At 72.5% G+C, this 57433-nt stretch carries 49 protein-coding genes and 4 pseudogenes (1 of these 53 cut by a window edge); 26 read left to right on the plus strand and 27 right to left on the minus strand.

Features of this window, described 5'->3' with window-relative positions; genetic code table 11:
• Positions 1–21: 21 nt before the first annotated feature.
• The 7 genes from BS75_RS42675 to dmpI all read right to left on the minus strand — a co-directional run bounded on the left by BS75_RS42675 (position 22) and on the right by dmpI (position 8251).
• Positions 22–711 (minus strand): HAD-IA family hydrolase, encoded by a 690-nt coding sequence (locus BS75_RS42675; protein ID WP_063771609.1) that lies wholly within the window; start codon positions 709–711, stop codon positions 22–24.
• 135 nt (positions 712–846) lie between these two features.
• Positions 847–1824 carry a ketoacyl-ACP synthase III gene (locus tag BS75_RS42680; RefSeq protein WP_034092064.1) on the minus strand — a complete coding sequence of 326 codons (978 nt, stop codon included), beginning with the start codon at positions 1822–1824 and terminating at the stop codon, positions 847–849.
• A gap of 167 nt (positions 1825–1991) precedes the next feature.
• A complete protein-coding gene (locus BS75_RS51810; RefSeq protein ID WP_034092065.1) occupies positions 1992–3899 on the minus strand; it encodes a CoA-transferase in 1908 nt (635 codons plus the stop codon).
• Complete coding sequence (locus BS75_RS42690) at positions 3896–5185, minus strand: beta-ketoacyl-[acyl-carrier-protein] synthase family protein (RefSeq protein WP_042440575.1); 1290 nt, start codon at positions 5183–5185, stop codon at positions 3896–3898. Before BS75_RS42690 ends, BS75_RS51810 begins: the two co-directional genes overlap by 4 nt.
• Before the next feature lie 447 nt (positions 5186–5632).
• On the minus strand, positions 5633–6847 hold the full coding sequence (locus BS75_RS42695; RefSeq protein ID WP_034092066.1) for an acyl-CoA dehydrogenase family protein: 1215 nt from the start codon (positions 6845–6847) through the stop codon (positions 5633–5635).
• Between the two features lie 89 nt (positions 6848–6936).
• Positions 6937–7983 carry a phosphotransferase family protein gene (locus BS75_RS42700; RefSeq protein ID WP_034092067.1) on the minus strand — a complete coding sequence of 349 codons (1047 nt, stop codon included), beginning with the start codon at positions 7981–7983 and terminating at the stop codon, positions 6937–6939.
• Positions 7984–8068: 85 nt separating this feature from the next.
• A complete protein-coding gene (gene dmpI, locus BS75_RS42705; RefSeq protein WP_034092068.1) occupies positions 8069–8251 on the minus strand; it encodes a 4-oxalocrotonate tautomerase DmpI in 183 nt (60 codons plus the stop codon).
• A gap of 336 nt (positions 8252–8587) precedes the next feature.
• On the opposite strand from dmpI, the gene fabG reads away from it, so the two are divergent.
• A complete protein-coding gene (gene fabG, locus BS75_RS42710; RefSeq protein WP_034092069.1) occupies positions 8588–9349 on the plus strand; it encodes a 3-oxoacyl-ACP reductase FabG in 762 nt (253 codons plus the stop codon).
• A gap of 40 nt (positions 9350–9389) precedes the next feature.
• Positions 9390–9857 carry a MaoC family dehydratase gene (locus BS75_RS42715; protein WP_034092070.1) on the plus strand — a complete coding sequence of 156 codons (468 nt, stop codon included), beginning with the start codon at positions 9390–9392 and terminating at the stop codon, positions 9855–9857.
• 875 nt (positions 9858–10732) lie between these two features.
• On the opposite strand, the gene BS75_RS42720 is transcribed toward BS75_RS42715, so the two are convergent.
• Positions 10733–11500, minus strand: a complete 768-nt coding sequence (locus BS75_RS42720) for an SDR family oxidoreductase (protein WP_034092071.1) — start codon at positions 11498–11500, stop codon at positions 10733–10735.
• 257 nt (positions 11501–11757) lie between these two features.
• On the minus strand, positions 11758–12474 hold the full coding sequence (locus BS75_RS42725) for a response regulator transcription factor (protein WP_052070494.1): 717 nt from the start codon (positions 12472–12474) through the stop codon (positions 11758–11760).
• A gap of 462 nt (positions 12475–12936) precedes the next feature.
• Here BS75_RS42725 and BS75_RS42730 point away from each other — a divergent pair, with 462 nt between their 5' ends.
• From BS75_RS42730 to BS75_RS42740, 3 genes are read left to right on the plus strand one after another with little or no spacing between them, the layout of a single operon-like run.
• Positions 12937–14493 carry an acyl-CoA carboxylase subunit beta gene (locus BS75_RS42730; protein ID WP_042440581.1) on the plus strand — a complete coding sequence of 519 codons (1557 nt, stop codon included), beginning with the start codon at positions 12937–12939 and terminating at the stop codon, positions 14491–14493.
• On the plus strand, positions 14490–14768 hold the full coding sequence (locus BS75_RS42735) for an acyl-CoA carboxylase epsilon subunit (RefSeq protein WP_034092072.1): 279 nt from the start codon (positions 14490–14492) through the stop codon (positions 14766–14768). Before BS75_RS42730 ends, BS75_RS42735 begins: the two co-directional genes overlap by 4 nt.
• Positions 14769–14798: 30 nt before the next feature.
• A complete protein-coding gene (locus BS75_RS42740; protein ID WP_034094924.1) occupies positions 14799–15563 on the plus strand; it encodes a hypothetical protein in 765 nt (254 codons plus the stop codon).
• A 121-nt stretch (positions 15564–15684) separates the two neighbouring features.
• On the opposite strand, the pseudogene BS75_RS43775 reads toward BS75_RS42740, so the two are convergent.
• From BS75_RS43775 to BS75_RS51240, 5 genes and pseudogenes are all read right to left on the minus strand, one after another.
• Positions 15685–16976 (minus strand): annotated as a pseudogene (locus BS75_RS43775) (lyase family protein).
• Positions 16977–17083: 107 nt separating this feature from the next.
• Complete coding sequence (locus tag BS75_RS42750; RefSeq protein WP_034092073.1) at positions 17084–19048, minus strand: FAD/NAD(P)-binding protein; 1965 nt, start codon at positions 19046–19048, stop codon at positions 17084–17086.
• Between the two features lie 125 nt (positions 19049–19173).
• A complete protein-coding gene (locus BS75_RS42755; protein ID WP_331281467.1) occupies positions 19174–21384 on the minus strand; it encodes an anthranilate synthase component I in 2211 nt (736 codons plus the stop codon).
• Positions 21378–23108, minus strand: a complete 1731-nt coding sequence (locus BS75_RS42760) for an AMP-binding protein (protein ID WP_081983156.1) — start codon at positions 23106–23108, stop codon at positions 21378–21380. The genes BS75_RS42755 and BS75_RS42760 overlap by 7 nt, the downstream gene beginning before the upstream one ends.
• 23 nt (positions 23109–23131) lie before the next feature.
• Positions 23132–23470, minus strand: a complete 339-nt coding sequence (locus tag BS75_RS51240) for a hotdog fold thioesterase (protein ID WP_231608075.1) — start codon at positions 23468–23470, stop codon at positions 23132–23134.
• 1 nt (position 23471) lies between these two features.
• On the opposite strand from BS75_RS51240, the gene BS75_RS51245 reads away from it, so the two are divergent.
• The 7 genes from BS75_RS51245 to BS75_RS42800 all read left to right on the plus strand — a co-directional run bounded on the left by BS75_RS51245 (position 23472) and on the right by BS75_RS42800 (position 30070).
• Positions 23472–23693 carry a hypothetical protein gene (locus tag BS75_RS51245; protein ID WP_034092075.1) on the plus strand — a complete coding sequence of 74 codons (222 nt, stop codon included), beginning with the start codon at positions 23472–23474 and terminating at the stop codon, positions 23691–23693.
• Between the two features lie 335 nt (positions 23694–24028).
• Positions 24029–24976: a 1,2-phenylacetyl-CoA epoxidase subunit PaaA gene (paaA, locus tag BS75_RS42775; protein WP_231608246.1), complete on the plus strand. Its 948-nt coding sequence runs from the start codon at positions 24029–24031 to the stop codon at positions 24974–24976.
• Positions 24973–25272 (plus strand): 1,2-phenylacetyl-CoA epoxidase subunit PaaB, encoded by a 300-nt coding sequence (gene paaB, locus BS75_RS42780; RefSeq protein WP_034092076.1) that lies wholly within the window; start codon positions 24973–24975, stop codon positions 25270–25272. The genes paaA and paaB overlap by 4 nt, the downstream gene beginning before the upstream one ends.
• Positions 25269–26015 carry a 1,2-phenylacetyl-CoA epoxidase subunit PaaC gene (gene paaC, locus BS75_RS42785; RefSeq protein ID WP_034092077.1) on the plus strand — a complete coding sequence of 249 codons (747 nt, stop codon included), beginning with the start codon at positions 25269–25271 and terminating at the stop codon, positions 26013–26015. The genes paaB and paaC overlap by 4 nt, the downstream gene beginning before the upstream one ends.
• Positions 26012–27664 (plus strand): 1,2-phenylacetyl-CoA epoxidase subunit PaaD, encoded by a 1653-nt coding sequence (gene paaD / locus BS75_RS42790; RefSeq protein ID WP_231608076.1) that lies wholly within the window; start codon positions 26012–26014, stop codon positions 27662–27664. The genes paaC and paaD overlap by 4 nt, the downstream gene beginning before the upstream one ends.
• A 134-nt stretch (positions 27665–27798) precedes the next feature.
• On the plus strand, positions 27799–29079 hold the full coding sequence (locus BS75_RS42795) for an MFS transporter (RefSeq protein WP_063771610.1): 1281 nt from the start codon (positions 27799–27801) through the stop codon (positions 29077–29079).
• Between the two features lie 142 nt (positions 29080–29221).
• Positions 29222–30070, plus strand: a complete 849-nt coding sequence (locus BS75_RS42800; protein ID WP_034092078.1) for an NAD-dependent epimerase/dehydratase family protein — start codon at positions 29222–29224, stop codon at positions 30068–30070.
• Between the two features lie 55 nt (positions 30071–30125).
• On the opposite strand, the gene BS75_RS42805 is transcribed toward BS75_RS42800, so the two are convergent.
• The 3 genes from BS75_RS42805 to BS75_RS42815 form a co-directional block, all read right to left on the minus strand.
• The gene (locus BS75_RS42805) at positions 30126–31352 is read right to left on the minus strand and encodes a 3-deoxy-7-phosphoheptulonate synthase (RefSeq protein ID WP_034092079.1); all 1227 of its coding nucleotides are present in this window, start codon (positions 31350–31352) and stop codon (positions 30126–30128) included.
• Positions 31353–31505: 153 nt separating this feature from the next.
• Positions 31506–33101, minus strand: coding sequence for a class I adenylate-forming enzyme family protein (locus BS75_RS42810; RefSeq protein WP_034092080.1), 1596 nt, complete (start codon positions 33099–33101; stop codon positions 31506–31508).
• 185 nt (positions 33102–33286) lie between these two features.
• Positions 33287–34858: an FAD-dependent monooxygenase gene (locus BS75_RS42815; RefSeq protein ID WP_034092081.1), complete on the minus strand. Its 1572-nt coding sequence runs from the start codon at positions 34856–34858 to the stop codon at positions 33287–33289.
• A 253-nt stretch (positions 34859–35111) separates the two neighbouring features.
• Between BS75_RS42815 and BS75_RS42820 the strand changes: the two genes are divergently transcribed.
• From BS75_RS42820 to BS75_RS42840, 5 genes are all read left to right on the plus strand, one after another.
• Positions 35112–36677 carry an MFS transporter gene (locus BS75_RS42820; protein WP_081983158.1) on the plus strand — a complete coding sequence of 522 codons (1566 nt, stop codon included), beginning with the start codon at positions 35112–35114 and terminating at the stop codon, positions 36675–36677.
• A gap of 98 nt (positions 36678–36775) precedes the next feature.
• A complete protein-coding gene (locus tag BS75_RS42825; RefSeq protein WP_034092082.1) occupies positions 36776–37234 on the plus strand; it encodes a nuclear transport factor 2 family protein in 459 nt (152 codons plus the stop codon).
• A gap of 211 nt (positions 37235–37445) precedes the next feature.
• Positions 37446–38099, plus strand: a complete 654-nt coding sequence (locus BS75_RS42830; protein ID WP_042440577.1) for an HAD family hydrolase — start codon at positions 37446–37448, stop codon at positions 38097–38099.
• A gap of 215 nt (positions 38100–38314) precedes the next feature.
• On the plus strand, positions 38315–38470 hold the full coding sequence (locus tag BS75_RS48995) for a hypothetical protein (RefSeq protein ID WP_156164353.1): 156 nt from the start codon (positions 38315–38317) through the stop codon (positions 38468–38470).
• Between the two features lie 221 nt (positions 38471–38691).
• A complete protein-coding gene (locus BS75_RS42840; protein ID WP_156164354.1) occupies positions 38692–39672 on the plus strand; it encodes a GIY-YIG nuclease family protein in 981 nt (326 codons plus the stop codon).
• A 125-nt stretch (positions 39673–39797) separates the two neighbouring features.
• On the opposite strand, the pseudogene BS75_RS47555 reads toward BS75_RS42840, so the two are convergent.
• Positions 39798–40079: pseudogene (locus BS75_RS47555) on the minus strand (IS30 family transposase); the annotation flags it as partial.
• Between the two features lie 644 nt (positions 40080–40723).
• Here BS75_RS47555 and BS75_RS42845 point away from each other — a divergent pair.
• Positions 40724–41281: a hypothetical protein gene (locus BS75_RS42845; protein ID WP_152646256.1), complete on the plus strand. Its 558-nt coding sequence runs from the start codon at positions 40724–40726 to the stop codon at positions 41279–41281.
• Between the two features lie 52 nt (positions 41282–41333).
• On the plus strand, positions 41334–41732 hold the full coding sequence (locus BS75_RS42850) for a hypothetical protein (protein WP_034092085.1): 399 nt from the start codon (positions 41334–41336) through the stop codon (positions 41730–41732).
• Positions 41733–41997: 265 nt separating this feature from the next.
• Here BS75_RS42850 and BS75_RS42855 read toward each other — a convergent pair.
• The 5 genes and pseudogenes from BS75_RS42855 to BS75_RS42870 form a co-directional block, all read right to left on the minus strand.
• Positions 41998–42342: pseudogene (locus BS75_RS42855) on the minus strand (transposase); the annotation flags it as partial.
• A 72-nt stretch (positions 42343–42414) separates the two neighbouring features.
• Complete coding sequence (locus BS75_RS51815; RefSeq protein ID WP_267970543.1) at positions 42415–42537, minus strand: hypothetical protein; 123 nt, start codon at positions 42535–42537, stop codon at positions 42415–42417.
• Between the two features lie 203 nt (positions 42538–42740).
• Positions 42741–43394 carry a hypothetical protein gene (locus BS75_RS42860; protein ID WP_231608077.1) on the minus strand — a complete coding sequence of 218 codons (654 nt, stop codon included), beginning with the start codon at positions 43392–43394 and terminating at the stop codon, positions 42741–42743.
• A 231-nt stretch (positions 43395–43625) separates the two neighbouring features.
• Positions 43626–44528: an IS3 family transposase gene (locus tag BS75_RS42865; RefSeq protein WP_156164355.1), complete on the minus strand. Its 903-nt coding sequence runs from the start codon at positions 44526–44528 to the stop codon at positions 43626–43628.
• 5 nt (positions 44529–44533) lie between these two features.
• On the minus strand, positions 44534–44842 hold the full coding sequence (locus BS75_RS42870) for a transposase (protein ID WP_081983159.1): 309 nt from the start codon (positions 44840–44842) through the stop codon (positions 44534–44536).
• A gap of 75 nt (positions 44843–44917) precedes the next feature.
• Between BS75_RS42870 and BS75_RS42875 the strand changes: the two are divergent.
• Positions 44918–45310 (plus strand): annotated as a pseudogene (locus BS75_RS42875) (transposase); the annotation flags it as partial.
• Between the two features lie 250 nt (positions 45311–45560).
• On the opposite strand, the gene BS75_RS42880 reads toward BS75_RS42875, so the two are convergent.
• Positions 45561–47036 carry a hypothetical protein gene (locus BS75_RS42880; protein ID WP_034092087.1) on the minus strand — a complete coding sequence of 492 codons (1476 nt, stop codon included), beginning with the start codon at positions 47034–47036 and terminating at the stop codon, positions 45561–45563.
• A gap of 362 nt (positions 47037–47398) precedes the next feature.
• On the opposite strand from BS75_RS42880, the gene BS75_RS47560 reads away from it, so the two are divergent.
• From BS75_RS47560 to BS75_RS52460, 5 genes are all read left to right on the plus strand, one after another.
• Positions 47399–47686: a transposase gene (locus BS75_RS47560; protein ID WP_081983160.1), complete on the plus strand. Its 288-nt coding sequence runs from the start codon at positions 47399–47401 to the stop codon at positions 47684–47686.
• A gap of 582 nt (positions 47687–48268) precedes the next feature.
• Complete coding sequence (gene ltrA, locus BS75_RS42885; RefSeq protein WP_034087255.1) at positions 48269–49522, plus strand: group II intron reverse transcriptase/maturase; 1254 nt, start codon at positions 48269–48271, stop codon at positions 49520–49522.
• 192 nt (positions 49523–49714) lie between these two features.
• Complete coding sequence (locus BS75_RS42890; protein ID WP_052070806.1) at positions 49715–50548, plus strand: IS3 family transposase; 834 nt, start codon at positions 49715–49717, stop codon at positions 50546–50548.
• A gap of 390 nt (positions 50549–50938) precedes the next feature.
• Complete coding sequence (locus BS75_RS51820; protein WP_034092088.1) at positions 50939–53380, plus strand: TreTu family toxin; 2442 nt, start codon at positions 50939–50941, stop codon at positions 53378–53380.
• Positions 53380–53685 (plus strand): immunity protein TriTu family protein, encoded by a 306-nt coding sequence (locus BS75_RS52460; RefSeq protein ID WP_439654057.1) that lies wholly within the window; start codon positions 53380–53382, stop codon positions 53683–53685. Before BS75_RS51820 ends, BS75_RS52460 begins: the two co-directional genes overlap by 1 nt.
• Positions 53686–53785: 100 nt before the next feature.
• On the opposite strand, the gene BS75_RS42900 is transcribed toward BS75_RS52460, so the two are convergent.
• The 3 genes from BS75_RS42900 to BS75_RS42910 are packed head-to-tail and all read right to left on the minus strand — an operon-like array spanning position 53786 to position 56957.
• Positions 53786–55114, minus strand: a complete 1329-nt coding sequence (locus BS75_RS42900) for a tyrosine-type recombinase/integrase (RefSeq protein ID WP_034092089.1) — start codon at positions 55112–55114, stop codon at positions 53786–53788.
• On the minus strand, positions 55114–55299 hold the full coding sequence (locus BS75_RS42905; protein WP_034092090.1) for a helix-turn-helix domain-containing protein: 186 nt from the start codon (positions 55297–55299) through the stop codon (positions 55114–55116). Before BS75_RS42905 ends, BS75_RS42900 begins: the two co-directional genes overlap by 1 nt.
• Positions 55296–56957 carry a replication initiator gene (locus tag BS75_RS42910; RefSeq protein ID WP_034092091.1) on the minus strand — a complete coding sequence of 554 codons (1662 nt, stop codon included), beginning with the start codon at positions 56955–56957 and terminating at the stop codon, positions 55296–55298. The genes BS75_RS42905 and BS75_RS42910 overlap by 4 nt, the downstream gene beginning before the upstream one ends.
• A gap of 328 nt (positions 56958–57285) precedes the next feature.
• On the opposite strand from BS75_RS42910, the gene BS75_RS42915 reads away from it, so the two are divergent.
• Positions 57286–57433: the 5' portion of a winged helix-turn-helix domain-containing protein gene (locus BS75_RS42915; protein ID WP_231608078.1), read on the plus strand. Its footprint extends 275 nt past the window's final position; only the first 148 of its 423 coding nucleotides appear in the window; its start codon is at positions 57286–57288; its stop codon lies off the right edge, out of view.

The following is a 57433-nucleotide window of genomic DNA, read 5'->3' on the forward strand; positions in this document are numbered from 1 at the left end:
GGGGGTGGGGGCGCGGTGCGTTCAGGCGCTCAGCGCGCGGACCGCGGGTTGCAGCGCCAGGTCGAGCAGGCGCCCGACCTCGAACGCGGCCTGGTCGGCGTCGCGGAAGTGCACGGCCTGCCAGCCGGCGGCGCGCGCGCCGGCGATGTTCTTGTCCATGTCGTCGACCAGCACGCACGCCCGCGGCTCGACCCCGGCCCGCCGCGCGGCCAGCCGGAAGATCTCCGGCTCCGGCTTGCGGGCGCCGACCCGGTGGGAGCAGACGACGTCGTCGAAGTGGGAGTCGTCGGCCAGCAGCGCGCGGTGGCGCTCCCAGGACGGCGGCAGGTTCGACAGCAGGCCCACGAACGCGCCGCGCTCACGGAAGGACGCCAGGTGCGCGGCCCAGGCCCGGTTGCCCGGGCGCCCGGCGAACCAGCGGTCACCGAAGTCCGACAGGTCGCACACCAGGCCGAAGGTCCGCTCCAGTTCCTCCTCCAGCTCCTTGGACCAGGCGTCCTCGTCGAGCAGCGGAATGTCGATCACGCCCATGGAGTCGGTGCCGTGGGCCTCGCCGACCAGCCGCATCGCCTCCTTCAGCGCGTGCAGCGGCACGCCGTAGCGGGCGCTGAACTCGGCGAAGGTGACGTCGACGGGCTGGGTCAGCACGCCGCCGAAATCGGTCCACACGGCGAGGGCCGGCGTGGAGGGTGTGCGCAGGGGGACGGACATCAGGGGACTCCTTTGGAACAGGGAGGGAGGGAGGGAGGGAGGGAGGGAGGGGGAGGGGGAGGGGGAGGGGGAGGGGGAGGGGGAGGCGGCCGTGCGGCGCGTGCGGGGTGCGGGGTGCGGGGTGCGCCGGGTGTGCTAGATGCGGTAGAGCAGGCCGCCGAAGTACCAGCCGGATCCGACGGCGGTGGACAGCACCAGGTCGCCGCGCTTGAGGACCCCGCTGCGCAGGTACTCCGACAGGGCGATCGGGATCGAGGCGCAGCCGGTGTTGCCGCGGGTGGCGAAGTTGGTCAGGAACTTCTCCCGGGGGAGGTCCAGGCCGTCGCGCACGCCGGCGTGGATGGCGTTGTTGCCCGGGTGGGGGACCAGCCAGTCCAGGTCCGAGGTCTTCAGGTCGTTGCGGGCCAGGACGTTGTCGGCGACCTTGAGGCTGGAGCCGACCGCGAGGTCGATCAGTTCCGGGCGCGGCCGCAGCCAGCCCTGCGGCGGGCGGGCGGCGACGGTGTCGGCCTGCGTCGAGTCGCAGTCCAGGACCGAGTCCAGCAGGGCGCTGGCATCGCCGGGGTCGCCCTTCTCCAGCACCACCGCGCCGGCGGCGTCGCCGAAGACCAGTTGGCCGCGGGTGCCCGGACGGGCCCGGTGGGAGAACCGGTCGGCGGCCACCACCACCGCCCGGCGCCAGCCCGGGTGCGCGCTCAGCAGCGCCGCGGCGGTCTGCACGCCGTGGACGAAGCCGGTGCACGCGCCGCAGATGTCGAACGCCAGGGCCCCGTCGGCGCCCAGGGCCGTCGCGACCCCCGGTGCGATCTCCGGGATCCACTGCCGGTCGGTCCAGTTGGCCAGGACCACCAGGTCGGTGCCGGCGGCCGAGCGGCCGGCGTCCTCGAGCGCGGCCCGCGCCGCCTGGACCGCCATGAACTCCAGGGTCTCGTCCTCGGCGGCGACGTGCAGTGTGCGGACCCCGAGCTCCTCGGCGGCCCCGGGGGGGTAGGTGCGCCCGCCGACGGTCACCTCGCCGTCGTGGCTGCGCTGCCGGCGGGGGAAGTAGTGGCCGAATCCGGAAAAGCGCAGTCCGGAACCGGTCCAGGTGGCGCCTTCGCTACGGGCGTGCATGGTTGTGCTCCTTGGCTGGTGAGGTGAGGTGAGGTGAGGTGGTGGGCGGTGTCGGGGAGGGGTGGCGGGGAGGGACGGGGTGGCGGTGGCGGGGGCGGAGGGGAGGGGAGGGGAGGGGAGGGGAGGGGAGGGGAGGGGAGGGGAGGGGAGGGGAGGGTGGGTTCCAGTCAGCGGTAGCGGCCGTCGGGGTCGAGCGCGCGCAGTGCCGCGAGCTCCTGCTCGGTGACGGGCTTCTCGGGCACGGTGCCGGTGGTCCGGGCGCTCCAGCTGGTGCGCGCGGCGACCACCTGCGCGGCCCGGGCCGCGACCTCCCGCGGGCTGTCGCCGACGGCGGCCGCGTCCTCGGACAGCCAGGTCGCGAGCCGGAACTCCTCCTGCGGGCTGTCGCGGACGAACCGGCCGAAGTCGCTGACCACGGCCTTCACCCGGTGGCCGGGGCTGGTGCGGTAGGCGACCCGGTCCACGTAGCGGCGCCGTGAGGAGGGGGCGATCACCACGCAGTCGGTGCTGGAGGCGATGTCGTTCGCGCCGCCTGACCCGGTCAGCCAGCGCCCGTCGCGGGAGACGCTGGTGTTGATCGTGCCGGTGCCGTCGATCTCGGCGGCGCCCAGCACCCCCAGGGCCCGCGGGTTGGCCGCGACCATGCCGCCGAGGATCTCCGGGATGCCGGCCAGCATCTCGCTGCCGTGGGCGTGCAGCAGGCTGAACAGGAACACGTCGCCCTGCTGCGGGGTGAAGCCGTACATGCCCAGCTCCGCCGTGACCTTCACCTCGTGGCCCGAGGCCCGCAGCAGGTCCGCGGCCAGCCAGGCCGCCATGTGCGAGGTCCCGATCCCGGCCAGCAGCGTGTCGTAGCCGTGCGCGCGGACCCGGTCGGCGACCTCCCGGGCCCCCAGGACGATCAGGCGCTCCTGACGGGTCGCCGGCTCCGGCGGCTCTGCCGGCTCCGGTGGTTCCGGCGGGGCGGCCGGCGCCCCGCGCACCTCGGGCGGATCGAGCAGCGCCGTGCCGGTGCGCCCGGTGGCGGCGGACCCCGCCGGCGCCGGCTCCGGTGCGCGGTGCGGCCCGAGTCTGGCGCGTTCGGCCAGCTCCGCCCGGTGCACCGCGTGCCAGCAGTGCTCCTCGAACCCGAAGCCCTGCGCCGGGTCCTGGGCCCGGCCCGCCGGCTCGGCCAGCGCGGCCAGGCGGTCGCGGCCCAGCCGGCGCAGGTAGCCGCTGTGCGAGCCGGCCCCGCTCACCCAGGTGCGGTACCAGTCGTGTCCCTGCCCGGGTCCCTGGCACGAGGCGACGATCTCCTCGAGGAAGGCGTAGTCGTCCAGGTACCCGGCCACCCCCGCCAGGCCGCCGGTGCGCAGCGCCTGCGGGTGGGCGCCCATGGGCGCCTCGCACAGGCCCAGGACCCGGGTGCCGGGGATCAGGACCCGGTCCGCGATCGCGCGCAGTTCCTCGCGGCCCACGATCCGTTCGACCGAGGCGACCACTCCGCGGTGCGCGGCGTAGGCCGCCCACGCCCCCTCGCCCAGCGGCGGCACCAGGGCCAGGTTCCCGTCCTCGTCGGCGGCCACCGCGTGGATCAGGGCGACGTCGGGGCGCAGCGGGGCCGCCAGGGTGACCTGGGCGTCGGGGTCGGCCGGGTCGGGCACCTGGAACAGGGTGTCCGGCTTGCCGGCGGCCAGGTCGGTCCCGGCCAGCGATCCGGTGGCCGCGTACGGGGCGCCGGTCGCGCCGGCGATCAGCCGCTGCACGTAGCTCAGCAGCGACCAGGCCTCGAACGCGAACGGCTCGCCCTGCGGCAGCCGCGCGTACAGCGGGTTGGGCCGCGGGGTGGGGTAGGTGTCGCCGGCGAAGCAGGCGATGACCTTGTCGGCGACGCCCGACAGGGCCAGTGCGTGCGCGCTGGAGTGGACGGCGGTCGTACTGACCGTCAGGTGCCCCCGGTCGCCGAAGACCCGGCACAGGGCGTAGGTCAGCGCGTTGGGCCGCGAGGGGGTGCCGGCCAGGTGGACGTGGTCGCCGGGGCGCACCAGGCGGCGCACCAGCGCGTCCGCGTCCACGGCGATCAGCGGCGCGCTCATGCCGCCGCCCCCAGGGCGACGACGGCGGTCTGGCTGCCGAACGCGAAGGACAGGGAGACCGCCAGGTCCAGCCCGGTGCGCCGGGCCCCCTCGAAGACGTGGTCGTGGTCGCACTCGGGGTCGGCGGAGGTGAGGTTGATGGTCGGCGCGAGCGTCTGGTGGTGCAGCATCAGGCTGGTCGCGGCGACGTTGATGATGCCCGCGATGCCGAACGTGTGGCCGTAGATGGGCTTGTTGGAGCTCATCGGCGGCAGCTTGCCGGCGCTGCGCTCCGGGTACAGGGCGCGCAGCGCCCTCGACTCGGCGATGTCGTTGTAGCGGGTGGCGGTGCCGTGGGCGCAGTAGTAGTCGACGTCGTCCACCGAGCGGCCGGCCTCGGCCAGGGCGTCCTCGACGACCGAGGCGGTGACCTTGCCGGTCAGGTCCATGGTGGTGGGGTGGGCCGCCTCGTTGAGGGAGGCGGCGGACAGGATCTCCGCGTACACCCGCGCGCCGCGCGCCCGCGCCGCGGACTCGCGCTCCAGGCACAGCACGACCGAGCCCTCGCCCAGGGCGAAGCCCTCGCGGTCGTTGCTGTAGGGGCGCACCGCCCGGGTGAAGTCCTCGCGCTCCGAGGAGATCACGCCGTGGCCCATCGCGCGGTAGCAGGCCGCGACCTCGGGCACGATCGGGAACTCGTGGCCGCCGACCAGCATCGCGTCGGCCGCGCCCGAGCGCAGTTCGCGCAGGGCCAGGCCGATCGCCTGGTGGCCGCCGACGCACGCGTTGCTGACGGTGGTGACCAGGCCCTGCGCGCCGTTGTAGATCGCCGACAGGGTGGCGGGGCAGCCGGCCAGGCCGCGGAACATGGCGCCCTTGTCGCCGAACGCCGCGGGGTCCGCGCCGGTGAGCACGTCGCGCCACCACGAGAGCGGTCCGCGGGAGGAGGACATGATGATGCCCAGCCGGCGCGGGTCCACCGCGCCGGCCCCCAGGCCCGCGTCGCGGCGCGCCTGGGCCACCGCCGACATCGCGATCAGGATCTCGCGGGAGTACTTCGCCGCGTGCGAGTCGGCCAGCTCGGGCAGGAACGGGCGGTGGTCGAAGCCGGATATCTCGGCCGCGGCGTACACCGGCAGGCCCGCCTCGGCGCCGTCGAACCGGGTGAGGCGGCCCACCTGCGAGCGGCCGCCGGAGATGTTGGACCAGAACTGGTCGACGGTCAGGGTGTTCGGGAGGACCACACCGATTCCCGTGACCACGATGCGCTCGGCACCCCGGTCCAGGAATGACGATGAGGAACTCATTCGGGTATTCCGCTCGGAATCGTTGCTCGTCATGGGGAAAACACTACAAACACCCGCCGGGAATTCCATGGGCCCATCGGTACCCGAATCCGCCCCCGCCCAGTACCCGCGGTACCGGATTCCCGGACCGGAAAAGGCGCCGAAAAGGCACGGGAAGGGCGGCGGGAAAGGCGCGGGAAGGCCGACGGGAAGGGGCGCGGGAAGGGCGTGGGAGGGGCGCGGGAGGGGGCGCGGAGAGGCCGGCGGGGAGGCCGACGGGAGGGGCGCGGGAAGGGGTGCGGGAAGGGCGCGGGGAGGGCGCGGGAAGGGGCGCGGGGAGGCCGGCGGGGAGGCCGACGGGAGGGGCGCGGGAAGGGGCGCGGGGAGGCCGGCGGGGAGGGTGGCGGAAACGACGGAGCCGGTCCCTCCGCGCCCACGGGCGGAGGGACCGGCTCACGGCTGCACGGCTCACCGCGGCTGGAAGCGCTTCAGCTCGCGCCGTGCCAGCGAGGCGCGGTGCACCTCGTCCGGGCCGTCCGCCAGGCGCAGGGTCCGCGCGTGCGCCCACAGCTGCGCCAGCGGGAAGTCCTGGGAGACCCCGGCGCCGCCGTGCGCCTGGATGGCCTTGTCCAGGACCCACTCCGCCATCGCCGGCACGGCGATCTTGATGGCCTGGATCTCGGTGTGCGCGCCCTTGTTGCCGACGGTGTCCATCAGCCAGGCGGTCTTGAGGACCAGCAGGCGTGCCTGCTCGATCCGCACGCGGGACTCGGCGATCCACTCGCGGACCACGCCCTGCTCCGACAGGGGCCCGCCGAACGCGGTCCGCCGCGTCACCCGCTCGCACATCAGCGCGAACGCCCGTTCGGCCATGCCGATCAGCCGCATGCAGTGGTGGATCCGGCCCGGCCCGAGCCTGGCCTGCGCGATCGCGAACCCGTCGCCCTCCCCGGCGACGATGTGCGACACCGGGACCCGCACGTCGGTGAACACCACCTCGCCGTGCCCGCCGTGCGCGCCGTCGGTGTACCCGAAGACCGTGACCCCGCGCTCCACCCGCACCCCGGGGGTGTCCCGCGGCACCAGCACCATCGACTGCCGGCGGTGGCGCGCCGCGTCCGGGTCCGTCCTGCCCATGACCACCAGCAGTTCGCACTCGGGCGCCATCGCCCCCGAGGACCACCACTTCCTGCCGTTGATCACGTACTCGTCGCCGTCGCGCTCGATGCGGGTGCCGATGTTGGCGGCGTCCGAGGAGGCGACCTGCGGCTCGGTCATGCAGAACGCCGACCGGATCGCGCCGTCCAAAAGCGGCTTGAGCCAGCGGTCCTGCTGCTCGGGGGTGCCGAACGCGGCCAGGACCTCCATGTTCCCGGTGTCCGGCGCCGCGCAGTTCACGGCCTCCGGGGCCAGGTGCGGGCTGTGGCCGGTCAGTTCGGCCAGCGGCGCGTACTGCAGGTTGGTCAACCCGGCGCCGAACTCCTCGCCGGGAAGGAACAGGTTCCACAGGCCCCGGCTCCGGGCCCGGGCCTTCAGGTCCTCCAGGACGGGGGGCCGGCCCCACGGGTCCCCGGCCCGGTGCTGGGCGGCGAAGACGGGTTCTGCGGGCAGGACGTGCTCGTCCAGGAACGCCCGCATCCGGGCCGAGAGCTCCTGGGTACGGGCGTCGTAGGCGAAGTCCATCGGGTCATCTCCAAATCAGGGGGCGGGCAGGGGCGGGCGGCCGCAGGGCCGCAGGGCCGTTGCGGGCGGCGGGGGTGGGCGGGGGCGACTCAGCGCAGGGCGTCCAGGACGGCATGGCCGCGTCCGACCAGCAGCGGCACCGCCCGCGCGAGGTCGGCGGACTCCTCGCCGACGGTCAGTCCCTGCACCGTGCGGCAGTGGATGCCCTCCAGGATCGCGGCGATCTTGTAGAAGGCGAACGCGACGTACCAGTCCAGGCCGTCCAGCGGCAGCGTGCTGCGCCGGGCGTAGCGGTCGACCAGCGCGGCCCGGTCCGGCCACCCGGGCAGCGCCCCGGGGGAGGGGACCGGGGAGCGTGCGATCCCCGCGAATCCGTCCCAGTACATGCACAGCATTCCCAGGTCGGACAGCGGGTCGCCGAGTGTGGACATCTCCCAGTCCAGCACCGCCGCGACCCGCCCCGCGGCTCCCGGTGCGAACAGCAGGTTGTCCAGCTTGTAGTCGCCGTGCACCAGCGAGGAGCCCGGCGGGCGCGGGCAGTTCGCGGCCAGGCGGTCGTTGAGCGCGTCGGCGCCGGGGACCTCGCGGGTGCGCGAGGCGTCCCACTGGCGGCGCCACCGCCGCACCTGGCGCTCCATGAAGCCCTCGGGCCGGCCGAAGCCGGCCAGGCCCACCGCGTCGGGGTCCACCGCGTGCAGTTCCGCCAGCGTGTCCACCACGGCGTGCGCGGTGGACAGCGCCGCGGCGCCGTCCAGCGGGGCCAGGTCGGCGTCGCTGCGGTAGGCCCCGCCCACCGCCAGCTCCATCACGTAGAACGGCGCGCCGAGCACCGAGGGGTCCTCGCACCGCCCGAAGGGGCGGGGCACCGGCACCGCGGTGGGCGCCAGCGCCGCCAGGACCCGGTACTCGCGGCCCATGTCGTGCGCCGTCGGCAGCACGTGGCCCAGGGGAGGCCGACGCAGCACCAGCTGCAGGTCCCCCCACCGCAGCCGGTAGGTCAGGTTCGAGCGCCCGCCCGCCAGCCGCTCCAGGCCGCCGAGCGGTCCGTGCGCCTGGGGCAGGGTGCGTTCCAGCCAGGCCGAGAGCCGCGCCGTGTCGACCCCCCGGGCCTGGAGCGGCGGTGCGCCGGTGTTCATGTGCCCTCCCGTTCGTCCTGGTTCCTCGCCCCGCGCGAAGGAGGTCCCGGACACCGGGTCGGCGTCCAGGACCTCGTGTGCCCGCTCAGTTGTCCGCGGTGAGCTTGCCGCCCGAGCCCCAGCTCTCCGGGCCGGTCTCCTGGATCCACACCTGCACGGAGTCGGCGGGGATCTTGTAGGCGTCGACGAAGGCGTCGGTGATCCGGGCCACCAGCTCGCGCTTCAGCTCGACGGTGCGGGGGCCCTGCTGCACGGTGACGATCGGCATGTCATCCTCCAGGAGAAAATATGTGGCGGCCCGGCGGAACAGTCCGTGATTTCCCGGCCGTCCGGAATGAATGCAACGCTACGGGCCCCGCCGGCCGCGGCCGAGGAAAATACCTCCCACGATCCTCCGGCTGCCACTGAAGAGACATCCGGCGCATGCCGGGAAACAGGCTCCGCGTACGACCTCCGCGATATCGGCGTGCCTTCTCGGGAGTACTTTCCGCCGCGAGCGGCCCGGCCCTGCGTAGAGTCCGGGCCACGCCCCGACCCGTACCCCGCCCCCAAAAAGGGGCGCAGGGGCGCATCCGCCCCACCCCCACCCACAGGAGGACAGCAGATGCCCGCCAGCGAGCAGCGAGTCGCCATCGTCACCGGAGGAGCCCGCGGCATCGGCGCGGCCACCGCCCTGCGCCTGGCCGCCGACGGCCACGCCGTCGCGGTCGTCGACCTCGACCGGGGGGCCGCCGCCGCCACCGCGCGGCAGATCACCGCCGCCGGCGGCCGCGCCCTGGCCGTCGGCGCGGACGTCGCCGACGAAGCACAGGTCGCCGCAGCGGTCGCCCGGGTCGAGGAGGAGCTGGGCGCGCCCACGATCCTGGTCAACAACGCCGGCGTCCTGCGCGACAACCTGCTGTTCAAGATGAGCAGCCTCGACTGGGACACCGTCATGGGGGTGCACCTGCGCGGCGCGTTCCTGATGGCACGCGAAGTCCAGCGCCACATGGTGGCCGCCGGCTTCGGACGCATCGTCAACCTCTCCAGCTCCTCCGCGCTGGGCAACCGCGGCCAGGCCAACTACGCCGCCGCCAAGTCCGGGCTCCAGGGCTTCACCAAGACCCTCGCCCTGGAACTCGGCAAGTTCGGCGTGACCGTGAACGCCGTCGCCCCCGGCTTCATCGCCACCGACATGACCGCCGCCACCGCGGCCCGCACGGGCGTCGCCTTCGAGGAGTTCAAGGCCCGCGCCGCCGCCTCCGTCCCGGTCCGGCGCGTCGGCGCCCCCGAGGACGTCGCCGACGCCATCGCCTACTTCACCGGCCCCCGCGCGGGATTCGTCTCCGGACAGGTCCTGTACGTGGCCGGCGGCCCGCTCGGCTGACCCCCGCCCCGCAGACCCGCTGCCGCAGAAGGGCACACCCATGGCACCGACCCGACGCTTCACCACCCCGCAGGACCTGCGCGCCGCCCTGGGCCAGACCCTCGGCCCCACCGACTGGACCGTGATCGACCAGGCCCGGATCGACCGGTTCGCCCGAGCCACCGGCGACCACCAGTGGATCCACACCGACCCGCGGCGCGCGGCGGCCCGCCCGTTCGGCACCACCGTCGCCCACGGCTGGCTCACCCTGTCGCTGCTGCCCGCCTTCGAAGCCCAGCTCCTGGAGGTCGGCGGCGCCGTCATGGGCGTCAACTACGGCGCCGACCGGGTCCGCTTCCCCGCGCCCGTCCCCTGCGGGTCCAGACTGCGCGCCACGGCCGTCGTCGCCGAGGTGCGCGATGTCGCCGGCGGCGTCCAGGTCGTCCTCGCCGTCGAGATCGAGAGCGACGGCGGCGGCAAGCCCGTGTGCGTGGCCGAAGTGGTCAGCCGCTACTACACGGGCGACTGACCGCGCACACGGCACCCGCGGCCGCCGGGCGCCCCACCGGGCCGCAGAACAGGGCGCAGAGCCGCCCCACGCCCGGCCGGGGGGTGGCGGGAGAGGCTGGCCAGCGGCGCTCCGGCCCGCTGATGACCGCTTCCCGGACCCGGGGAGGCATCGTGAACAGTCGGGCGGGACCGGCCGAAACCGGCGCACGCAGCGTCAGCGGTATTCGGCGGCGGCCCGGTGAGGTGTTGAGGTCGCCGTGCCCGTTCTGCGGGGCCACGGTCGCGGCGGCCGCACAGTTCCACGTCCCCCTGCGCCGGCCGCGGAGGGCGCCCGGGCCCGCCTGCCAGGTGGTTGTCGACTCCCGGCACCCCGACCGGTCCCCGGGGGCGGCGCTCGGGGCTCGGGGGTTCCGGCGCCAGGACGCCGGGGGCCCCGACGCAGCGCGCTCCGCCTTCCCGGCGGCACTGGACTGCGGCCACGACGTGCACGCCAGGCGCGCGGAGCAGTGTGATCAGCCGGGAGCAGCGGCCCGGAACGGGCGCGAGGACCGGCAGGAAGACAAGCGCCGCGAAGGCGCGGGAGCGCGACTCCGTGGCGAACTCCCGGCCCGCGGAGCCGAAGGGTCGTCAGGAGCCGTGCCCGCCCGCGCCTGTGGTCGACCGGCCGGGTCCGGGGCGCGGGTGCGCCGATCCGCGCCGGGAGGGCCCCCGGGGGCGCGGGTGCGCCGGCCCCGAGGCCCTCCCGGGGGGTCAGGCCCGTGCCGGCCCGGCCGCCGGCACGCGTTCCACGGACGGCACGGACGGCAGGGGGAGGAGGGAGGGGAGGGGGAGGGTCACCAGGCGCCAGCACAGCTTGCGCAGGCGCAGACCCGCCGGAGGCGCCTTCATCGCGGGTCAGATCCCCCCGCCGGTGGCGATCAGGCCACCGTCGACGGTAATCGTCTGGCCGGTGATCCAGGAGGCGTCCTGGGAGGCCAGGAAGGCCGTGGCCGCGGCGATGTCCTCGGGCGTGCCCAGGCGCGCCATCGCGTAGCCGGCCGCGACCTCGTCCTCGCGGCCCTCGTACAGCTTGGCCGCGAACCGGGTCTGGACGACGGCCGGGGCCACGGCGTTGATGCGGATCTGCGGCCCGATCTCCTGGGCGAGCTGCCTGGTCAGGTGGATCACCGCCGCCTTGCTCGCGCCGTACACGCCGATGCCGGCGGCCGGGCGCTGGCCCGCCACGGCGGTGATGTTGACCACGGCGCCGCCGTTGGCGCCGAACCACGCGTCGCGGGCGTGCCGCAGCCAGCCCAGCGCCGCGAGGACGTTGACTTCGAAGACCTTGCGGACCGCGGACTCCTCGATGTCCAGGACCGGGCCGAAGGCGGGGTTGATGCCGGTGTTGTTGACCAGGACGTCCAGCTGCCCGAAGGCGTCGATGGCCCGGGCGACGGCGTCGGCCTGGTGGGCCGGGTCGTCCGCGCGGCCGGCCACGGCGATGGCGTACTCGGGGCCGCCCAGCTCGGCCACGGCCGTCGCCAGCGGCCCGGGGGTGCGGGCGGTGAGGCACACGCGGGCGCCTTCGGCCACGAGCCGTTCCGCGACGGCCAGGCCGATGCCGCGGCTCGCGCCGGTGATCAGGGCCACCTTGCCGTGGAAACGACCGGGGTTGGTGAACACGACGTTGTTCCTCCATGGGTGCGGGCCGGTGCCGGACGGCGCCGGTGCGCCGGTGCGCCCCGGGGTCGGGCGAACCGGAAGCGGGAGAACCGTCCGGCGGCGGCCCCAGGGGGAGGCCGCCGCCGGACAGGTGCCGGACGGATGTGTGGGGGGCCGCCCGGCCCTTTGTTCTGCTGTCGATCCTAGGAATCGAGAACCCCCGTGTTAATTCCTCTTCGGAGGTGTCCTGCTGCCGCTTGCGGGGTGCCGCCTGCTACTTAAGGAACACCGGCGCCGACGGGTGCGCGAAGCGTCCCGGCGGTGCCGAGGAGTTCCTTCCGATTGGACATCCCGAGCTTGTGGAGAACGCTGCTCACGTGATTCTTCACGGTCTGCCTGGCCAGGTGGAGCTCCGCCGCTATCTCCTCGTTGGAGAAACGGCCCAGGAGAAGTCCCAGGATTTCCTGCTCGCGGGAGGTCATGCCCCGCAGGCGGTCGCGGTCCGCCGGCAGACCCGGGCCGCCCGGACCGCCCGGACCGCCCGGGCCGTCCGGGCCCTGCGGGCTGTGCTCGCGCAGGTACCACACCGGGCGGCCGACGGCGACGGTCTCCACCGCCCGCACCAGCCGCTCGGGCGATGCGGACCGGTGGACCAGGGCGTCGGCGCCGCCCGCCAGGCACGCGGCCACCACCGCCGGATCGTCCGCGCCGGTGAACACCAGCACGGACGGCGGTACGGCCAGGCGTTTGACCTGGCGGCACAGGCGCACGCCGTCGCCGCGGCCGACCAGGTCCACGTCCGTGATCAGCATGGACGCGTCCAGGCGGCGCACCTGGTCCAGGGCGGCCCGGGGCGAGGCCGCCTCGGCGGTCTCGTCCGCCGCCCCCGAGCGCCGCAGCAGGGCCGCGATCGCCGCCCGGGAGATCGGGAAGGGGTCGGCCACCACCACCGCACGGCGCCGAGAGAGCGAGGGGGCCGCCAGAAGATCAGCCATGTCCGCTTCCTTTCGCTGGTCCTCCGCGGGGATTCCCCGGGGAGGTGGAACGGATAGCAGCTCCTTCAGGAGATATCCGACCCGACGCTATCCCCCCGGATCCGCGCCGGAGCGCATTCTGCTCCCAGCGGGCCGGCGACCGCACCGGAAGAAGTCCGCGGAATGCCCCGCAAGTAATGCAGCGGCACTGCTCCCACGCCCCCGGAAGTAGCAGGCGGAGTACTTCCATGCACCCTTCCCCGGCTCCTTTCGGAAAGGTTCCGGGCGCAGCGGCGGGAAGTCGGCCTAGCGTTGCCGCCTGACGGACGACCTTACGGAGCACCGATGACGACCTCAGCCCAGCTCTCACCCCCGACGACCGACCGGCAGGACCCGCCTCCTGCCGCGCCGTCCCCGATCCCGGGCCCCGCCGGCGACCCGGCCCGCGAACTCGAACAGTCGATCCGGCGCACCGCCCCGTCCATGCACGAGCGCCTGGTCGAACTGGCCGACCTCCAGCAGGCCCTGCGCCGCGGCCCCGACCCGGCGGCCACCGAGCGCCAGCACGCCCGCGGCAAGCGCACCGTGCGCGAGCGCATCGACCTGCTGCTGGACCAGGGCTCCTTCACCGAGGTGGAGGGACTGCGCCGGCACCGGGCCACCGGCTTCGGCCTGGAACGCAAAAGGCCCCACGGGGACGGCGTGGTCACCGGCTGGGGAACGGTCAACGGCCGCCAGGTCTTCGTCTACGGGCACGACTTCCGCATCTTCGGCGGCGCCCTCGGCGAGGCCCACGCCCAGAAGATCCACAAGATCATGGACCTGGCCGAAGCGGCCGGAGCCCCCCTGGTCGCGCTGTGCGACGGCGCCGGCGCCCGCATCCAGGAAGGCGTCACCGCGCTGGCCGGCTACGGCGGCATCTTCACCCGCAACGTGCGGATGTCCGGAGTGGTCCCGCAGATCAGCGTGATCCTGGGACCGTGCGCCGGCGGCGCGGCCTACTCCCCGGCCCTGACCGACTTCGTCTTCATGGTGCGCGGCACCGCGCAGATGTACATCACCGGACCGGACGTGGTCCAGGCCGTCACCGGCGAACGCGTCACCCACGAGCAGCTGGGAGGGGCCGACGTGCACGCCTCGCTCTCCGGGGTCTGCACCTTCCTGCACGACGACGAGCAGACGTGCCTGGAGGACGTCCGCTACCTGCTGGACCTGCTGCCCTCGAACAACCGCGAACTGCCCCCCGGCGGCGACGGGGCCCACGACAGCCGCAGCCAGGACGCCCCGCCCGCCGACGCGCTGGTCAACCTCGTGCCGGCCGACCCCCACCAGGCCTACGACATGCGGGCGGTCGTCAAGGAGATCGTCGACGACGCCGAGTACCTGGAACTGCACGAACGCTGGGCACCCAACATCGTCTGCGCCCTGGCCCGGCTCGGCGGCCAGGTCGTGGGCATCGTCGCCAACCAGCCCATGGCGGGAGCCGGGGCGCTGGACATCGACGCCTCGGAGAAGGGGGCCCGCTTCGTGCAGATGTGCGACTCCTTCAACATCCCGCTGGTCACCCTGGTCGACGTCCCCGGCTTCCTGCCCGGCACCGACCAGGAACACGACGGCATCATCCGCCGCGGCGCCAAACTCCTCTACGCCTACTGCAACGCCACCGTGCCCCGCGTCCAGGTGATCCTGCGCAAGGCCTACGGCGGCGCCTACATCGTCATGGACTCCCGCTCCATCGGCTGCGACCTGTCCTTCGCCTGGCCCACCAACGAGATCGCCGTCATGGGCGCCGAAGCCGCCGCCAACGTCGTCTTCCGCCGCGAGATCGCCCGGTCGCCCGACCCGCGGCAGACCCGCGCCGAACGCGTGGCCGAATACCAGGACCAGCTGATGCACCCCTACTACGCGGCCGAACGCGGCCTGGTCGACGACGTCATCGACCCGCGCCGCACCCGGCAGGTCCTCATCCGCTCGCTGCGGATGCTCCGCGCCAAGCACGCCCCCCTGCCCCAGCGCAAACACGGGAACCAGCCGGCATGACCACCGACCCCGACACCCACCCCACCACCCCGCCGACCACCCCCGGGGCCGTCCGCGTGGTCCGCGGCAACCCCGCCCCCGACGAGTTGGCCGCCCTGCTGGCCGTCCTGCACGCCGTCACCGCCCGCAGCACCCCCGCCCCCTCCCGCGAGCAGCGCCGGCCCCGGGCGCCGTGGGCGCTGGGCGCGGCCCGCCCGGGCGCCGGCACCTGGCGCACCGAGCCGCCCGCCCCGGCCGCCGTCCGCCGCTCCACCGCCACCACGACGAGCCGGTAGGCGTACCGGCGCACGCGAAGGAGAGCCACCGTGAACACCTCCTATGCGAGACCGGCCCCCGGACAGCGCCGGCACCGACTCGAAGCACTGCGCCAGCACGCGGACGACCTGGCCGACCTGGCCGCCAGGCTCCACGACCTGGTCCCCGCCGACGAAGCCGCCGGGCCCGGCCCCGACCAGGCCCAGACCCTGGTCGCCCGGCTGCTGCACCGCGCGAACCACACCACCGTGACCGTACGGGCCTCGAACGCGGCCGCCGCCGGCGGCGCCGAGCCCGCCCTCCTCGCCGGGCTCCACACGCGCCTGCTGCTGCGGCACGCGGACGTGAGGCTGCTGTTCCCCTCGGGCCTGCTGGGCGACGAGGACGCCATGGCCCGTCTGCAGCAGCTCGCCGACCACGGCGCACAGGTCCGGCTGTCCCCCTGCGACCTGCCGACCATGGCCGTCTACGACAACACCGCGGCCGTCCTCGCCGCCGGCGAGGACCTCACCATCGTCCTGGGCACCGGCCCGGTCCGCGCCCTGAAAATGCTCCACGCCGCGGTGTGGAACCAGGCCGTGGACCTCACCGCCCTGGCCCAGGCCCGCATCGACTGGAGCGAGGAGGACAACATGGCCCGCACCCTGCGCACCCTGGGCCAGGGCTACACCGACGCGAGGGCCTCGCGCGAGCTGGGCATGTCGGTGCGCACCTACCGCCGCTACGTCGCCGAACTGATGAACCGCCTGCAGGCCACCTCCCGCTTCCAGGCCGGGGTCCGCGCCTCGCGGTCCGGCCTGGCCGATCCGCCCTGACCGCCCGCGGGGAACACCGCCCGGCCCCGGCCGGGGCCGGCCGCCGAGCAGCGCCCCACGCCCCGGCCGGGGCACCCGCACCCGCACCCGCGACCGCGGCCGCGGCCGCGGCCGTGGCCGGTCAGCGGTCAGCGGCCCCGCGCAGCAGCGCCCGGTCGGTCAGCGGCCGGGCGGCGCCGGTGTAGGCCGTCGGGTCCAGCAACCCCTCCAACCGCCGCGCGTCCACAGCGCCGCCCGCCCCGGGGTCGCGGGCCAGCAGTTCGCCGACCGTGGCGCCCTGGCTGTGCGCTTCGAGCGACACCCGGGTGAGCAGGGCCCTGGCCGGACCGCGGCCCAGGTGCTGCGCCAGGTGCGCGGCCACCCGCTCGCTCGCCACCTGCCCCGCGGTCAGGTCCAGGTTGGCGCGCATCCTGCGCGGGTGCACGGCCAGACCCGCGGCCAGCTCGGCCGCGGCCCGGGCCGCGCCGCCGGTCAGCCGCAGCGCCTCGCGCAGCGGCTGCCACTCCGCGTGCCAGGCGCCGGCGGACCGCTCGTCCTCCGCGATCAGGCACTGCGTCAGACCGGCCGCCAGGTGCGGCACCTGCAGGGCCGCGGAGCGCATCAGCGTCGCCAGCACCGGGTTCTGCTTGTGCGGCATCGCCGAGGACACCCCGCGCCCCGCGGGAGCGGGTTCGGCCACCTCACCGGTCTCGGTCCGCGCCAGCAGCTGCACGTCCACGGCGACCTTGCCCAGCGCCGCCGCCGCGAACCCCAGCGCCTGCGCCAGGTCGGCGATCGGCGTGCGCAGCACGTGCCACGGCAGGAGCGGCACCGCGAGACCGGTCTCCTCGGCGAACACCTCGACCAGCCGCCGGGGGTAGTCCTCGTCGGCGTCCGCGTCCAGGCGGCCGTACTCCAGGTACCCGGCCAGGGTTCCGGCGGCGCCGCCGAGCGCGACCGGCAGGCCCGACCCCAGTACCGCGGCCAGCCGGTCGCGTGCGTCCAGCACCAGGTGCCGCCAGCCGGCGGCCTTGAGCCCGAACGTGGTCGGCACGGCCTGCACCGCCACAGTCCGCCCCGCCATCGCGGTGTCGCGGTGCCGGCGCGCCAGCGCCCCCAGCGCGTCGGCGGCGCGGCCCAGGTCGGCCACGATCAGCGTCAGGGCCCGTCGAGCGACCAGCATGGCAGAATGTCCTGGCTGGTGGAGCCGCGGTGCACATAGGCGGCGGCGGCCGGGTCGACCGCCGCCACCACGGCCGTGAACGCCGCGACGAGCGCCACCACGGGATTGGCCGTCTCGCGTGCGGCCACGGCGACCGCCCGCACGTCCACGGCGCACGCACCCGCCAGACGCGTGATCAACTGCGCTGCCCCGGGCGGTACCGTGCCCAGCCTGGCCTGCGCCCGCACCAGTGCGGCCTCCGCCTCCAGCATCGCCCGCAGCCACGCGGCGTCGCCCACCGCGCGCTCCACCTCGGTGCCGGCCCGCACCGGGGACAGCAGGCCCACATCGGCCCCGGCCGCCGCGAACACCTCCCCGCTCACGCGCCGACCCCCGCCAGCCGACCGGCCGCCGGGGCCGGGTCGCGCACCGCGGCCGGCGCCAGCGCCAGTACGGCCCGCGCGATGGCATCGGAGTCGCCCAGGGTCACGGAGTTCACTCCCGGCCGGATACCCGCGGCCGTGACCCAGTGCACCGCCTCGGTGGGCACACCGTAGGCGAAACGCCGCGGATGGGCGACGCCCCGGGCATCGAGCACCCGGTAGGGGCGCTCGCTCACCGCGAGCCCGCCGGTCTCGTACCGGCCGCCGCCCGCGCCCGCGATCCGGTGCGTGCGGCACTGGCCGGTGCCCAGCAGCCGGTGCAGCAGCGGATCGGCGGTGCGTCGCAGATCCGGCTCGGGCAGCCGGGCCTCGATCAGGACCCGGGCCCGCACCGGCGGCCCCGGCACCGCGCACACCGCCCGGAACCCGCCCCCCGCAGGATCGGGCTCCACCCGCATGTCCGGCCCCATCACCTCCAGGACACCCGCCTCGATCAGCGCGACCATCTCCTCGATCCGCGAGGCCGGCGGCCCGATCGACAAGAACGCGTTCAGCGGCGTGTACCAGCCGTCCAGGTCCTCGCGGTGCGAATCGCCGTGCAGGCCGCCGTGGTCCACCGCCAGCCGGATCTCGTTGCGCAGGTCCCGCAGCACGTCCAGGGCCGCCTTCACCGGTCCGCTGACGTTGCCCTGCCGGGCGCGGTCCACGTCCTGGCGCAGGTAGTCCAGCAGCCAGGCACGGAAAGCGGCCCGGTCCGCGAAGCGGCGCCCGGCGCCGGGCCGGGCCACACGCTCCCAGTCCCAGTGCTCCTCCCGCGGGATCGCGTACCGGGCCAGGACCTGCCCCGCCCGGCCCCCGGCGGCCAGGTAGGCGCGCTCGAAGCCCTCGCGCTCCCCGCCGCGGCCCCGCTCGGCCAGCCACGCCCCGTAGTAGACGCCCTCCACCTCCGCCGCGATCAACGGCCACAGCTGCCGGCGGAAGTCCAGCCCCCCGCCGCCGGCCGAGGCGCCGCGCAGGCGCAGCGCGAGCTGCTCGGTCAGCAGCCGCGGCACGTGGCGCCCGTGCGCGCCCTTCTCGTTGTCCCCGCGCGCCTGGTAGGGCACCCCGCGCCGCGATCCGGCGTGCAGCCGCGGCTCACGCCCGCTCGCCCGGTACCGCAGCCGCCCCCGGGGCCCGCGCTCCAGCACACCGCCGCGACCGACCGTCAGCAGCGCCATGTGGTCGAAGAAGTTCAGCCCCAGACCGCGCAGCAGCACCCGCTCCCCGGGAGCGATGCGCGACAGGTCCAGATCGGCCGGATTGCCCGGCCGCACGTACAGCAGCCGCTGCTCCTGGGCGAACCGGGACAGGCGCCGCTCCTGCGCGGACGGACGGACGGGGACATGGCCCTGGGCGATGACCACCGCGTCCAGGTCCCTGAGCGCGGTCCCGTCCTCCAGCATGACCTGCTGCGCGCCCCCGGGACCGAGGCTGTCGTCCAGGGCGACCGCGCGGCACCGGTGCACGTGGACCCTCACGTGGGCGGGCGCCCGCGCGACGACCCGCTCGAAGGCGTCCTGCAGGTAGCGCCCGTACAGGGCCCGGGTGGGGTAGGAGTCCGGCGCCAGCGCACCGGCCTCGCGCAGTTCGCACGCCTCGACGGCGGGGGCCGGTCCGCGGGCGCCGGCGGCGGCCAGCGCCCGCGCCCACTCGTACAGGCTGGGACCGGGTTCGATCGGCCCCTCGATGTCGACGCTGTCGTCGGTGAACACGGTCACCTGCGAGGCGACGGTGTTCATCAGCAGCTGACGGGACTGGTCGGTGCGCCACACGCGGCCGGCGCCGGGCCGGTGCGGGTCGACCACGTGCACGGTCACCTCCGCGGGGCAGGGGTGGACGCGCGCGTTCGCGCACAGGCGTTCCAGGACGGACAGGCCCCTGGGGCCGGCCCCGACGATGCAGACCGCGAGCCTGCTGGGCATGGGGGTACCTCCGATAGCGGGCGGCGTCCGGCGGCGCACCGGCCGTGGCCGGCCGTGCGCCGGAACCGGCGCGGGGACGAAGAAGCGGGGACGAAGAAGCGGGGACGAAGAAGCGGGAAGGGGGGTCAGCCGGGCACGGGCGCCGGGCGCCCGCACAGGGAGGCCACGGCGTTGGCGATGACGGTGTGTCCGGCGCCGCCGGCAGCCGTCATGATCGATTCCGGGTGGAACTGCACCGCCGCCATCGGCAGCACCCGGTGCTCCACCGCCATCACCACCCCGTCCTCGGTGGCCGCGGTCACCCGCAGGGGATCGGGCACGGCGCCGGCCGGCGCGTGCAGCGAGTGGTAGCGGCCCACGTCGAACACCGGCGGCAGCCCCGCCAGCAACGCGCTGTCCGGCGCGAGGACCCTGACCGGCGACTGCTTGCCGTGCACCGGCCGGCTCAGCACCGACAGCGCGCCGCCGTAGTACTCCACCAGGCCCTGCAGGCCCAGGCAGATCCCCAGGACCGGCACGCCCGCCCCCTCGGCCGCGGCCAGGGTGGCGTTCAGGTCGAAGTCCGCGGGCCGGCCCGGGCCGGGGGACAGGACCAGCAGGTCCGGCCGCTCCCGCTCCAGGGCCGCGAGGTGGTGGCCGCTGCGGTAGGTCTCGACGTGCGCGCCGGTCTGTCGCAGGTAGTCGGCCAGGCAGTGCACGAAGGAGTCGCGGTGGTCGACCAGCAGCACCCGCCGCCCGGCACCGGGCCCCCGCACCGCCGCCGCGCCCGCCGCCGCGCGCGGCGCGGCCCCGCCCGGCTCCAGCACCCGCAGCAGCGCCGCGGCCTTCAGCTCGGTCTCGCGCTCCTCCGCCGGCGGATCCGAGTCGTGCAGCAGCGTCGCGCCGGCCCGCACACTGGCCACCCCGTCGCGCACCTGGATGGTGCGCAGCGTCAGCACGGTGTCCAGGGACCCGTCGAAGCCCAGCCGGCCGACCGCGCCGCCGTACCACCGCCGGGGCGAACGCTCCTGCGCCTCGATGAACTGGACCGCGGCGAGCTTCGGCGCACCGGTGACCGTCACCGCCCACATGTGCGCCAGGAACGCGTCCAGCGCGTCGCGGTCCGCGCGCAGCTCGCCGCGCACCCGGTCCACCGTGTGGATGACGGCCGAGTACATCTCGATCCGCCGCCGCTCGGTGACCTGGACCGTGCCCGGCACGCAGACCTTCGCCTTGTCGTTGCGGTCCACGTCCGTGCACATCGTCAGCTCGGACTCCTCCTTGGGCGACCCGAGCAGTTCGCGCACCCGCACCGCGTCCTGCAGCGCGTCCGCGCCGCGGGCGACGGTCCCGCTGATCGGGGAGGACTCCACCACCAGGCGGGCGCCGACCGGTCCCTGCTCGCGGCGGACCCCCACGAACATCTCCGGCGACGCCCCCACCAGGTACTCCCGCTCGCCGAGGTTGGCCAGCAGGCTGTGCGGTGCGGGATTGGCCTGCCGCAGCCGCCGGAACAGCTGCGAGGGGCGCCGCCCGGTGCGGTGGAACACCTGGCCCGGGACGACCTCGAACAGGTCGCCGCCGGCGAACAGCGGCATCGCGCGCCGCACCAGCTGCGCGTACTCGCCCGGCGCGTGGTCGCGCAGCTGCGGCGGGGTCCGCGGCACGAACGCCCCGACCGCGGTCGACCGCGGCAGGCCCCTGGTGCTGCGCGAGCCGTGGTGGAACTCGTAGCTGTGACGCACCGCCACATCGCGCCGCAGGTCGAAGTCGACCAGCCGGTCGGGCAGGTGCAGCACCAGGTCCCGGTCCCCGGGACCGCGGACCTGCGACAGCTCGGCCGGGTCGACCTGGAACAGCAGGTCGTAGCCGAACGCGCCGTACAGGCCGAGCAGGCCGTCCCGGGGCGAGGCCAGGGCCGCCACCAGCGCCCGCAGGGCGCCGAACACGCCCGGCTGACGGGTGCGCTCCTCCTCGGCGAAGCCCGCGACCGGCCCCGGGGCCCGGCCCACCACCCGGTCCCCGCTGCCCGCCGGCTCCAGGCACAGGTGCCCCGCCACGGCCTCGCGCAGCACCGGCAGGAGCAGCCGGCCGCGCCCGTTGAGCGCGGCCAGCGTCATCCGGTCGCCGCGCACCGCGATCTCCAGCGGCGGGTCGCTGTAGCCGACGGCCCGGTCCCGGCCCTGGAACAGCAGCATGCCGCGGCGCTGGTCCAGCTCCAGTTCCAGGGCGGCGCGGACCGAGGCGGCGCTGCCGACCCGGCGGGTCGCACGGGTGACCCGCACCCCGCAGGGCGTCAGCCACCCGGCCTGCCCGGAAGCCGCGGGCACGGGGGAGGGGACGGGCCGCGTCAGCACGGGGACCCGCTTTCGCCCAGGCCGCGCGCGTCCCCGCCCCGCAGGGCGGCGCGCTGCAGCTTGCCGGTGCTGCTGTGCGGCAGCGCGCCGACGAACTCGACCACGCGCGGATACTTGTAGGGCGCGATCTGCTGCTTGACGAAGCCCTGCAGCTCCGCGGCCAGCTCCGGCCCGGGACGCGCGCCCGCGGCGGGCTGCACGAACGCCTTCACCACGCTGCCGCGCCGCGGGTCGGGCACGCCGACCACCGCGCACAGCGCCACGGCGGGGTGCAGCAGCAGGGCCTGCTCGACCTCGGGCGCGGCGATGTTGTACCCCGAGGAGACGATCATGTCGTCGGACCGGGCCCGGTACCAGAAGTAGCCGTCCGCGTCGCGGACACAGGTGTCGCCGGTCAGGTTCCAGCCCCGCTCGACCTGCGTGCGCTGCCGCGGGTCGGCCAGGTAGCGGCAGCCGGTCGGCCCCTGGACCGCGAGCAGGCCCGGCACGCCGTCGGGCACCGCGGCGCCGGAGGCGTCCACGACCTTGGCCCGGTAGCCCGGCACGACCCGGCCGGTGGCGCCGGGACGGATGTCGTCCCCGGCGGCGGCGATGAACACGTGCAGCATCTCGGTCGAGCCGATCCCGTCGATGATGCGCACACCGGTCGCTTCGCGAAAGGCGCGCCAGGTCGCCTCCGGCAGCGGCTCACCGGCCGACACGCAGCTGTGCAGCGTCCGCAGGTCCGTCCTCCGCGCGAACTCCAGCACCGCCCGGTAGGCGGTCGGGGCGGTGAACAGCGTGGTGATCCGGAACCGGGGCACCGCCGCGAACAGGGCGCGCGGGCTGCCGTCCTCCAACAGCACCGCCTGGGCGCCGGCGCGCAGCGGGAACACCAGTAGACCGCCCAGCCCGAAGGTGAACGCCAGCGGCGGACTGCCGGCGAACACGTCGTCGGGCCCGGGCCTGAGCACGTGCGCGCCGAACGTGTCGGCGATGGCCAGCACGTCGCGGTGGAAGTGCATGGTGGCCTTGGGCACCCCGCTGGTGCCCGAGGTGAACGCGATCAGCGCCACGTCGTCGGCGGCGGTCGCCGCGGCCCGGAAGCCGGCCGCCAGGTGCCGGGCGCGCCGGCCCAGGTCGCCGCCGTCCGCCCCCGGGCCGAAGAGCACCGTGGGCACACCGGTGCGCGCCCGCTCCCAGTCCTGGTCGAACCGCTCGTCGCACAGGGCCAGCTGCACCTGCGCCCGCTCGGCGACGGCGCGCAGCTCCGCGGGGCGCAGCAGCGGCACCGTCGTCACCACCACCGCGCCGGCCTTGAGCACCGCCAGCCAGCACACGGCCAGCCAGGGGGTGTTGGGCCCCCGCAGCAGCACGCGGTTGCCGGAGGCCAGTCCGGCCTCCTGGACCAGGAACCGGGCCACCCGGTCGACCCGGTCCAGGACCTGCGCGTAGGACCAGGTCACCCGGTACTGGTCGGTCAGGCACGGGCGGTCCGCGCCGAACCGGCCGATGGAGCCGTCGAGCAGCTCACGCGCACAGTTCAGCCGCTGCGGGTACCGCAGCCCCGGCAGGTCGAAGCACAGGTCGGGCCACTCCTGCCGCGGTGGGAGATGATCGCGGGCGAAAGTGTCGGCGTGCCCGGACGGGGACAGGGCCCGAGCGGGCCGAACCGGTCCGGGCGCGGCGCCCGGACCGGGACGCGCCGGTCCCGGGACCGGCGCCGACAGTGCCAGTGAAGCCATGGTGCCTCCTTCAACGGGGTGGGTCAGCGGCCCTGGCCCCGGACGGCCACGCAGGTCATCCGGGCGCTGCAGACCAGCCGCTGCGACTCGTCGTGGACCGAGATCTCGTAGGTCGCGTGGGTGCGCCCCAGACGCAGCGCCCGTGCGGTGCCGGTGACCCGACCCGACGTCACCGGACGCAGGTGCGTGGCGCTGAGCTCGGCACCGGCCGCGGCGCCGGGGGCGAAGTGCAGACAGGCCCCGACCGATGCCAGGGTCTCCGCCAGGGCCAGGGAGGCGCCGCCGTGCAGCACCCCGAACGGCTGGCGGTTGCCGACCACCGGCATCGTCCCGACCACCAGCTCCGGTCCACCGGACGTCACCGTGATCCCGAGCCGCCGTTCCAGCTCCGACACCGGCACCGACACCGGCACCGACACCGGCACCGACACCGGCACCGACACCGGCCCCGGCCCCGGCACCGGCCCCGGCACCGGCACCGGCCCTGGCACCGGCCCCGGCCCCGGCCCCGGCCCGCTCCACGGCGCCACCTGCGCCCCCACCGTCCATCCCCGCTCGGCCATCCGACGCGCTCCCCTCGTGTAGTCCCGACGGCGGACCACTCTGCGCGCGAACACCGGCCGGCGGCCGCACGGTGGCACCTAGCTGACACGCCGCGCAGGACGGCGACAGCTAGCTGAACCCCGCCCGGGCCCCGCCCGCCGGCCCTCCTACGGTGCTGCCACGGCCAGGACCGCCACCAGGGCACCGGCCCGGACACCAAGGGAGGCCCCACCGTGCGACTCGCGGCACACAGCGGCGACCAGGCACCCGAGCCGCCGGGCCTGGACCGGCTCCTGGACGAGGTCGACCAGGCCCGGCAACCGGCGCCCCCCGGCCCCCCACCGGCGCGCGACGACCCGCAGGCACGCTTCGAAGCACTGATCGCCGCCGACCGGAAGGTCGAACCGGGCGACTGGATGCCCGACGCCTACCGCACCGGCCTGCTGCGCCAGCTCGCCCAGCACGCCAACTCCGAAATCGTCGGCATGCAGCCCGAGGCCCACTGGATCGCCCGGGCGCCCTCGCTGCGCCGCAAGGCGATCCTGCTGGCCAAGGTGCAGGACGAGGCAGGCCACGGCCTGTACCTCTACGCCGCCGCCGAAACCCTGGGCGCGCACCGCGCCGACCTGCTCGACGCCCTGCACGACGGCCGCCAAAAATACCTCTCCTTCATCAACTACCCCACCTTGACCTGGGCGGACACCGGCGCCCTGGCCTGGCTGACCGACGGCGCGGCCATCGTCAACCAGGTCCCGCTGTGCCGCTCGTCCTACGGCCCCTACGCCCGCGCGATGGTGCGCGTGTGCAAGGAGGAGTCCTTCCACCACCGGCAGGGCTTCGACTCCCTGTGGACGCTGATGCGCGGCACCCCCGGCCAGCGCGCCATGGCCCAGGACGCCGTCGACCGCTGGTGGTACCCGGCCCTGGCCATGTTCGGCCCCCCGCACACCGCCTCCACCCACTCCGCGCAGTCGATGGCGTGGCGCATCAAACGCTTCACCAACGACCAGCTCCGACAGCGGTTCGTCGACATCTGCGTCCCCCAGGCCCAGGCCCTGGGCGTCCAACTGCCCGACCCGGACCTGCGCTGGAACGCCGAGCGCGGCCACTACGACTTCACCGAACCCGACTACGACGAACTCACCCGCGTCGTGCGCGGCGACGGCCCCGCCAACCGCCAGCGCCTCGCCCACCGCCGCCGCGCCCACCAGGACGGCGCCTGGGTCCGCCGGGCCGCAGCCGCCTACGCGGCCAAGCACACGCCCCCGACCCGCCTGGCCCGCACCGGCACCCCACCGACCAGCGAGAAGGACCACGCCGCATGAGCCGCACCGCCCCCGCCCCCGACTGGCCCCTGTGGGAGGTCTTCGTCCGCGCCCGGCGCGGCCTGGCCCACCTGCACGCCGGAAGCCTGCACGCCCCCGACGCCGCCATGGCCCTGCGCAACGCCCGCGACCTGTACACCCGCAGAAGCGAGGGCGTCTCCCTGTGGGTCGTGCCCGCCGAGACGATCACCGCCAGCGACCCGCAGGACCGCGACGCCTTCCTGGACCCGGCCGCCGACAAGGACTACCGGCTCCCCGGCCACTTCGAACTGCCCGAGGGGGTGCAGCACCTGTGACCGACCCCGGCTACCCGCTCCGGCTGGCGGACGACGCCCTGATCGCCGCCCAACGCCTGGCCTGGTGGTGCACCCGCGCACCCCAACTCGAAGAGGACGTCGCCCTGGCCAACATCGCCCTGGACCTCCTGGGCCAGGCACGCGCCCTGCTCAGCCACGCCGGCGGCCTGGAAGGCGCCGGCCGCACCGAGGACGACCTGGCCTTCCTGCGCGAGGACCGCCAGTTCACCAACGTGCACCTGGTGGAACTCGCCGACGAGGACTTCGCGTTCGCCATCGCCAAACTCCTGCTCTTCGCCGGCTACCAGGAACTCCTCTACACCGGCCTCAGCACCTCCACCGACCCGGTCCTGGCCGCCCTGGCCACCAAGTTCGCCAAGGAAACCGCCTACCACCTCGACCACGCCACCCAGTGGACCCTGCGCCTGGGCGACGGAACCGGCGAATCGCACCGACGCATCCAGCGGGCCGTGGACGCCCTGTGGCCCTACAGCCACGACCTGTTCGCCGCCGACGAACTGACCGCCCGCACCACCGCCGACGGCACCGGCGTCGACCCCGCCGCGCTGCGCCCGCCCTGGCTGTCCCACATCACCGCCACCCTGCGCCGCGCCACCCTGGCACCGCCCCAGGACGGCTGGCACCCCCGCGGCGGCCGCGAGGGCCTGCACACCGAGGCCTTCGGCCCGCTGCTGACCGAGATGCAGGCACTGCACCGCGCCCACCCGGGAGCCGCCTGGTGAACCGCGCAGCCCGGATCAGCGCCGCCGTCCACGCCGTCCCCGACCCCGAGATCCGCGTCGTCACCATCGCCGACCTCGGCATCGTGCGCCAGGTGCGCACCGAACCGGACGGCGGCACCGTCGTGACGATCACCCCGACCTACTCCGGATGCCCCGCGATGGACGCCATCCGCGCGGGCATCCGCACCGCCGCCCTGGCCGGCGGCGCGACAGCGGTGCGCGTGGACACCCAGTGGTCGCCGCCCTGGACCACCGACTGGATCACCCCCTCGGCCAGGGCGAAGCTCACCGCGGCCGGCATCGCCCCCCCGCCCCGCCGCCCCGCCGGCCCGCCGGCGCCCCGGGGCCCGCCTGCTGCCGCTCGCGCCCCTCCGGCCGCCCCCCGCACCCGCCTGCCCGCGCTGCGGCTCACCCGACACGACCCTCCTGGCCCGCTTCGGCTCCACCGCCTGCAAAGCCCTGTGGCGGTGCACCCCCTGCCGCGAACCGTTCGACCACTTCAAGGAGCTCGCATGACAGCCCCGGCGCCGGCGCGCCCCACGGCGCGCACCCGCTTCCACCCGCTGACGGTCACCGCCGTGGACCCCGCCGCCGCCGACGCCAGCGCCGCCCGGATCACCCTGCGCGTGCCGGACGGCCTGCGCACCCTGTTCGCCTTCACCCCCGGGCAGCACCTCACCGTCCGCGCCGCCCTCCACGGCGCCGAGACACGCCGCTCCTACTCGCTGTGCTCCACCCCCGCCGAACTCGAACGCGACGGCACCCTGCGCATCGGCGTGCGCGCCGTCCCCGGCGGCCGCTTCTCCCACTACGCCACCCGCCTCCTGCAGCCGGGCGAGGACCTGCACGCCCGGCCCGCCACCGGACGCTTCACCACCACCATCCCCGCCGGCCGGCCGCGCCGCATCGCGGCACTGGCCGCCGGCTCGGGCATCACCCCGCTCCTGTCACTGCTCACCGCGGTCCTGGACACGGAACCGCAGAGCACCGTCACCCTGCTGTACGGCAACCGCTGCGCGGACGCGGCGATGTTCACCGAGGAGCTGGCCGACCTCAAGGACCGCCACCGGCACCGGATCCGCGTCCTGCACGTCTTCTCCCGCGAGGACCAGCGGGCGGGGCTCGCCACCGCACGCCTGGACCACCGGGGCCTGCGCGCCCTGCTGCCGCGCCTGCTGCCCGCCGGCGCCGACGAGTGGTTCGTCTGCGGGCCGCCGGGCATGGTCGCCGCCGCCGAACTGGTACTGGCGGACCTGGGGGTGGCGCCGGCAGCGGTGCACACCGAACAGTTCACCGCAGCAGCCCCCGCCCCCGCGCCCGCACCGGCCCCCGCGCCCCGCCCGCACGCCGCCGGCGGCGACACGGCGCGGATGTGCGAGCTGACCGTGCGGCTGGACGGCCGCAGCAGCACCGTCCGGGTACCGGTGGGCACCAACGTGCTGGACGCCGCCCTGTCCGCGCGGCCCGAGACGCCGTACTCCTGCCGCAGCGGCGTGTGCGCCACCTGCCGCGCCAAGGTCGTCCTGGGCCGCGCCCAGTGCCCGGGCACGCCGGCGCTGGGAGCCGACGAGGTTGCCGAGGGCTACGTGCTGACCTGCCGGAGCACGGCGCCGGACGAGCGGTTGACCGTGGACTACGACGCCCTGTGACGCGCCCGGCGCGGCCGGACCCGGGGCCGCCGACGCCCGGCCCCGGGCCGCCGCGCCCCGGTGGCACGAAAGACACAGCGCCGCTGCCTCCGGCGACTCATGTGCCGCCCGGGCGCGCTTCCTAGGGTGCTGCTATGAGCATCAGCCAACCGACACCGCCCGCCGCCGGCGGGAGGGGACAGGCCGGCCTGCCCCGGGCCCTGGTCCTGCTTCTGGCCGCCGCCTGCGGCGTGATCGTCGCCAACAACTACTACGCCCAGCCGCTGCTGCCCGCACTGCAGCACGCGTTCGGCACCAGCGCGGGCACGGCCGGACTGTGCGTCACGCTCAACCAGCTCGGCTACGCCGCCGGGCTGGTGTTCATCGTCCCGCTGGGCGACCTCGCCGGCCGCCGCCGCCTGGTGACGCTCCTGCTGGCACTGGACGCGGTGGTCCTCGCCGCAGCGGCCGCGGCCCCCAGCGCCTGGGCGCTGATAGCCCTGCTGACCGCCGCCGGCACCGCGGGCACGGCCATCAACGTCCTGATCCCCACCGCGGCCTCGCTCGCCGACGACAGCCAGCGCGGCCGGGTCGTGGGCACCTTGATGACCGGTCTGCTGCTGGGCATCCTGCTCGCACGCACCGTGGCCGGAGCCATCGACTCCCTGGTCGGCTGGCGCCCGGTGTACGGCGTCGCCGCCGTCGCCGCGGCCGCGCTCGCGCTGGCCCTGCACGCCAAGCTCCCGGAGCTGCCCGCCGCCCCCGGCGCGCGCTACCCGCAACTGCTCGCCTCGGTGGTCACCCTGGTACGCACCCAGCCGTTCCTGCGCCGGCGCATGGCCGCCGGGGCCCTGGGCTTCGGCGCCTTCCAACTGCTGTGGACCGCACTGCCGTTCATGCTCAGCGACAAGCCCTACGCGTACGCCCCCGCGGTGATCGGCCTGTTCGGCCTGCTCGGCGCCGCCGGCGCCGCGGCCGCCCAACCCGCCGGCCGGCTGCAGGACCGCGGCATCGCCCACGGCGCCACCGGCGTGCTGCTGGTGCTGCTGGCCGGATCGTGGGCCCTGCTCGCCGAAGGCAGGAACCTGCTGCTGCTGGCCGCCGGCATCGTCCTGCTCGACATCGGCGTCCAGGGCGTGCACGTGCTCAACCAGGGACGCATCTACCTGTTCCCGGCGCAGGTACGGGCCCGCGCCACCACCGCCTACATGTCCGCCTACTTCCTGGGCGGCGCCGCCGGAGGGGCCGTCGCCGTCGCCCTGTACCCGGCCTGGGGCTGGGACGGGGTGTGCGCGGCCGGCGCCGTCATGGCCCTGGCCGGCCTGGCGCTGTGGGCGGGCGACCGCCGGGCCGGGCCGGCGCCGGCCGCCACGACTTCCCTTCCCCGTCCCGCGGACGCGGCCCCTGCGGCCGGCGTCGGCAGCGGGACCGGCTGACAGCGCCCGGCCGCCCGGGTCCCGACACCGAACCACCGGTGCGGGAACCCACCGCGGCGGCCGGGCACCTGCGGCCGCACCCGCCGACGCACCCCACCCCCCGACACCCCACCCCCCGACACCCGAAGGAGAATGCCCCACCATGCGTATCTTCATCGCCGGCGCCACCGGCGCGATCGGCTCCGTCCTGGTTCCGCTGCTGCTCGACGCGGGACACACGGTCACCGGAAGCACCCGCACCGAGCAGGGCCTGGCCGAACTCGCGGCACGGGGCGCGAACGGCGTCCGGCTCGACGTGTTCGACCGCGACGCCGTCGCCGCCGCCGTGGCCGCCGACGCCCCGGACGCGGTGATCCACCAGCTGACCGCCCTGGGCGCGGGCAACCCCGCCGACAACGCCCGCATCCGCATCGAGGGCACCCGCAACCTGGTGGACGCCGCCAAGCGCGCCGGCGTCCGGACGATGATCGCCCAGTCCATCGCCTGGGCCTACGAGCCCGGCCAGGGGCCGGCGGGCGAGGCCACTCCGCTGGACACCGGCGCACCCCAGCCGCGGCAGACCACCCTCGGCGGCATCACCGCTCTGGAGGGCGCCGTCAGCGAGATCGACCGGCACGTGATCCTGCGGTTCGGCGCCTTCTACGGACCCGGCACCTGGTACGCGCCCGGCAGCCTGATGGCCGACAGGCTCACCGGGGGCACGCTGCCCGCCAACGACGCGGTCAGCTCCTTCGTGCACGTGCGCGACGCGGCGCAGGCCACCGTCCAGGCCCTGGACTGGCCCAGCGGCCCCGTCAACATCGCCGACGACCACCCGGCCCCGGCCCACACGTGGGTTCCCGCGCTCGCGGCCGCCCTGGACCGGCCCGCCCCGCCCCGCACCCGCGGCGGCGCCGCGTGGGAGCGCGGCGCACTCAACACCCGCGCCCGGTCCCTGGGCTGGACCCCGCAGCACAGCACCTGGCGCACCGGCTTCGCCGACCAGCGCTGACCGGCGCCGACCGGTGCTGCTGTGCGGGCCGGACCGGCCCGCACAGCCCGGTTCCTCAACCCGCGCCCGGCAGGGCCGACGGCAGCCAGGACCCGGCGAGCCCCGCGATGTCCTGGACCAACTCCACCGCCTGCCGGGCGTTGAGCCGAGGATCGCACGCACTCTCGTAGCGCACCCCCAACGCCCCCTCCGCGACCGGGCGCTCGCGCCCGCCCACGCACTCGGTCACCTCAGCGCCCGTCAACTCCAGGTGCACCCCGCCGGCATGGGTGCCCAGCGCCCGGTGGACCTCGAAGAACCCGCAGACCTCCTCCCGGATCCGATCCACCCACCTGGTCTTGCGCCCGCCCGCGCCCTGCACCGTATTGCCGTGCATCGGATCGCACACCCACACCACGCCCGCCCCGCTCGCCCGCACCCGCTCCACCAGCTCCGGCAACCGGTCACGCACCCGCCCGGCCCCCATCCGCGCGATCAGCGTCACCCGGCCGGGCAGCCGCTGCGGATCCAGGCGCTCGACCAGCGCCACCGCCTCGTCCGCACCGACCGACGGACCCAGCTTCACCGCCACCGGATTGCCGATCCGTGCCGCGAACTCCACATGCGCCCCGTCCAGACGCCGGGTCCGCTCACCGACCCACACCATGTGCCCCGACAGGTCGTACGGGACACCACCGACCCCGTCGAACCTGGTCAGCCCGGACTCGTACGGCAGCAGCAGCGCCTCGTGACTGGCGAACACCGGCCCCACCCCGGCCCGCCGCACCGCCGCCAGCGTCGCCGCAGAGGCCCGGTACACCTCCATCAGCCGCCGCGGATCCGCGACCCGCGCCGCCGCGGTGAACGCGGCACCGTTGACCGCGTCACCCCGGTAGACCGGAAGCACCTGCGCACCGCGCTGCTCCACCGCACTGGAACGCGGCTTCGCGTACTGGCCCGCGAGGCGACCCACCGTCACCACCGGCAGCGTCCAGGCGTCCTCCAGCACGTTCGCCATGCGCCGCAGCAGCCGGGCGGTGGACACGGCCCGCCGCGGCGCCTGCGGATCCAGGACCTCGGCGCAGTCGCCGCCCTGCAGCAGGAACGCCTCACCGCGCGCCACCGCCGCCAACTGCTCCCGCAGGGCGTCGCACGCCGGGACGTCCACCAGCGCGGGAGCGGCCGACAGCGCGGCCTGCACCCGCTGCACGGCCGCGGGGTCGGGCCAGGGGGGCTGCTGGTCGGCGGGCAGGGCGCTCCAGCTGTCGCGGACGCGGGGCGGGGCCAGGTCGGTCAGGGTCATCGGTTCGGTTGACGGCGTCCGGCCTGCCACCGTGCTTCCTTCCGCAGCTCAGTGCTCGACAGGGACGTGGCGAAACGCGCGGGGCAGCAGGCCGGAGCTGTTCCCGAGCTACAGGAGCGGGGCCGGCGGGGGCACCCGCCGGGACCGGGCAGGTCAGCGCGCGGGTGCAGTCCGGGCCGGGGCACCGGCCCGGGGGAGGCCGGCGGCGTCGCCCGCCTCCAGCAGGGCGATCAGCTCCGGGCGGCGGACCTTCCAGGTCGAGGTCCGCGGAACCTGGTCGAACGGCAGCTGCCGCACCGGCCCCAGCGCCGGCATCCCCGCGGTCGCGCGCCTCCAGCGCGCGGCGTCCAGGGCCGCATCCCCGCGCGTGCACACCACCGGTACCGCCACACCGTCCGCCCCGGCCACGATCACGACCTCCCGCAGCTCCGGCAGACGCTCCATCAGGTCGTCCTCCAGCCGCAGACCGGAGTCGAGGTCCTCGACCCGGTCGATCTCGCGGTCCAGCAGGTGGACGCGGCCCAGGGAGTCCTTGAAGCCCATGTCGCCCATGCGCCACCACCGGCCGTTGAGGTTCGCCCGGAACCGCGGGTCCTCGCCCAGGTAGGTCAGGGCCCGGGTACGGCTGCTGACCTCGATGTGCCCGGTGGTGCCGGCCGCCACCGGGACACCGTCCTCGCCGACGATCCGCAGCCGGGTGACCCCGGGAAGCCCGCGGCCGACCCTGCGCCCGTCCAGCCGGTCCAGGTCCCGGCGGCGGTACCAGGTGCCGGTGACCGGCCCGGTCTCCGACTGCCCGTACAACTGGATGAACGCCGGCCGGCGCCGCGCCGAGGCGTTCAGCAGCGTCTGGACCGTGCGCGGGTGCATCGCGTCGAACGTGGCGCTGAAGTAGCGCACGCTCGACAGCGGCCGCCCGTCGTAGCCGGCCAGCTCCTCCCAGTCGATGTACACGTTCGGCTGCGTCTCCACCGCCCCGGGGCGGTGCTCGGCGAACAACGGCCCGATCGACTGCGGACTGCCGTCGACCGCGACCAGCAGCGGTCTGCCGTGGCTCAGGCCCAGGTCCAGCGCACTGTAGAAGCGCGCGTGCACGAAGCTGACGCACAGCGCGACCGTCTCGCGCCGCCAGGTCGCCGCGGCCACCAGCTTCTGCAGCCGCAGCCGCTGCCACAGCGCATCCGGCGACTGCACCACCAGCTTGGGCACACCGGTGGTGCCCGAGGTGTGGCTGATGAAGGCCGGCTCGTGCACCCCCGGCACCCGCACCCCGCCCAACGACGCCACCGCCAGACCGCCCAGCGCCCGCCCGGCGGCCGGCGGCTGCCCCGCGACCACCAGCACCTGGCGCGCGGCGGAGGGCGAGAAGCCCGCGAGCGCCAGCTTCCGCCCGTCGGTCACCAGCCAGGGCCGTTCGAGGCGCCCCAGCAGCCGTGCCGCGACAGCGCCCTCCAACTGGGGCGACAGCAGCGCCGGCACGGCACCGACCCGCTGGACCGCGGCAGCCAGCAGCGCGATGTCGAAGTTGTCGCACTTGTACACGGCGACGTGGTCGCCCGGCAGGACACCGGCACTGATCAGGCGCCCGGCCGTCTCGCGCACCAGGGCGGCGAGCCGACCCACCGTCAACCGCGTCCCCTCGCCCGGCGCGAGGTCCAGCGGCCGGTCCAGGAACACCGGCGCCCGGCCGTGCCTGGCCGCCGCCCGGTCGAACATCAAACCTATGTAGAAGCCCTTGGGTCCCGGCATCTCATCTCTCTCCCCGCCGCACGGCGGTTCCTCGGATGCTCGGATGCTGCCGCCCCGCGCCCGGCCCGCACCGGACCTGACACCAACCTGCGCCCCCCGCCCCCGCCCTGACAGCTAGCTGCCCGCAGCGCGGCGCCCCGGCCCCCGGGGAGGGCCGAAGCGCCGCCCGGGACGCCCGCGCCGGTTCAGCCCACCGCCGCACCCGGCACGGCAGCGCCGCAGGCCCGCTCCAGCACCGCCACCACCTCGCGGGCCAGCGGCGCACGCACACTCGCGTACAGGTGCCCGTCGGGACGCACCACCGCGGCCACCGCCCGCCCGCCCAGCGCGTCCGCCAGCGGACCGCGGGCCTGACTGGGAGTGCACACCACCTCGGCCCGCTCCCCGACGGCCGCACGGATCACCGCGCACGTCTCCCGCCACCCGCGCGGCACGGTACGACCCGCGTGCAGCAGCACGGCATGACGCTCGCCGCCGATCCGCGCCCAGGAGGCACCGGTCAACGCCGCCCCGGCGCCGAGCAGCACCGGAAGCCGGTCCCCGGGCACCGCCACCGCGCGCCGCGCGGGCGAGCCGGCACCCCCCTGCGCCCGGTAGGTGGCGGTCAGCTGACCGAGCGCCGGCGCCAGGGTCCGCTGCAGCACACCGCTGCGCGCGGCCGCCCGCACCGCAGCGTCGCGCACGGCGATCTGCGCCGGCCCGGTCAGCGCCCCCCACCGGGTCTGCAACGAGGTGGAGCGGGTCACGGCGTGCACGGCCGAGCGGCGCTCGGCGTCGTAGCTGTCCAGGACCGACTCGTCCAGGACCCCGCGCAGCACCCCGCCCAGCTTCCAGCCCAGGTTCGCCGCATCCAGCAGCCCGGTGTTCATGCCCTGGCCGCCGGCCGGGCTCATCAGGTGCGCCGCGTCCCCGGCCAGGAACGCCCGCCCCTGGCGGAACCGCGCCGCGCTGCGCACGTGCACCTGGAACACCGTGCTGAAGCGCAGCTCCCCCAACTGCACAGCGCCCGGCGCCCGCTCGTCGAGCGCCCGCTGGAAGAACCCGTGGCCGGGGGTGGTGCCGGCCATGTCGGGTCCCACCGCCACCGCGATCCGGTGGGCGGACGAGGAGATCGGCGCCAGGGCCACCCCGCCACGGGCGGTGTAGCAGTAGGCGACCTGGTCCGAGACGACGTCACCGGACAGCTCGGCGTCGGTGATGGCGTAGCCGACCGGCAGCCTGGTCCCGTCGAACCCGATGCCCAACTCCTTGCGCACCGTGCTGTGCGCCCCGTCGGCACCCACCACCCACAGGGCCTCGACCTCCTCGACCACCCCCTCGGCCAGGGTCAGCCGCAGCCTCGCCCGCGGCCCCGAGGCGTCCAGCGCCTCCAGCTGCACCCCGTGCTCGACCTTCCCGCCGAGTTCGGCCAGGCGCTGCACCAGCACCTCCTCCGTGCGGTCCTGCGGCAGGCCGACCGCGAACGGGTACGGGGTGTTCCCCAACTGGTTCAGCCACGCCGTCGCCAGGTGCCGGCGCTCCGAGTAGAACGCCACCCCCTGCATCCGGTGGCCCTCCTCCACCAGGCGGTCCGCGACCCCGATACGGCGCAGCAGCTCCAGCGGACGCGGCCAGATCGTCGTCGCCTTCGAATGGGCGGAATGCCCGCGCGCGGAATCGATGATCCGCACGGGAACACCCTGGCCGAGCAATTCACAGGCGATGACCAGGCCAACCGGCCCGGCGCCAACCACCACCACAGGATCGACATTCGACATGTGCGCTCTCCTCGCATTCCGGAAGTCCTGCGCCGGTCAACGGGTGCAGGCCACCACGGACGCTAGTGCGCCCGCCACGCCCGCGAACCGAGGCTCCGCCGAAGGTGCCGGCCGATGCCGCCGAAGCGGCACCCGCCACTACAGCCAAAGAAACACGCCACGACCCGAAAGAGGAATTCCGCCGGCCCGTGCACGGAAATAGCCTGAAAAGGCCAGGGAATTCGGCAGCCGATTTCGCAGGAAGAAGGAAACCATGAGGGAAGCAACCCCCAAATCCCCCGTCATCAGCCTTGTCACCGTGGTCCTCGCGTCACTGCTGCTACCGGTCTCACTGACCGGCGCCTCCGTGGCCATGCCCGGAGTCGCCGCCGACTTCCACAGCAGCCTCGCCGCCGACCAGTGGATCGTGAACGGCTACGACCTCACCTTCGCCGGCTTCATGCTCGCCTGCGGAGCCTTCGCCGACCGCTTCGGCCGCCGCCGGATCTTCCTCCTGGGCACCCTGGTCTTCGCCGTGTGCTCACTGATCTCCGCGGCCTCCACCGACATCGCCCTGCTCGACGCCTCCCGCGCCGTCGCCGGCCTCGGCGCCGCGGCCGTCCTCACCTCCGGCAGCGCCATCCTGGCCCACACCTTCGACGGCGCCGCTCGCGCCAAGGCGTTCGCCGTCTTCGGCACCACCGTCGGCGTCGGCATGGCCTTCGGCCCCTTCATCGCCGGATCACTGTCCACCAACCTCGGCTGGCGCTCGGTCTTCCTGCTGCCCGGCATCGTCGGCCTCGTCGTGGTCGCCCTGGCCACCCTGCTGCCCGAATCCCGCGACCCGCAGGCCAACCGCGTCGACTGGGCCGGCACCATCACCTTCAGCGGCGCCCTGTCCGCCCTCATCGCCGCCCTGATCGAAGGCTCCCAGCTCGGCTGGGCCTCGGCCTTCGACATCGCCGCCTACATCGCCTTTGCCGTCCTGCTCACCGCATTCGTCATCGTCGAACGACGCCAGACACGCCCCATGTTCGACTTCGCGCTCTTCCGCCAGCCCCAGTTCGTCTCCCTGTGCGTCGCCGTCGTCGCCCTGGTCTTCGGCTTCACCCCGCTGCTGGTCTACCTGCCCAGCTACCTCACCGCCGTCAACGGCGAGACCACCATGCACGCCGGCGTCGACATGCTGATGCTCACCGTGCCGACCATCTTCTTCCCGCTCATCGCCGGCTACCTCCTGCGCTGGATCCCGCTGCGCCACCTGGTCACCGCCTCCGTCGGCCTGACCGCCGCCGGCACCGCCTGGCTCACCGTGCTGCACCCCGGCATCGGCAACTGGGCCGCCCTGGCCCCCTACGCCGTCATCGGCATCGGCATCGGCACCTCCTTCGGCGTCATGGACGGCGCCGCCGTCTCCAGCGTCGACCCCTCCCGCGCCGGCATGGCCGCCGGCATGTTCAACACCATGCGCCTGGCCGGCGAAGCCATCGGCATCGCCGTCGTCGGCTCCCTCCTGGTCAACTTCACCCGCTCCCACCTGGGCCACAGGCTCGACGCCTTCACCGGCCCCTACGGCCACGGCCCCACCGCCCTGGCCGGCGCCCTGAACCAGGGCCAGCTCGCCGGCCCGGAGTCGACCGTGCCCCAGGGCTCCCGCGCCGCCTTCCACACCATCGCGACCTCCTCCTACACCGGCGGCCTGCACGACGCCCTGTGGGTCATGGCCGCGTTCTGCGCCGCCGCCACCGTCCTGGTCGCGGCCGTCGGCTCCAAGCAGCCCACCCCCGCCGCCGCCACCACCCCCGCCACCCGGACCGAACCGGAGAAGGTCGCCGCCTGACCCCCCACCCCACGGCACCCACCCCACCCCCGACGAACACCCCCCGGCGAACACCCCCCGGCGAACACCCCACCCCCGACGAACACAAGGGCATCCCCATGACCGAACTGACCGCCGACCGCGTCAAGCGCGCCTTCGCCGCCCTCGGCTCCGGCGACCGCGCCGCGATCCTCGAGTACTGGCACGAAGACGTCCGCTTCGAGATCCCGGGCAACCACCCCCACGCCGGCTGGTACGAGGGCATCGACAGCTTCCTCGGCTTCCTCAAGACCCTCGGCGAACTCTCCGGCGGCACCTACGTTGCCGAGAACATCACCGTCCTGGCCAACGCCGAGGAGGGCTACTCCGTCGACGTCAACACCAACCACGCCCTGCGCGCCGACGCCCCCCCGGACAGCACCTCCCCCTACCACCTCCTGGACGTGACCGCCCTGCACCTGCTCCGCTGGCGCGACGGACGCATCGTCGAGGGCCGCGGCGTCATCCTCGGCGACGGCGGCTCCACCTCCGCCCTGTGGTGGTCCCCGCTCAACCCCGACGGCAGCCGCAGCACCTGACGGACCGCCACCGACGGCCTGCGATCCGACCGCTGCCCCCCCGGTCGGATCGCAGGCCGTCCTGCCGAACCGGAGCCGGCCGCAGCCACGCGCAACCCGGCGACGCGCCCAGGACCTCCACGGGGACGGCACGCGAACCGGCTCGGGCACGCAGCAGCCGCACCGCCGCGGCCTCCCGCCGGTCACCAGTACCCCCTCCGGAAGGAGCCCCGTGCCAGCGCCCGCCCACCACCGGCCCGGACCGCCCGACGCCGCGCGCCCCCAGGGACTGATCGTCGACTTCGCCGGCGTACTGACAACCTCGATGCAGGCCAACGGAGCAGCGTTCGAACAGGCCGAAGGACTGGTCGAGGGCGCTCTGGGGCGCGCCCTGCGGGAGGCGGCCGCCGGCCGCCGGGCGTACGCCGCCCTGGAAGAAGGCCGGGCGACCCAGCAGCAGTGGAACACGGTGGTCGGCGGTCTGCTCGGCATCGATCCGCACAACCTCATGGGCCGTCTGCTGAGCCGGCTGCGCGCGGAGGAGACGGTACTGGCCGCCGTCCGGCGGGCCCGCACGGCCGGCACGCGCACCGCACTGCTCTCGAACTCCTTCGGCGCGGGCGCCGAGGACGTCTACGAGCGCCTCGGAGCACTTGAGCCCTTCGACGTGGTGGTGCTCTCCGAACGCGAAGGCATCCGCAAACCCGCACCGGAGATATACCGCCGCACGCTGCACAGACTCTCCCTGCCCGCACCGGCATGCGTCTTCGTCGACGACACGCTGCACAACCTGCAGCCCGCCCGCGCCCTGGGGATCCGTACGGTCCACCACACCCACCCGGCGGACACCGTGCGGCAGCTGGAGCAGCTGTTCGACTCCACGTGAGGCTCCTGCGAAGGGATCGGCTCGGTCGCGGGGACCGCGCCGATGCCCTCCACACCGACCTCGCCCGTCTCCCGGCGCAACCCGCCCGCCCGGCGCCTTCTCCGCGACGGACCGCACCGCCCGCCACCCGCGCACCGCAGAACCCCTGCCCACAAGCTGACCCGCCTGCCCGGAACCGCAATCCTCCGGGAGGCGGGGGCGCTGCTGTCGGCCTGATGCGCCGGCCACTCCTGCACGGCCCACCCACCGCCGTCCCGTGCGAAGTGGCCGCAGCCAGGTTCGCCGGCGTGTGGCACGAACTGCGCGAGAACAAAGGCGGCACGGTCGAGCTCAACCTCGACCTACAGACCCTCACCTACCTTCACCCCTGAGCGCCGGTGGACCGACAGACGCACACCCGCGGCAGGGGAGTGGCCCACGACTCGGTCGCCAACCAAGGAACGACGTACACGGCGGGGGCGGCTGGTGCGCTCCGCGGGGCCTGAAGGACTGCGGAGCAGGCTGCCTGGGCGGTCGGGGGCGAGGGTGCTTCCGGGGTCGGGGGGCGGTACCTCCTGGCCGGACGGTTCGACACGTGTGCGACCATTCCCGCGTGACCAGCCCGAACGCCTCCGCCGTCGCGATTCGTACGATCCTGCTCGACGGCACCCCACACGGGATCAGGATCGTGGATCGCCTCGACTGGACCGGTACCTGTCTGGTGTTCGGCCGGGCGGACTATCCGCGCGCGAAGGCTCGCCCGGAGCTGTCCCGGACCGGCTTCTACCTGCTGGTCGGCCCGGATCCGTCCAAGCCCGACCGGATACGCATGTACATAGGCCAGGGCGAACAGGTTCGGGCGCGCTTGGACGAGCACTTGCGCAAGAAGGAGTTCTGGACCGCCGCGTACGTGATCACGGCGAAGGACGACTCCCTGGATCGGGCCCACGCGGCCCATCTGGAGGCCCGCTTGGTAGCGCGGGCCCGGGAGACGGAACTCGCGGTGCTGGACAACGGCAATGCGCCCGCGTTGACGAGTCTGGGGGAGTGGGGGGACATCGCGATGGCGGGCTTCCTGGACGAGGCGCTGACGATGCTCGGGTTGCTTGGAGTTTCCTATTTCGACCAGTTCGCCGCCGACCCGGCCCAGGAGTCCGCGCCGGCTCGGTTCGAGACCTACTACCTGAAGTCTGGTGAACTGGTCGACTGCAAGGGGCGTGAGGACGCTGACGGGTTCCTCGTCTTCGCCGGATCCTTTGCCCGTCGATCGTGCAGAAAGATGATCGACAGCTACGGGGCCCTGCGTGAGCAGCTCATCGAGGATGAGATCTTGGTGGAGCACGACGCCGGCCGTTTGCGACTCAAACGCTCCCACCGCTTCAAGAGCCCGTCGGCGGCCGCCTCCGTCATGGTCGCCGGCAGCCGCAACGGCCTGACCGCGTGGAAGGACGAGGACGGCAGCACCCTGAAGGTGAACCAGGAGAAGCGGGCCGCGGCCGCCGGCGCGGACGTGCTCGTCCCGGCCGGTCCGGCCACCAGCGTTTGTGGGGCCTCGGGCCTGGCGGCACCTGCGTCCGAGGTCCAGGAGCAGTAGGCGGGCATCGTGTGCCGTGTTGTGAGTCCCGTACTGGTGGGCAGCCGGGCGCGCTGTCCGACGACGTAACTGCGCCCTGCGAGCCTGTGATGTTGCGTCAGAACGTTGGGGGATATTCGGCCGATGGACGCAACACCGACTTGTTGGATCGATAGTAGGTGGTCGTTGAGGGCGGCGGGAGTCTTCCAGCCGAGGCTCTTGCGTGGTCGGTTGTTGAGCGTGGCAGCAACGGTCTCGACCTCCTCCGCTGTCCATCGGGACAGGTCAGTGGCCTTCGGGAAGTACCGGCGAAGGAGGCCGTTCGTGTTCTCGTTGGTGCCTCGCTGCCACGGGCTGTGCGGGTCGGCGAAGCAGACCGGAACGCCGGTCTCGATCGTGAACCGGACATGTGCCGACAGCTCCTTGCCGCAGTACCCCTGCACCGGCCGCTGACGCAGCTACCCGCGACGGGCCCCGGGGCGCAGCGCCATCGCTTCGGGCAGCGGCCGCATCGGTCTGCCCCCGTCCAGCCGCGTCACCGGCCGGACGTTCAAGCCCGCTCTTTACGCGTATGGCTGCTGGCGCCTGGACCTGGACCCCGCCCCGGCTCTGTGGGTCGGCGGCCTCGAACGCGGTGCCTGCGACCGAGGACCGGCCTGGAAGGCGCTGGCGCCCACGTCGACCGGCCTTTCTACGTCGATCTCCCGTCTGGCTGTGCCGGAAGCCGCACGGCGGACTCCACCGCGGTCCATTTCGATACTGGACCGGTAGCGAGCCACGGCCGTTCGAGAAGAAGGCGAACGTGCCGTCAGCGCCCGCTGTGTGACGAGCGTCACAACTGCCTTGCCATGTCCATGGTTGCCCTGATTTTCCCGCCTCAAAGCTGGCAGTTCGGACATGACCCAAAAGATCGATCTGAGGAGGAATTGAGGTTGATTTGCACTCCGACAGAAAATCGTGGCGCGCGTGGGAAACCCCTGACTATGGTTTCGGCACGGCAGTGAACCGAACTGTTCGGGAATGCATCGTTCCGGTGCAACCATTTCCATGGGGAAAAATGAGCCCGTCACTCGTGTCAATACGCGCGGTCAAAGCAGGAGCAGTCGCGGGAGCGGTGCTCTGCGCGCTCCTGGGATCCGTCGGCCCGGCGTCCGCCGCGACGGTCCACCACTCCTCGGTCACCCCGAAGGGGGCCTGCAACGGCGACCCCGGCCCCTTCGCCGACGTCCTGGACAACCTGGGGACCGTGTACCACGTCGTCTCGGGGCCGAACGTCGACGACAACGGCACAGGCAGCAACGCGACCGACAGCTTCAGCAACACCTTCAGCGGTACCGTCAGCGCCACGATCAGCGCCAGCCTGGAGGCGAAGGAGGGCGTCGTCCTGGAGGACGTCAAGGCCACCCTGGGAGTCAGTGCGACCGTCTCGGCAACCATCAGCGGATCGCACACCATCACCTACACGATTGCCCCGCACACGGCGCTCCACGCCGAGTACGCTGAGGACCAGATTTCCACCGAGGACAAGACGTACCTCATGAATGACAACTGCGCCGAGTACGACATCGTGGACGGGTACAGCTCCTTCGACGAAGGAAACGGCTGGCACACCTGGTCGACCGCCTACTGAAATGAGAAACGTGTCCCGGAGAATCATGCGCCCAGGCGGAGCCGTTCTCACGATGGCGGTCCTTGCCCTGACGGCCGCGGGCTGCACGACTCAGACGCCCGCGAAACCGGCGCCGAAGCCGTCGAGCACCGAGGCGCTCCCGGCCCTCTCGTCGCTCCCCGCCGGACAGGTTCTCCTGGCCGAGCCGGACGGTGCGGCCTCGGCCGCCTTCACCACCCCGGCCCTGGCATCCAGAGCCATCGCCCTGCAGTTCACCTGCCTGGGACAGGGCCCGGTCGGTGTCCGGGTCTACCAGGGCGGAGCGAAACCCATCTACCAGGTCAGCGACGGGACGTGTGACAGGACCGTCCAGAAGATCGACTTCACCGCGACAGCGGCTGCCACCCCGCTCAAGGTCGACGTGACAGTGGGCCGCAGCAGCACCTACGCACTGCTCGTGTCACAAGGCTGAAGACAACAGCCGGCCCCGGCAGCACGCGCCAAGCTGCCGGGGCCTCGGCGCGCCCACGGTCGTGCAGTCTGTCAGGGAGCCGGGCGCGTCGCCCCGGACGGACTGGCAAGTGGCAATCAGCCTCCGCGTTTCAGCTGAGGTCGGCTGAGCTGCGCTGGTTGTCGCGGGAGTGGTGTTCGGGCGGGTGGGCATGCTTGGGTTCCGGCGCGTGGCCGGGTGCTCCTGGGTTCCTTGGGTGGTGGGCGGGCAGGGGCGACTTCGCCGGTCAGGTCGCGGGTCGGGGCAGCGCCGCGAGGCGCGTGAACGCGCTGGTCAGTTCGTGGCGCCAGGGCCAGGTGCCGGCGATCCGCAGGTGGACACGGCGGGCTCCGCGGGTGATCCGGGCGGCGGCGTGCAGAAGCCGGTAGCGCAGTCGTTTCGGTTCAGCGGTGGCCAACTCGCCGTCCACCAGCAGGGTCTGGGTCCACGCGATCAGGTCGATCGCAGTCAGGGACAGCTCCAACCAGGCGGCGTTGATCGCGAAGTGGCGGGAGGGGAATCGTCCGAAGCCGGTTTGCTTGCTGCAGCGGATGCGGTCCTCGACGCGGGCGTGGGCGCGGTGTGTATCTTCCTCAGCCGGCTCGGACGCGTGCTCGGACGGCCGGTGCTGATGACCGCGGATGGCATCGGCGACTGGGGGCATTCAGTGCTCGGGTTCGACCCGGCGGTCGATCGCGTCGTCCTGGTGGCGGATCCAGCGCTTCCCGACGAGGTCGGATATCCGCGCGCGGCCGGTGTCCACGGGGGTCGACTCGGTGCGGAGCAAAGCCCCGGGCTGCTGGACGCGGTCGGTTGGCAGCCGGGGCAGCCTGCGGTGCACAGCGGCCTGGTCACCGGCCCGGGCAACCCGGGACAGCGGCTCCCCTGCGCGGGGATCCTTGGGACCGGTACCGACCGGCTGTCACCCGGGCCCGGGCCCAACAGCGGGGTCGGCTGATCGGCACTGGTGCGGGCCGTGGCAGGCTGCACCTACACCGGATAGTCGATCTGGGCGATGTCCTCTGCGAGGTCCTCGAGCCGAACCATCGGGTTCAGCGCCGAGACCACCTCCGGCGTCAGCGGCTGGAGGTCGTAGACGTGCCGGACCGCTCCCAGCGCCGGCAGCAATTCGTAGTACTCCTCGGCAAACTGCACGTAGGCCTCGGCACTGCCCGCCAGCAGGAGCCCGAACAGCCCTTCGGCGCCGTCGGCGTCGTCCTCGAACTGGTCAGGGATCTGCACATCGCCGCACCTCCACGCCGAGTCGGCACGCTCGCGCCACAGGCATGCAGTGGCCCGCTGGACACCGCAGTCGTCGAGGAAGGCCGGCTCTCCCTCGAACTTCCGGAAGACGTCCGGCAGGGAGTCGAACAGCCCCGGCCACGGCGCCGGAGGCGACACGCGGTACGCGGTGATCGGCGACTCGTGATAGGTCGCCTGGGCATACACCCCGGCCTCGCAGAAGACGACTGCGTAGTCGTCACCGCATCCGTCCCGCATCGAGGCCAGCTGCTCGGAGGGCCCCCACGTCGCGTCGTAGGAGTAGTAACGCAACTCCCACTCCGGGCTCAGGACAGCATCCAACATCGCCATCGCCTTCGAACGAGCCCGTACGGCCTCCGGCTCTGGCAGTTGCGCGATCACACCATAGACAGTCACGAGGCCATACAAGCGCACGGCACCGACACCGCCTCCGCCGGCCTGGGCCTCGACCGGGAACCCCGGCGTCGGGTCTGGTGACTGCGCTGGTTACTCGTCCGGTGACACCGCACGCCGTGCCGGCGGTGTCACAGCATGTTCAGGGGGCGCGTATTCGCCGTAGCTGTCGGCCGATCGCCACCCTGAAGTTCCCCCCTGATCTTGGACAGCGTGTGCTTACGCTGCGGGGGTGAAGTCTTGGCGCAACCTGGCTCGGGTTTCGAGTGGGGTGATGTACCCGAACTCGGGGTGTTTGCGGAGCCTGGTGCGGTTGTACTCGACCTCGATGAAGCGGAAGACGTCGGCGCGGGCTGCCTCGTGACTGTCCCAGACAGTGGTGCCGATCTCCGCCTTCAGCAGTCCGAAGAAGCTCTCGGCTGCGGCGTTATCGTAGCATATACCGGTTCGTCCCATGCTCTGCCTCAGGCCCAACTTCCTTATCACTGAACGGAATTCGCCGCTTGTGTACTCGCTGCCGCGGTCGGAGTGCATGATGCAGCCGGGCTGCAACTGGCCGCGACCGGCAGCCATGCGCAGGGCGTCGGTGACCAGCTCGGCGCGGTGGTGTTCGGCCATCGCGTACCCGATCACCTCGCGTGTGGCCAGGTCGATGACGGTCGCCAGGTACCACCAGCCCTCGATGGTCGGCAGATAGGTGATGTCACCGACGAGCTTCGTTCCGGGCCGGCCGGCAGTGAAGTCACGGCCGACCAGGTCGGGGGCCGGGGCGGCTTTGGTGTCCTGCTGGGTCAGGTGGCGGCGCCTGCGGCGGGTGATGCCGCGGATGTCGCGCTCACGCATGAGCCTCTCGACCTTCTTCCGGTTGATCCCGCGCCCTGCCCTGCGCAGCGCGGCATGCACGCGCGGAACACCGTACGCACCGCGCGACCCGGCGTGGATCACGCGGATCTCGTCGACCAGGTCGTCCTCGGCACGCTGCCGCTCGGCTGCCGCCGGCCGTGCGGCCAGCCATGCATAGTAGGTGGAGCGGTTGATCCCCATCACCCGGCACAGCCGGGCGACGCTGTAGCCCTCGGGCCGGTCCTCGGAAGCCTTCTCCGCGTCGATGAAGCGGCACACAGTGCCTACTTCATCGACTCCTTCGCGAAGAAGGCGAGGCCTTTTTTCAAGATCTCGATCGTCTGCTGCTGTTCCCGGTCCTTACGCCGCAGCCGAACCAGTTCCTCACGCTCGGCACTGGTCAGCGCACCGGCGGGCCCCTCGCCCCGGTCGGCCTTCGCCTGCCTGACCCAGCCGCGAAGCCCCTCCGGGCTCACGCCGAGTTCCCGGGCGATCTCGGTGACGTTCCGATGCGGCGAGGACCGAACGAGCGCGATCGCGTCCCGCCTGAACTCCGCCGTATACCGCTTGCTCATGTTGCTCTTGCCGCTCACTGACTGGACTGCTTCCTCGGGACCCAACGGTCCCAGTATCAGGCTGTCCAGACCAACGGGGGAACTTCAAAGGCCCTCAAGCCGATCTACACCGCGCCGACGGCCAAGGCTGCCGAGGACCGCTTCCTGGACTTCCAGGAAGTCTGGGGCGCCAAGTACCCTGCCATTGTGCGTCTTTGGGAGAACGCCTGGGCGGAGTTCGTGCCCTTCCTCCAGTTCGACCCCGCGATCCGGCGGATCGTGTGCACCACGAACGCGATCGAGTCCGTCAACTCCCGCATACGCAAGGCCGTCCGCGCCCGCGGCCACTTCCCCAACGAACAAGCCGCACTCAAGTGCGTCTACATGGCCGTCATGAGCCTGGACCCCACCGGAACCGGCCGAAAGCGATGGACGATGCGCTGGAAGGACGCACTCCAAGCCTTCGACATCACCTTCGACGGCCGCCTCTCAGCCGGCCGTCGCTGAACACCCCCAACAACCCAAAGCCACCGTTTACTGGACAGACCCGATGCCGAAGCTCCGGCAGCGGGCCGGTGGATCGGCTGGATGCTGGCTTGAGCGGGATCTCCTGCGCCCTGGACTGCTGCAGCAGTGGCGTGCGATGGGGATTTCCTGGTGGGGGTTTCGGTGGTGTCGGTCGGTTCGGTCGGTGTGTGTGGGCCGGGCGTGGCGCTCGTGGGTGTGGGTGCCACGCCCGGCGGTGTTGTGGTGGGGGTTACATGCCGGTCCAGTCGCCGGTGATCGGGGTGTCGGTGGGGATCCCGAAGAGCGTCGACTGGTTGGTGGTTCCGGAGGTGAGGGAGTTGTCGAGGTCGAAGCTGATGGTGCCGGATCGGTGGACGCCGATGGCGGTGGTGCCGGTGCCGGTCCAGTCGCCGGTGATCGGGGTGTCGCCGGAGGATCCGTAGACCTGGGCGCTGAGGGGGGTGGTGTCGGTGAGTGAGGTGGCGGGGATGAACTGCTCGGTGCCGGGGCGGTAGACGCCGATGGTGGTGGTGCCGGTGCCGGTCCAGTCGCCGGTGATCGGGGTGTCGCCGCCGTCGCCGTACCAGACGACGTGGTCGACGTTGGAGGCGGTGAGCGAGTCGTCGAGGTAGAAGTGCCCGGTGCTGGGGCGGTAGATGCCGACGGTGGTGATGCCGTCGCCGTTCCAGTCGCCGACGACGGGTTCGTCGCCGTTGTCGCCGAGCGCGATGGTGTGGTCGACCTCGGAGGCGGTGTTGGAGTCGTCGAGGTAGAACGTGGAGTTGCTGGGGCGGTAGACGCCGACGCCGTCGACGCCGGTGCCGGACCAGTCGCCGGTCACGGGGATGTCGCCTGTCTGGGCGAAGGCGAGGGTGAGGGTGTGGTCGACGGTGGTGCTGTTGTTGGCCTTGTCGAAGACGAAGGTGTCGGTGCTGGAGCGGTACAGGGCGATGGTGCTGGTGGGGTGGAGGGGCTTGACGCCTTCCAGGGTCTGGGTGCCTGCGGCCCAGCCGAGGGTGCTGACGGGGACGGTGGCGCCGAGGGTGACGTTGCTGCTGCTGTCGACGGTGGTCGGGATCTCGAACAGTCGGCCGGTCTTGTTGGTGGCCCACATCGTCGGGCCGGCTCCGTCCTGGGGGCCGTCGGTGGTGATGGACGGGTACTGGCCGATGCGGTAGCCGCCGGCTGCGATGGTGGTGGCCGTGGGGGCCGCGGTGATGCCCTGCCAGGATTCGACGCCGGTGTACTGGAGCAGGGCACCGGTGCTGAGCGAGCGTGCCCACAGGGCCGGGGTGCCGTTGACCAGCCCGGGGGACATGAGCGTGTAGTCCGACAGCCAGCTGCCGCTGGCCAGTGGCACTGCGGTGCGGAAGGTGGAGCCGACCGCGGTGAACATCCACAGCGACTCGGTCCCGCCGTAGTTCTCCAGGGTGACCAGGGCGGGCTTGTTGTTGGTGGCGCTGGTGGCGGGCAGCATGACTGCCTGCTGCACGGACGACCAGTCGTTCGGGTTGTAGAGGCTGTTGGTGACGGTCGGTCGGGTCTGGTCTATGCCCAGCGTCCACTTGGTGGTGGGGCTGCAGTTGTTGTTGTCGGTGGCCATGTAGAGGCCGGGGGAGTCGATGATGGCGACGTCGTCGCAGGTCTGGCCGGTGAAGGAGCCGTTGTGCGCGATGAGGGCGCCGGCGAAGCCGGTGCCGTTGGGTGCGGAGGTGCTCGGGATCATGACGGCGCCGCCGTCGGAGTTGCCGCTGGTGCCGTTGGGGCTGTTGGCGAAGGGGTCGCTGTAGTAGCGGATGCTGCCCTGTGCGTCGACGACGGCCAGGTCGGGTTTGTGGTCGCCGTCCAGGTCGCCCGAGGTGCCCGGGGTGAAGGTGCCGTCGGCGACGTAGTAGTCGAAGTGCTGGGGGGCGGATTCGTTGCCGGCGTTGTCGACGGTGTCATACCAGACGATGTGGGTGCCCCAGTTGGAGGGGCTGAGGGGGATGGTGGCGGTGCTTCCCGTCTGGGAGTGCTCGCCGGATGGACCCCGACCACTTTCGTGGACACTGGAAGTAGTTCATCGCAGTGTCAAGTGGGAAGTGCACGATGGTTTCAAAGCGGAAGAAGTACGCTCCGGAATACAAGGCAGAGGCCGTAGAGCTTGTAGTGAGCTCCGGCCGGCCCGTGGCTGAGATCGCCCGGGACCTCGGCCTGAACGAGGGAACCCTCGGGAGCTGGGTAAATGCCGCAAAGAGGAACGGAAGCATCAAAGACAAGCCGCTTACTATCGATGAACGCGTCCATATGAAGGAACTCGAAGAGGAAAACCGAAAGCTCCGAATGGAGCGGGATTTTCTAAAAAAAGGTGTGCCACGAACGCGGGAGGCGGCTTGAGGTAGTCAAGTAGCTGAGCGCGGTGCTGCACAGGAGATGAAGGACCGATGGCCCTTCGGAGCCGCCCTGCGGGGGGAGGCTTCAAACCGCCACATGCTGCGGAAGCGGTGACGCGACCGTGGTGAGCGACTGTGGAAAAGGCGTCCAAGAGGCGTCAGGTGGGGATCAGGAAGACGGAGCGCAACCCCTTTCGGGGGGCCACTGTTGACGCGTCGTTATTGATGAAACGGCATCAAAACCGGGTGTTACTTTTTGGCCCGGGATCAGCCTGGCGGGTGCCCGTCGATTGGCCAGGTGGTGCCCGGCGTGGAGGTGACGTGATCCTGATCTGCGGCTTCTGTGCGGAACGTGGGAAGGCACGGCCTGATGCCGTCCGACCGGCTGCTTCGGCGGACGGTCGGCGAAAGGGAGACTCCCGAGCGAAGACCTCGTGAGGGATTGAGTACCGAGGCAGGTCGTGTTGGCGGACCGGTTCGTAGTAGCGGTGAAGCTCCTGCTGGGCGCGGTGGGAGCGGAGCGAAGGGGCCGGATTGTCCGTGGTTCGTTTGTTTGGTCAACCAGGAGTTCCCTGGGAGGAGCTGCGTGAGCGAGCTGAAGTCTCCAGACAGGCCGTTCGATATCTCGAAGCGGGAAGTCTGGGAGGCGTATCTGAAAGTGAAGGCCAACAAGGGTGCACCGGGGGTTGACGGTTGCTCGATCGAGGAGTTCGAGAAGGATCTGAAGGGGAAGCTCTACAAGATCTGGAACCGGATGTCCTCGGGAAGCTACTTTCCGCCTGCGGTGCGAGCGGTGGAGATCCCCAAGCCGAACGGCGGAGGGGTTCGTTTGCTCGGAGTGCCCACGGTCGCGGACCGGATCGCCCAGACGGTGGTGGCAGCCCATCTGGAGAGACGGGTGGAACCGGTGTTCCATCCCGACTCCTACGGCTACCGCCCCGGACGGTCGGCCCTGGACGCGGTCGCGGCCTGCCGGGAGCGCTGCTGGAAGAAGAACTGGGTCATCGATCTCGATGTCGCCAAATTCTTCGACACCGTGCGCTGGGACCTCATCGTCAAGGCGGTGGAGGCGCACACCGATGCCCGCTGGGTGCTGCTGTATGTGCGGCGATGGCTCGCCGCCCCACTGCAACTGCCCGACGGGACCTTGCGCGAGCGGACGTTGGGAACCCCGCAGGGGTCTTCGGTTTCGCCCGTCCTCGCGAACCTGTTCATGCACTACGCGTTCGACATGTGGCTGGCCCGGGAGTATCCGGGCGTGCAGTTCGAGCGCTACGCGGACGACGCGGTGGTGCACTGCGTGAGTGAGTACCAGGCCCGCGAGGTGCTGGTGGCGCTGACGCACAGGATGGAGGAGGTCGGGCTGCAACTGCACCCGGCCAAGACCAGGATCGTGTACTGCGGGACCGGGAGGCGGGCCGGCGGAGTGACCGCCGGATCGTTCACCTTCCTCGGGTTCACTTTCCAGCCGCGAGCGGCCAAGGACCGGAACGGGGAGTTGTTCACCTCGTTCCTGCCCGCGGTCAGCAAGGATGCCCTGAAGAAGATGAGCGCGGAGGTCCGCTCCTGGCGGCTTCATCGGCTCATCGGCCTCACGCTGGCAGAACTGGCCCGCAGGATCAATCCGATCGTGCGCGGCTGGATGCAGTATTACGGGGCGTTCTACCGCACCGAGCTGTATCCCCTCCTGCGGCGCATCAATCACTACCTGATGCGCTGGGTCCGTAAGAAGTTCCGGCGGTTGAAGACCTTCAAGAAGTTCCACAAGGCGTGGAAGGGGACCACCAAGATGTGGCCGCTTCTGTTCGCGCAGTGGAAGTGGGTCCATTCGTTCTGGTGACCAGGACAATAGGAGCCCGGTGACGGGAGACTGTCACGCCGGGATCTGTGGGAGCCCGGAGGTGTGATTCCTCCGGGCCACCCGACCAGCGGCGTGGTTTGCGAGCCAGAATCAATAAAGTTCGCCTTTATCCTGCAAGTCAGAGACGAGCAGGCTGGCAAGCCGCGCCGCTTCAGGTATCCCATCAACTTCATGTGCCAGATGCTGCATGTATCTCGAGCCGGCTTCTATGCGTGGATCGGCAGGGAGGAGTCCCGGCACGCGCGGCGCGATGTCGAGCTCACGCGACTCATCATCGCCATCGACAAAACGAATAAGGGAAGGTGCGGAATCGATCGGATACACGCCCAGCTGGCCCGCCAGGGCGAGCGCGTGTCGCCCAAGCGTGTCCGGCGCCTGGCCAGGGCTGCTGGACTGGCCTGCGTCCACCCCAGCCCCTACAGGGCCACCACCCTCCAGGACCCCGCGAACCGACGGGGCCTGGTGGATCTCGTCGAGCGCAACTTCGTCCCGGAAAAGAAAGACCAAATATGGTACGGGGACATCACATATATTCATACCGCAGAGGGCTGGGCCTATATGGCCACGGTGATCGACGGATACTCGCGCAAGCTCATCGGCTGGTCCATCGCTGACAATATGCGTGAAGACATGGTGGTCCAGGCGCTCGATATGGCCATCCGCAACCGCCGGCCAGGCCAGGGAGAAGCCGTGATGCACACGGATCGTGGCAGCCAGTACACCGGCAGTAGATTTCGCGACCACTGCCTTGACAACGGGGTCATCCCTTCGGTAGGAAAGACGGGGATCTGCTTCGACAACGCTGCGGCCGAGTCCTTCAACGCAACCCTCAAGAAGGAACTCATTCACCTGCATGTATGGGCAACAATCAAGCAGGTCAAAACCGCCATATTTGAATATGTCGAGTCCTACTACAATAGAAGCAGGATTCAGCGGGAACTTGGCTACCTATCGCCCTATGAATTCGAGAGCAGGTCTACATTTAGCGCAGCACTAGCAGCATAGAAGACTGTCTTCGAAATCGGTCGGCCTCCAGACACCGCCACCGGCGGCAAGGGCCAACTCGCCTCGCAGACCTCCTACAGCAGCGGCAACCCCTACACCCAGAAAATCACCGGCTACACCAACCTCGGCTCCACCACCGGTCTGAGCACCCTCATCCCCGCAAGCGAGGGCAAGCTCGCCGGCACCTACACCGTCTCCTACGGCTACACCCCCCTCGAAGGACTCCTCGACCACACCACCTACGGCGCCGACGGCGGCCTGCAGGCCGAGACCGTCTACAACTCCTACACCGAGACCGGCCAGCTCACCAACGTCGCCGGCGCCGCCGACTACCTCACCCAGATCGTCTCCAACCCCCTGGGCCAGGTCACCCGCTACACCCTCGGCGACATGCCCGACCAGGTCGTCCAGACCAACGTCTACGACACCGCCACCGACCGCGTCACCGAGTCCGTCCTGGACAAGGAGAACGGCACCGGCCACGTCGACGACACCACCCCGCTGTGGAACCAGGCCGGCAAGATCACCGCCCAGCAGGACGTCCAGGACGCCGGCACCGCGACCGACCTGCAGTGCTACACCTACAACGGACAGAACCAGCTGACAACCGCCTGGACCGACACCGCCGGCACCACCAGCCAGGCATCACCGTCCGTCCCCGGCATCGGCTCCTGCAAAACCGCCACCCCCGGCGCCGCCACCAGCGGCGGACCCGCCCCCTACTGGGAGACCTACGCCTACGACGCCGACGGCAACCGCACCACCCTGACCACCCACGACACCACCGGCACCACCACCAGCACCCAGACCAGCGCCTACCCGCCCGGCGCCACCGGCACCACCGGCACCCCGGACCAGGCCCAGACCACCACCACCACCGACACCACCGGCGCCACCACCGCCAGCAACAGCTACACCTACAACGCCAACGGCTCCACCAGGACCGCGACCACCACCAACGGCGGCGGCACCACCACCAGCAGCCAGACCTTCAGCTACACCCCCGCAGGCCTGACCAGCAGCATCACCGACACCACCACCAACAACAACTCGGGCTACCTCTACGACGCCGCAGGGAACCTGCTGGAACAGAAGGACACCGTCGCCGGCAACACCACCACCCTGCTCTACCTCCCCGGCGAACAGCTCACCCTCAACTCCTCCAACGGCATCACCGCCCTGCGCTACTACGACAGCGGCGGCGGCCCCCTCACCATCCGCGACAACACCGGCAACATCACCTACGAGGCCGTCAACAACCAGGCCACCGGCACCGTCACCCTCAACTCCACCCTCACCACCGAGACCCGCCACGCCTACACCCCCTACGGCACCCCCCGCGGCGCCATCAGCACCACCATCGACGGCCGCGGCTACCTCGGCCAACCCGCCGACCCCGCCAACGGCTACAACCTCCTCGGCGCCCGCACCTACAACCCCACCACCGGCCGCTTCCTCCAGGCCGACCCCCTCCTGGAGGTCGCCGACCCCAACCAGCTCGGCGGCTACACCTACTCCTCCGACGACCCCGTCAACGGCAGCGACCCCAACGGCCTGCGCTTCTGCGCCGACGACGGCTGCTCCTCCCAGGGCATCGCGCAGGACGGCTACGTCGACGAGGCCGGCAACTTCCACCAGCCGACCGAACCCCGCGGCTACAACCCGCCGCCCAGCGCCGCCGACATCGCCGTCTACAAGCGGATGGGCTCCGGCTGGGCCAAGCGCAACGGCGACTACTGGGGCAACGTCTACTGGAACAACTCCAGCGCCCGCCAGGTCATGGACAGCATGCTCCCGCCCGCACCCGCCCAGCCCTGGTGGGAGCGCACGGCCAGCTTCGTCTACCACGCCTCCGGCGCGGCCGACGTCGTCGGATGCGTGAGCGATCCCTCACTGGGCCAGTGCGCCCAAGCCGCCGGCATGGTCCTGCTGACCGTCGCCACCGGAGGCGAGGACGAAGCAGCCATGCTCGCCGCCCGCGGCCTGGAGGACGGTGTCGAGAGCGCGGCAGCCGACGGCCTCGGGAGCGACGGAGCATCCTGCCTGGTCGGCGGAGCCTTCAGCTTCGACCCCACCACCCCCGTCCTCCTCGCCGACGGCAAGACCACACCGATCAGCAAGCTCAAGGTCGGCGACAAGGTCGAATCCGCCGACCCCGCCAACGGCAAGGACGCCGGCGCCCAGACCGTCCAGCACGTCTGGATCAACCACGACCACGACCTCCTCGACCTCACCGTCAACACCGGCGACGGCCACACCGCAGTCGTCCACACCACCGCCAACCACCCCGTCTGGGACGACACCGCCCACACCTTCGTCCGCGCCGACCACCTCAAGCCCGGCCACGAACTCGCCAGCACCCACGGCCGGCACCCCACCGTCCTCAAGATCCAGGACACCCCCGGCACCGCCAACCGCTGGAACCTCACCGTCAGCAACCTCCACACGTACTATGTACTGGCCGGTACAACGCCGATCTTGGTACACAATTCCGGCGGATGTGGAACAACCACGGTGGGGAGATGGATGTCTCCCGATGAGCATCAGGCGATGATTGATACGGGAAAGGTCCAGGCTGGCAGCGGAGGGGTTTCGACTTATGTCGCGAACCCTGCGGATTCGGCGGCGTATTTCAGGCAGGCAGCTCCGGGCACTAGGTACGTGCAGTTCGATGTACCGACATCTTCGCTGAAGCCAGGAGGAGAGCCGGGTTGGGCTCAAATCCCAGGGCCGAATCACCCGATCTATGGGCCGTTGAATGCGAGGCGTGGCCTGCCGCCGCCCGAGATGCCGAGCTTTGAAAACCTCTTCTGGGATGGGACGGTGAAGTGATGCCTGACCTGCCATCTAGCCTCAAGAGGTGGTATGAAGCGAAAGCTAGGTCGCTGGCAGAGCGGGGAGTCAAGGTTGGGCTTTTTGAATCGCCGGAAGGGCGAGAAAAGAGTTCCTTCGGTGTCTCTTTGGAATTGAGCTCACGAGTTTCATATTTGACTGCATGGAACTCGGGGGAATTGCAGATCTCATCGATAGATCTCGATGTTGACTCGGAGCCAAAGGAAGACTATCGAGAGAATGTCTCCGAGGATGATCTGCTGGTCATCGCTGATGGTCTGACTGCCTGGGTATTTCGAACATAGCGGTGATCACGGGATGGTCTGAATTGCAGACGGAGGCCCCCACCAGAATAGATTCTGGTGGGGCCTCCGGGGTGTCTGACGGCAGTAGTTGACGGCAACGTCAGTGGACGGGTGCTGCACAAAGCGGTGGTTCGTCGCCGTCGTCCGGTCGGGTGGCCGCTGCGTTGGGGGCGCGGAGGGCGTTGCCGAGGAGGTCGATGGCGTCGCGTTGGAGGCGGAGCCGGACGTGGGCGTACACGGATGCGGTCACTCCGATGTGGGCATGGCCGAGGAGGTCCCTGATGACGACGAGTTCGACGCCTTGTTCGAGTAGGAGAGTGGCTGCCGAGTGCCTGAGGTCATGAAAGCGAATTCGGCGCAGGGCGGCTCCACGAAGCAGGGCGTTGAAGTGTCGGGTGAGGGTGCTGCCGTCGATCGGTGAGCCGTCGGGCCGGGTGAAGACGTACCCGCTGACCTTCCAAGAGGTCCCCGCCGCCTCGCGTTCCTCGGTCTGCCGTTCGCGGTGTTGTTCGAGGGAGCGCAGGCACTCTGTCGGCAGTGCGATGCGCCGTTCCGAGCTGTGGGTCTTGGTGGGCAGGGCGGTCAGGCCGGCGGAGTTGGTGCGTTGGAGGGTGCGGCGGATGCTCGCGGTCGCGCCGGTCAGGTCGAGGTCTTCCCAGCGCAGGCCGAGGAGTTCGCCCTTGCGCAGTCCGGTGCGTAGGGCGAGTTCGAACAGCGCGCTGAGCCGGTGGCCGTCGACAGCGGTGAGGAAGGCGCGGGCTTCTTCACCGGTTAGGGGTTCGAAGCGGCGGGGGCGGGGTGTGCCCATGCGGACGTTGCGGGCGACGTTGCGGGGGATCTCCTCCTCGCGGACGGCGTGCTCCAGCGCGGACTTGAGGACGGAGTGCACGTAGGCGAGCGTCAGCGGCGAGAGCCGCTTGCAGCAGCATGCTCCGGCCGCGCAGCATTGGGGCTGGTCGCGGGCGGTGTCGATGCCGCGTGCGCAGCACTGGCAGGTGGTGCGGAGCTGGTCGAGCCAGGTGCGGACGTCCTTGGCGGTGAGCTTGGCGAGCTTCTTCTTGCCGAGGCCGGGGATGAGGTAGAGGCGGACGACGGTGGTGTAGCGGGTGTGGGTGTTCTCGCGGAGGCGGTGGACGGCGACGTTCTCCAGCCAGTAGGTGAGGAACGCGGCCACGCTGCCCTGTGCTGAGGGGGCGGCTATGCCGCGGTTGCTCGTGGCGACCTTCTCGGTCAGCTGGGCCAGGGCCTCCTTGCGGGTGGTGCCGTAGACGTGGATGCGCTTGCGGGTGTCGCCTGGGGCGAGGACGTATCCGGCGGCTTCCCAGCGGCCGTCCTTGCGCTGGTAGACGGTGCCGTCGCCGTTGGCGCGGACCCTGCGCGAGCCGGTGCCGGTGCTGGTGGAGGTGGTGTTGGTGTCGGGGTTGGTCATCAGGCTGCCTGTTCGAGTTGGTGGTGGACAAGGGCGTGCAGGGCATGTGCGGGGATGCGGCGGGCGCGGCCGATGGTGAGGGAGGCGAGCTGCCGGGTGCGGATGAGGTCGTAGACGGTGGAGCGGCTGATCTTGAGGCGGTCCATGACCTCGGGGACGGTGAGCAGTTCGGTGTCGGCGGTCACGCGGTCACCTCACTGTGGACAGGGTCGGTCAGCGGGTCGGTGGAGTGACCGGCCCGGTCACCGGAGCGTTGCGTTTTCCGGGAGCGGGTCGGTTGCTCGGGCCGGGAGTTCCGTGCGGCGGTCAGGAGATCGGCGAGGTGGGCGAGTTCGGGCAGGAGGCCGGTTCCGGCGTACTGCCAGTGCGAAATCACCAGGGTCGTGTCCGTGCCGACGCGTCGCCCGCTCTCTGTGCGCCGACCGCTGCGGTGACCGGTGTTGGGGTCGATGTGACCGGCGGGCAGGTCAGCACGGTCACTGTGCCGGTCGGTGACTGGCTGGCCCTCGCCGGCCCGCTCCTGGGCGTCGTCTTGGCGGGTGCGCCAGGCGGTGCGTTCGGCTCGGAGGTGGGTGAGGGTGGTGGAGTAGTGGCGGGTGCGGGTGGAGAAGTGTCCTCGGAAGCCGAGCATGTGGGCCCACTGGCGTAGGCGGAGGTGGGTGTGCTGGGGTTGGGTGCCGAGGTGCCAGGCGGTGTGGATCATGCGGCGGGTGTGGTCGGTGAGGTCGTGCTGGGCGAGTTCGGCCAGGAAGCGCAGTCGGCGGTCGAGGGTGCCGGTGGTGGTCTCGGCTCCCTTGGTGGCGTACTTGGCGATGTAGGCGGCGACGTGCCGGTCGGTGACGGGAGCACCGTCGGTGAAGTGGGTGCTGCGGATCGCGCGGACGTCGATCTGCCGCCCGAACCGGAACACCGTGGACTCCGACGGCACTGCCTGCTCGGCATCCTCGGCCCTGGAGGGGCGCTGGTGCCGGACGCGGGTGCGCTTGGCGGCGGCTCGGACGGCGTGGTCGAGGAGTTCGGTGGTGGCCCAGGCGGGCGGGGCACTGTGGGGGCCGGTGGGTCCGTCGATGCGGATGACGGTGTGGAAGTGGATCTGTCCGCGCTTCTGGTATTCGGCGACCTTGGCGTACGACAAGGTGGCGTGGTGGCGCAGGGTGCGTTGGGTGAGTCCGGCGGCGTGGGCGATCTCGCGGCGCAGGTGGGTGGTGAAGCGGGCCCACAGGGCAGGGGCGTGGGCGTTCCACAGCACCGCCCCGGTGTAGTCGTACCTTCCGGGGTGCAGCGGTGTCCCGAGCAGCGGGTCGCCGTTGCTGTGCCGGGCTCCGCACGCGCACGGAGACGCGCCGGGTTGGTTGTGGACGGGGCCGAAGCCGGGGGCGGTGAGGGTGGCGAAGACGCGCGGGTGGCTGGCGACGCTGGCCGGGACGGTCTTGCCGCCGCGTAGTCCGGCGGCGATGAGCTGGTAGGTGTCGTATCGGTAGAGGTTCGAGCAGGCGGGGCAGCGGGTGGCGCGGCGGTTGCCGCAGCGCAGCAGGAGTTCGCCGGCGGGTAGGTGGCGGGTGTCGAGGATCTGGCCGGTGGCGGCATTGAGGCGGGTGCGGTGTCCGGTCATGCGGATCGGGCGGGCGCAGCCGCCCAGTGAGCCGATCTGCCGGGCCAGGGGTGCGAGGTGTCCGGCGGCGGCGAGCTTGGCCAGTCGGGCCGTCAGCCGTGCCCGGCGTTCCAGTGCCGAGTCCGTGTTCCCGGACGTGTCGGCGCTCTTGGCGAGCGCTGGTGGGGCGAACGCCCGGTTGGCGGGAGCGGAGGTGGTTGTGGGGGAGGGGAGTTGGAGCTGTGCGGGCATGGGGACAGACCTCCGGCAGGAGTCGGGAGAAGAGGAGAGGCGACCCGAGTGGTCAGCGCGCGGGGGAACGGTGCGCGTGACGGCGGGCGCGGGCGGTGGGCCGGGGACGTCTGTCCTGGTCAGCGGTGGTGTTCGCCAGCGGTGCGTGAAGGTAGCATCGCTTCAAGCGCGCATTCAAGTGCATCCCTCCTCATCTGTTTCGGTGGGCGGTGGGGACGCGAGTACTGTGGCCCCGGTTTCCCGTTTTGGGCGGGCCGGATTTCGGTGGTAGTGGCGCGGAGAGGGCGGGTGGCCTGCGGTGACAGTCGGGCGGCGGGGACGCAGGCCGGTGGGCGGCACGGTGCTGCTGACGTTCGAGGTCATCGCCGAGGCACTGCGGGAGCGGATCCGGTCCGGCGGGCTGAAGCCGGGGGACGCGCTGCCGACGCAGGCTGTGTTGATGGCGGAGTATGGGACCTCCAGCCTGTCCGTGCAGA

It is taken from the genome of Streptacidiphilus albus JL83 (genome assembly GCF_000744705.1).
Classification (GTDB): Bacteria; Actinomycetota; Actinomycetes; order Streptomycetales; family Streptomycetaceae; genus Streptacidiphilus; species Streptacidiphilus albus.

Excerpts from the sequence above, each read along its gene's own strand:
- BS75_RS42675 (WP_063771609.1), bottom strand. The coding sequence starts at position 711 with ATGTCCGTCCCCCTGCGCACACCCTCCACGCCGGCCCTCGCCGTGTGG.
- BS75_RS42680 (WP_034092064.1), bottom strand. The coding sequence starts at position 1,824 with ATGCACGCCCGTAGCGAAGGCGCCACCTGGACCGGTTCCGGACTGCGC.
- BS75_RS51810 (WP_034092065.1), bottom strand. The coding sequence starts at position 3,899 with ATGAGCGCGCCGCTGATCGCCGTGGACGCGGACGCGCTGGTGCGCCGC.
- BS75_RS42690 (WP_042440575.1), bottom strand. The coding sequence starts at position 5,185 with ATGAGTTCCTCATCGTCATTCCTGGACCGGGGTGCCGAGCGCATCGTG.
- BS75_RS42695 (WP_034092066.1), bottom strand. The coding sequence starts at position 6,847 with ATGGACTTCGCCTACGACGCCCGTACCCAGGAGCTCTCGGCCCGGATG.
- BS75_RS42700 (WP_034092067.1), bottom strand. The coding sequence starts at position 7,983 with ATGAACACCGGCGCACCGCCGCTCCAGGCCCGGGGGGTCGACACGGCG.
- dmpI (WP_034092068.1), bottom strand. The coding sequence starts at position 8,251 with ATGCCGATCGTCACCGTGCAGCAGGGCCCCCGCACCGTCGAGCTGAAG.
- fabG (WP_034092069.1), top strand. The coding sequence starts at position 8,588 with ATGCCCGCCAGCGAGCAGCGAGTCGCCATCGTCACCGGAGGAGCCCGC.
- BS75_RS42715 (WP_034092070.1), top strand. The coding sequence starts at position 9,390 with ATGGCACCGACCCGACGCTTCACCACCCCGCAGGACCTGCGCGCCGCC.
- BS75_RS42725 (WP_052070494.1), bottom strand. The coding sequence starts at position 12,474 with ATGGCTGATCTTCTGGCGGCCCCCTCGCTCTCTCGGCGCCGTGCGGTG.
- BS75_RS42730 (WP_042440581.1), top strand. The coding sequence starts at position 12,937 with ATGCACGAGCGCCTGGTCGAACTGGCCGACCTCCAGCAGGCCCTGCGC.
- BS75_RS42735 (WP_034092072.1), top strand. The coding sequence starts at position 14,490 with ATGACCACCGACCCCGACACCCACCCCACCACCCCGCCGACCACCCCC.
- BS75_RS42750 (WP_034092073.1), bottom strand. The coding sequence starts at position 19,048 with ATGCCCAGCAGGCTCGCGGTCTGCATCGTCGGGGCCGGCCCCAGGGGC.
- BS75_RS42760 (WP_081983156.1), bottom strand. The coding sequence starts at position 23,108 with ATGGCTTCACTGGCACTGTCGGCGCCGGTCCCGGGACCGGCGCGTCCC.
- paaB (WP_034092076.1), top strand. The coding sequence starts at position 24,973 with ATGAGCCGCACCGCCCCCGCCCCCGACTGGCCCCTGTGGGAGGTCTTC.
- BS75_RS42795 (WP_063771610.1), top strand. The coding sequence starts at position 27,799 with ATGAGCATCAGCCAACCGACACCGCCCGCCGCCGGCGGGAGGGGACAG.
- BS75_RS42800 (WP_034092078.1), top strand. The coding sequence starts at position 29,222 with ATGCGTATCTTCATCGCCGGCGCCACCGGCGCGATCGGCTCCGTCCTG.
- BS75_RS42805 (WP_034092079.1), bottom strand. The coding sequence starts at position 31,352 with ATGACCCTGACCGACCTGGCCCCGCCCCGCGTCCGCGACAGCTGGAGC.
- BS75_RS42810 (WP_034092080.1), bottom strand. The coding sequence starts at position 33,101 with ATGCCGGGACCCAAGGGCTTCTACATAGGTTTGATGTTCGACCGGGCG.
- BS75_RS42815 (WP_034092081.1), bottom strand. The coding sequence starts at position 34,858 with ATGTCGAATGTCGATCCTGTGGTGGTGGTTGGCGCCGGGCCGGTTGGC.
- BS75_RS42820 (WP_081983158.1), top strand. The coding sequence starts at position 35,112 with ATGAGGGAAGCAACCCCCAAATCCCCCGTCATCAGCCTTGTCACCGTG.
- BS75_RS42825 (WP_034092082.1), top strand. The coding sequence starts at position 36,776 with ATGACCGAACTGACCGCCGACCGCGTCAAGCGCGCCTTCGCCGCCCTC.
- BS75_RS48995 (WP_156164353.1), top strand. The coding sequence starts at position 38,315 with ATGCGCCGGCCACTCCTGCACGGCCCACCCACCGCCGTCCCGTGCGAA.
- BS75_RS42850 (WP_034092085.1), top strand. The coding sequence starts at position 41,334 with ATGGCGGTCCTTGCCCTGACGGCCGCGGGCTGCACGACTCAGACGCCC.
- BS75_RS42880 (WP_034092087.1), bottom strand. The coding sequence starts at position 47,036 with ATGATCCCGAGCACCTCCGCACCCAACGGCACCGGCTTCGCCGGCGCC.
- BS75_RS47560 (WP_081983160.1), top strand. The coding sequence starts at position 47,399 with ATGGTTTCAAAGCGGAAGAAGTACGCTCCGGAATACAAGGCAGAGGCC.
- BS75_RS42890 (WP_052070806.1), top strand. The coding sequence starts at position 49,715 with ATGTGCCAGATGCTGCATGTATCTCGAGCCGGCTTCTATGCGTGGATC.
- BS75_RS51820 (WP_034092088.1), top strand. The coding sequence starts at position 50,939 with ATGCCCGACCAGGTCGTCCAGACCAACGTCTACGACACCGCCACCGAC.
- BS75_RS52460 (WP_439654057.1), top strand. The coding sequence starts at position 53,380 with ATGCCTGACCTGCCATCTAGCCTCAAGAGGTGGTATGAAGCGAAAGCT.
- BS75_RS42900 (WP_034092089.1), bottom strand. The coding sequence starts at position 55,114 with ATGACCAACCCCGACACCAACACCACCTCCACCAGCACCGGCACCGGC.
- BS75_RS42910 (WP_034092091.1), bottom strand. The coding sequence starts at position 56,957 with ATGCCCGCACAGCTCCAACTCCCCTCCCCCACAACCACCTCCGCTCCC.